The organism is Bradyrhizobium sp. Ash2021 (genome assembly GCF_031202265.1).
Classification (GTDB): Bacteria; Pseudomonadota; Alphaproteobacteria; order Rhizobiales; family Xanthobacteraceae; genus Bradyrhizobium.
Genome location: NZ_CP100604.1, coordinates 6,031,741 through 6,088,640, shown reverse-complemented (window position 1 = coordinate 6,088,640; position 56,900 = coordinate 6,031,741). Strand labels below are relative to the sequence as shown.

General features: G+C 60.0%; 55 protein-coding genes and 5 pseudogenes (2 of these 60 only partly in view). 40 read left to right on the top strand and 20 right to left on the bottom strand.

The features are described from left to right. Window positions 1-51: the start of a mercury resistance system periplasmic binding protein MerP gene (gene merP, locus NL528_RS29435; protein WP_309177881.1), read on the bottom strand. Its footprint begins 234 nt before the window's first position; only the first 51 of its 285 coding nucleotides appear in the window; the start codon lies at window positions 49-51; the stop codon falls past the left edge of the window. A gap of 14 nt (window positions 52-65) precedes the next feature. Continuing rightward, window positions 66-398: a mercuric transporter MerT family protein gene (locus tag NL528_RS29430; RefSeq protein ID WP_309177880.1), complete on the bottom strand. Its 333-nt coding sequence runs from the start codon at window positions 396-398 to the stop codon at window positions 66-68. A 99-nt stretch (window positions 399-497) separates the two neighbouring features. Here NL528_RS29430 and NL528_RS29425 point away from each other — a divergent pair, with 99 nt between their 5' ends. Continuing rightward, window positions 498-932: a helix-turn-helix domain-containing protein gene (locus tag NL528_RS29425; protein ID WP_309177879.1), complete on the top strand. Its 435-nt coding sequence runs from the start codon at window positions 498-500 to the stop codon at window positions 930-932. On the opposite strand, the gene NL528_RS29420 is transcribed toward NL528_RS29425, so the two are convergent. Continuing rightward, on the bottom strand, window positions 929-1,576 hold the full coding sequence (locus NL528_RS29420) for an FAD-dependent oxidoreductase (RefSeq protein WP_309177878.1): 648 nt from the start codon (window positions 1,574-1,576) through the stop codon (window positions 929-931). The genes NL528_RS29425 and NL528_RS29420 overlap by 4 nt on opposite strands. 246 nt (window positions 1,577-1,822) lie before the next feature. On the opposite strand from NL528_RS29420, the gene NL528_RS29415 reads away from it, so the two are divergent. The 4 genes from NL528_RS29415 to NL528_RS29400 all read left to right on the top strand — a co-directional run bounded on the left by NL528_RS29415 (window position 1,823) and on the right by NL528_RS29400 (window position 5,192). Next, window positions 1,823-3,169, top strand: coding sequence for an ATP-binding protein (locus NL528_RS29415; RefSeq protein WP_309177877.1), 1,347 nt, complete (start codon window positions 1,823-1,825; stop codon window positions 3,167-3,169). 398 nt (window positions 3,170-3,567) lie between these two features. Beyond that, the gene (locus tag NL528_RS29410; RefSeq protein ID WP_375143903.1) at window positions 3,568-3,960 is read left to right on the top strand and encodes a thioredoxin family protein; all 393 of its coding nucleotides are present in this window, start codon (window positions 3,568-3,570) and stop codon (window positions 3,958-3,960) included. A gap of 7 nt (window positions 3,961-3,967) precedes the next feature. Next, window positions 3,968-4,690, top strand: a complete 723-nt coding sequence (locus NL528_RS29405) for a cytochrome c biogenesis CcdA family protein (protein WP_309177876.1) — start codon at window positions 3,968-3,970, stop codon at window positions 4,688-4,690. A gap of 28 nt (window positions 4,691-4,718) precedes the next feature. Then, window positions 4,719-5,192, top strand: coding sequence for a DUF302 domain-containing protein (locus tag NL528_RS29400; protein ID WP_309177875.1), 474 nt, complete (start codon window positions 4,719-4,721; stop codon window positions 5,190-5,192). Between the two features lie 68 nt (window positions 5,193-5,260). On the opposite strand, the gene NL528_RS29395 is transcribed toward NL528_RS29400, so the two are convergent. The 3 genes from NL528_RS29395 to NL528_RS29385 all read right to left on the bottom strand — a co-directional run bounded on the left by NL528_RS29395 (window position 5,261) and on the right by NL528_RS29385 (window position 9,961). Further along, window positions 5,261-7,384, bottom strand: a complete 2,124-nt coding sequence (locus NL528_RS29395) for a protein-disulfide reductase DsbD domain-containing protein (protein WP_309177874.1) — start codon at window positions 7,382-7,384, stop codon at window positions 5,261-5,263. 138 nt (window positions 7,385-7,522) lie between these two features. Further along, window positions 7,523-8,227, bottom strand: a complete 705-nt coding sequence (locus NL528_RS29390; RefSeq protein ID WP_309177873.1) for a DUF1223 domain-containing protein — start codon at window positions 8,225-8,227, stop codon at window positions 7,523-7,525. Between the two features lie 228 nt (window positions 8,228-8,455). Further along, entirely contained in the window at window positions 8,456-9,961 is a 1,506-nt protein-coding gene (locus NL528_RS29385) for an amidohydrolase (RefSeq protein WP_309177872.1), read from the bottom strand. A gap of 364 nt (window positions 9,962-10,325) precedes the next feature. Between NL528_RS29385 and NL528_RS29380 the strand changes: the two genes are divergently transcribed. Together NL528_RS29380 and NL528_RS29375 are read left to right on the top strand one after the other, a co-directional pair. Beyond that, on the top strand, window positions 10,326-10,883 hold the full coding sequence (locus NL528_RS29380) for a TetR/AcrR family transcriptional regulator (RefSeq protein WP_309177871.1): 558 nt from the start codon (window positions 10,326-10,328) through the stop codon (window positions 10,881-10,883). Window positions 10,884-10,944: 61 nt separating this feature from the next. Beyond that, window positions 10,945-11,316 (top strand): hypothetical protein, encoded by a 372-nt coding sequence (locus NL528_RS29375; RefSeq protein WP_309177870.1) that lies wholly within the window; start codon window positions 10,945-10,947, stop codon window positions 11,314-11,316. Window positions 11,317-11,726: 410 nt separating this feature from the next. On the opposite strand, the gene NL528_RS29370 is transcribed toward NL528_RS29375, so the two are convergent. Then, a complete protein-coding gene (locus NL528_RS29370) occupies window positions 11,727-11,996 on the bottom strand; it encodes a hypothetical protein (protein WP_309177869.1) in 270 nt (89 codons plus the stop codon). Window positions 11,997-12,441: 445 nt separating this feature from the next. Between NL528_RS29370 and NL528_RS29365 the strand changes: the two genes are divergently transcribed. Further along, window positions 12,442-13,947 (top strand): amidase, encoded by a 1,506-nt coding sequence (locus NL528_RS29365; RefSeq protein WP_309177868.1) that lies wholly within the window; start codon window positions 12,442-12,444, stop codon window positions 13,945-13,947. A 61-nt stretch (window positions 13,948-14,008) separates the two neighbouring features. On the opposite strand, the gene NL528_RS29360 is transcribed toward NL528_RS29365, so the two are convergent. The 3 genes from NL528_RS29360 to NL528_RS29350 all read right to left on the bottom strand — a co-directional run bounded on the left by NL528_RS29360 (window position 14,009) and on the right by NL528_RS29350 (window position 15,770). After that, window positions 14,009-14,605: a TetR/AcrR family transcriptional regulator gene (locus NL528_RS29360; protein ID WP_309177867.1), complete on the bottom strand. Its 597-nt coding sequence runs from the start codon at window positions 14,603-14,605 to the stop codon at window positions 14,009-14,011. Between the two features lie 10 nt (window positions 14,606-14,615). Then, on the bottom strand, window positions 14,616-14,819 hold the full coding sequence (locus tag NL528_RS29355; protein WP_309177866.1) for a hypothetical protein: 204 nt from the start codon (window positions 14,817-14,819) through the stop codon (window positions 14,616-14,618). Between the two features lie 246 nt (window positions 14,820-15,065). After that, the gene (locus NL528_RS29350; protein ID WP_309177865.1) at window positions 15,066-15,770 is read right to left on the bottom strand and encodes a glutathione binding-like protein; all 705 of its coding nucleotides are present in this window, start codon (window positions 15,768-15,770) and stop codon (window positions 15,066-15,068) included. 219 nt (window positions 15,771-15,989) lie between these two features. Between NL528_RS29350 and NL528_RS29345 the strand changes: the two genes are divergently transcribed. Genes NL528_RS29345 through NL528_RS29330 form a run of 4 tightly spaced genes read left to right on the top strand, consistent with a single transcriptional unit; the run spans window position 15,990 to window position 19,126 of the window. After that, a complete protein-coding gene (locus NL528_RS29345) occupies window positions 15,990-16,943 on the top strand; it encodes a DMT family transporter (protein ID WP_309177864.1) in 954 nt (317 codons plus the stop codon). Beyond that, window positions 16,940-17,647: a glutathione S-transferase C-terminal domain-containing protein gene (locus NL528_RS29340; protein WP_309177863.1), complete on the top strand. Its 708-nt coding sequence runs from the start codon at window positions 16,940-16,942 to the stop codon at window positions 17,645-17,647. Before NL528_RS29345 ends, NL528_RS29340 begins: the two co-directional genes overlap by 4 nt. A gap of 51 nt (window positions 17,648-17,698) precedes the next feature. Continuing rightward, window positions 17,699-18,505 (top strand): SDR family oxidoreductase, encoded by an 807-nt coding sequence (locus NL528_RS29335; RefSeq protein ID WP_309177862.1) that lies wholly within the window; start codon window positions 17,699-17,701, stop codon window positions 18,503-18,505. Further along, entirely contained in the window at window positions 18,506-19,126 is a 621-nt protein-coding gene (locus tag NL528_RS29330; RefSeq protein ID WP_309177861.1) for a glutathione S-transferase N-terminal domain-containing protein, read from the top strand. 79 nt (window positions 19,127-19,205) lie between these two features. Here the strand turns inward: NL528_RS29330 and NL528_RS29325 are convergent, their stop codons facing one another. From NL528_RS29325 to NL528_RS29305, 5 genes are all read right to left on the bottom strand, one after another. Next, on the bottom strand, window positions 19,206-19,967 hold the full coding sequence (locus tag NL528_RS29325) for a fumarylacetoacetate hydrolase family protein (RefSeq protein WP_309177860.1): 762 nt from the start codon (window positions 19,965-19,967) through the stop codon (window positions 19,206-19,208). A gap of 3 nt (window positions 19,968-19,970) precedes the next feature. Then, window positions 19,971-21,065 (bottom strand): enolase C-terminal domain-like protein, encoded by a 1,095-nt coding sequence (locus NL528_RS29320; protein WP_309177859.1) that lies wholly within the window; start codon window positions 21,063-21,065, stop codon window positions 19,971-19,973. A gap of 46 nt (window positions 21,066-21,111) precedes the next feature. Further along, window positions 21,112-21,858: a haloacid dehalogenase type II gene (locus NL528_RS29315; RefSeq protein WP_309177858.1), complete on the bottom strand. Its 747-nt coding sequence runs from the start codon at window positions 21,856-21,858 to the stop codon at window positions 21,112-21,114. A 92-nt stretch (window positions 21,859-21,950) separates the two neighbouring features. Further along, the gene (locus tag NL528_RS29310; protein ID WP_309177857.1) at window positions 21,951-23,474 is read right to left on the bottom strand and encodes a cation acetate symporter; all 1,524 of its coding nucleotides are present in this window, start codon (window positions 23,472-23,474) and stop codon (window positions 21,951-21,953) included. A 1-nt stretch (window position 23,475) separates the two neighbouring features. Next, window positions 23,476-23,790, bottom strand: a complete 315-nt coding sequence (locus NL528_RS29305; RefSeq protein ID WP_309177856.1) for a DUF485 domain-containing protein — start codon at window positions 23,788-23,790, stop codon at window positions 23,476-23,478. A gap of 232 nt (window positions 23,791-24,022) precedes the next feature. Between NL528_RS29305 and NL528_RS29300 the strand changes: the two genes are divergently transcribed. Together NL528_RS29300 and NL528_RS29295 are read left to right on the top strand one after the other, a co-directional pair. Beyond that, window positions 24,023-24,898 carry a LysR substrate-binding domain-containing protein gene (locus NL528_RS29300; RefSeq protein WP_309177855.1) on the top strand — a complete coding sequence of 292 codons (876 nt, stop codon included), beginning with the start codon at window positions 24,023-24,025 and terminating at the stop codon, window positions 24,896-24,898. A gap of 130 nt (window positions 24,899-25,028) precedes the next feature. After that, a complete protein-coding gene (locus NL528_RS29295) occupies window positions 25,029-25,877 on the top strand; it encodes a hypothetical protein (protein WP_309177854.1) in 849 nt (282 codons plus the stop codon). 421 nt (window positions 25,878-26,298) lie between these two features. Here NL528_RS29295 and NL528_RS29290 read toward each other — a convergent pair whose 3' ends face one another. Beyond that, complete coding sequence (locus tag NL528_RS29290; protein ID WP_309177853.1) at window positions 26,299-26,670, bottom strand: DoxX family protein; 372 nt, start codon at window positions 26,668-26,670, stop codon at window positions 26,299-26,301. An 86-nt stretch (window positions 26,671-26,756) separates the two neighbouring features. After that, a complete protein-coding gene (locus tag NL528_RS29285) occupies window positions 26,757-27,683 on the bottom strand; it encodes a LysR family transcriptional regulator (RefSeq protein WP_309177852.1) in 927 nt (308 codons plus the stop codon). Window positions 27,684-27,783: 100 nt separating this feature from the next. Between NL528_RS29285 and NL528_RS29280 the strand changes: the two genes are divergently transcribed. From NL528_RS29280 to NL528_RS29270, 3 genes are all read left to right on the top strand, one after another. Continuing rightward, window positions 27,784-28,485 (top strand): glutathione S-transferase family protein, encoded by a 702-nt coding sequence (locus NL528_RS29280; protein WP_309177851.1) that lies wholly within the window; start codon window positions 27,784-27,786, stop codon window positions 28,483-28,485. Between the two features lie 57 nt (window positions 28,486-28,542). After that, on the top strand, window positions 28,543-29,736 hold the full coding sequence (locus NL528_RS29275; RefSeq protein WP_309177850.1) for an aminotransferase class V-fold PLP-dependent enzyme: 1,194 nt from the start codon (window positions 28,543-28,545) through the stop codon (window positions 29,734-29,736). Between the two features lie 95 nt (window positions 29,737-29,831). After that, window positions 29,832-31,142 carry an MFS transporter gene (locus NL528_RS29270; protein WP_309177849.1) on the top strand — a complete coding sequence of 437 codons (1,311 nt, stop codon included), beginning with the start codon at window positions 29,832-29,834 and terminating at the stop codon, window positions 31,140-31,142. A gap of 108 nt (window positions 31,143-31,250) precedes the next feature. Here the strand turns inward: NL528_RS29270 and NL528_RS29265 are convergent, their stop codons facing one another. Further along, window positions 31,251-31,616 carry a hypothetical protein gene (locus NL528_RS29265; RefSeq protein WP_309177848.1) on the bottom strand — a complete coding sequence of 122 codons (366 nt, stop codon included), beginning with the start codon at window positions 31,614-31,616 and terminating at the stop codon, window positions 31,251-31,253. 587 nt (window positions 31,617-32,203) lie between these two features. Between NL528_RS29265 and NL528_RS47245 the strand changes: the two genes are divergently transcribed. From NL528_RS47245 to NL528_RS29170, 19 genes and pseudogenes are all read left to right on the top strand, one after another. Next, window positions 32,204-32,350 (top strand): hypothetical protein, encoded by a 147-nt coding sequence (locus NL528_RS47245; protein ID WP_375143902.1) that lies wholly within the window; start codon window positions 32,204-32,206, stop codon window positions 32,348-32,350. 355 nt (window positions 32,351-32,705) lie between these two features. Next, a complete protein-coding gene (panD, locus tag NL528_RS29255) occupies window positions 32,706-33,053 on the top strand; it encodes an aspartate 1-decarboxylase (RefSeq protein WP_309177847.1) in 348 nt (115 codons plus the stop codon). A 172-nt stretch (window positions 33,054-33,225) separates the two neighbouring features. Further along, window positions 33,226-34,356: an 8-amino-7-oxononanoate synthase gene (locus NL528_RS29250; RefSeq protein ID WP_309177846.1), complete on the top strand. Its 1,131-nt coding sequence runs from the start codon at window positions 33,226-33,228 to the stop codon at window positions 34,354-34,356. Next, on the top strand, window positions 34,353-34,994 hold the full coding sequence (gene bioD / locus NL528_RS29245; protein ID WP_309177845.1) for a dethiobiotin synthase: 642 nt from the start codon (window positions 34,353-34,355) through the stop codon (window positions 34,992-34,994). The genes NL528_RS29250 and bioD overlap by 4 nt, the downstream gene beginning before the upstream one ends. Continuing rightward, window positions 34,991-36,250, top strand: a complete 1,260-nt coding sequence (locus tag NL528_RS29240) for an adenosylmethionine--8-amino-7-oxononanoate transaminase (protein ID WP_309177844.1) — start codon at window positions 34,991-34,993, stop codon at window positions 36,248-36,250. Before bioD ends, NL528_RS29240 begins: the two co-directional genes overlap by 4 nt. Before the next feature lie 401 nt (window positions 36,251-36,651). Continuing rightward, the gene (locus tag NL528_RS29235; RefSeq protein ID WP_309177843.1) at window positions 36,652-37,209 is read left to right on the top strand and encodes an IS30 family transposase; all 558 of its coding nucleotides are present in this window, start codon (window positions 36,652-36,654) and stop codon (window positions 37,207-37,209) included. A gap of 333 nt (window positions 37,210-37,542) precedes the next feature. Further along, window positions 37,543-38,099: pseudogene (locus tag NL528_RS29230) on the top strand (transposase); the annotation flags it as partial. 673 nt (window positions 38,100-38,772) lie between these two features. Further along, window positions 38,773-39,249, top strand: coding sequence for a formate dehydrogenase subunit gamma (locus NL528_RS29225; RefSeq protein WP_309177842.1), 477 nt, complete (start codon window positions 38,773-38,775; stop codon window positions 39,247-39,249). Further along, window positions 39,246-40,802, top strand: coding sequence for an NADH-quinone oxidoreductase subunit NuoF (locus NL528_RS29220; RefSeq protein WP_309177841.1), 1,557 nt, complete (start codon window positions 39,246-39,248; stop codon window positions 40,800-40,802). Before NL528_RS29225 ends, NL528_RS29220 begins: the two co-directional genes overlap by 4 nt. A gap of 12 nt (window positions 40,803-40,814) precedes the next feature. Continuing rightward, on the top strand, window positions 40,815-43,709 hold the full coding sequence (gene fdhF, locus NL528_RS29215) for a formate dehydrogenase subunit alpha (protein ID WP_309177840.1): 2,895 nt from the start codon (window positions 40,815-40,817) through the stop codon (window positions 43,707-43,709). A 2-nt stretch (window positions 43,710-43,711) separates the two neighbouring features. After that, window positions 43,712-44,545: a formate dehydrogenase accessory sulfurtransferase FdhD gene (gene fdhD / locus NL528_RS29210; RefSeq protein ID WP_309185063.1), complete on the top strand. Its 834-nt coding sequence runs from the start codon at window positions 43,712-43,714 to the stop codon at window positions 44,543-44,545. Then, window positions 44,535-44,759, top strand: a complete 225-nt coding sequence (locus NL528_RS29205; RefSeq protein ID WP_309177839.1) for a formate dehydrogenase subunit delta — start codon at window positions 44,535-44,537, stop codon at window positions 44,757-44,759. Before fdhD ends, NL528_RS29205 begins: the two co-directional genes overlap by 11 nt. A gap of 136 nt (window positions 44,760-44,895) precedes the next feature. Next, window positions 44,896-45,590 (top strand): annotated as a pseudogene (locus tag NL528_RS29200) (site-specific integrase); the annotation flags it as partial. 40 nt (window positions 45,591-45,630) lie between these two features. After that, a pseudogene (locus NL528_RS29195) lies at window positions 45,631-46,844 on the top strand (IS91 family transposase). A 427-nt stretch (window positions 46,845-47,271) separates the two neighbouring features. After that, a pseudogene (locus tag NL528_RS29190) lies at window positions 47,272-47,403 on the top strand (IS630 family transposase); the annotation flags it as partial. 321 nt (window positions 47,404-47,724) lie between these two features. Beyond that, window positions 47,725-48,348 carry a hypothetical protein gene (locus tag NL528_RS29185; RefSeq protein WP_309177838.1) on the top strand — a complete coding sequence of 208 codons (624 nt, stop codon included), beginning with the start codon at window positions 47,725-47,727 and terminating at the stop codon, window positions 48,346-48,348. Window positions 48,349-49,237: 889 nt separating this feature from the next. Then, window positions 49,238-50,731, top strand: a complete 1,494-nt coding sequence (locus NL528_RS29180) for an MFS transporter (protein WP_309177837.1) — start codon at window positions 49,238-49,240, stop codon at window positions 50,729-50,731. Window positions 50,732-50,857: 126 nt separating this feature from the next. Then, window positions 50,858-52,990, top strand: a complete 2,133-nt coding sequence (gene pabB, locus NL528_RS29175) for an aminodeoxychorismate synthase component I (RefSeq protein WP_309177836.1) — start codon at window positions 50,858-50,860, stop codon at window positions 52,988-52,990. Between the two features lie 95 nt (window positions 52,991-53,085). Then, window positions 53,086-53,799 carry an aminotransferase class IV gene (locus NL528_RS29170; RefSeq protein ID WP_309177835.1) on the top strand — a complete coding sequence of 238 codons (714 nt, stop codon included), beginning with the start codon at window positions 53,086-53,088 and terminating at the stop codon, window positions 53,797-53,799. 165 nt (window positions 53,800-53,964) lie between these two features. Here NL528_RS29170 and NL528_RS29165 read toward each other — a convergent pair. Both NL528_RS29165 and NL528_RS47240 read right to left on the bottom strand, forming a co-directional pair. Continuing rightward, a pseudogene (locus tag NL528_RS29165) lies at window positions 53,965-54,218 on the bottom strand (transposase domain-containing protein); the annotation flags it as partial. Window positions 54,219-54,358: 140 nt separating this feature from the next. Beyond that, window positions 54,359-54,574 (bottom strand): transposase, encoded by a 216-nt coding sequence (locus NL528_RS47240; protein WP_375143901.1) that lies wholly within the window; start codon window positions 54,572-54,574, stop codon window positions 54,359-54,361. A 158-nt stretch (window positions 54,575-54,732) separates the two neighbouring features. On the opposite strand from NL528_RS47240, the gene NL528_RS29155 reads away from it, so the two are divergent. The 4 genes from NL528_RS29155 to NL528_RS29140 all read left to right on the top strand — a co-directional run. Then, complete coding sequence (locus NL528_RS29155; protein WP_375143900.1) at window positions 54,733-55,326, top strand: ribulose bisphosphate carboxylase small subunit; 594 nt, start codon at window positions 54,733-54,735, stop codon at window positions 55,324-55,326. 66 nt (window positions 55,327-55,392) lie between these two features. Next, a complete protein-coding gene (locus NL528_RS29150) occupies window positions 55,393-55,875 on the top strand; it encodes a glycine/sarcosine/betaine reductase selenoprotein B family protein (RefSeq protein ID WP_309177834.1) in 483 nt (160 codons plus the stop codon). Between the two features lie 171 nt (window positions 55,876-56,046). Continuing rightward, window positions 56,047-56,745 carry a hypothetical protein gene (locus NL528_RS29145; RefSeq protein ID WP_309177833.1) on the top strand — a complete coding sequence of 233 codons (699 nt, stop codon included), beginning with the start codon at window positions 56,047-56,049 and terminating at the stop codon, window positions 56,743-56,745. After that, window positions 56,745-56,900: the 5' portion of a glutaredoxin family protein gene (locus NL528_RS29140; protein ID WP_309177832.1), read on the top strand. 75 nt of this gene lie beyond the right edge of the window; 156 of the gene's 231 nt are visible here — the first part of the coding sequence; it begins with the start codon at window positions 56,745-56,747; the stop codon falls past the right edge of the window. The genes NL528_RS29145 and NL528_RS29140 overlap by 1 nt, the downstream gene beginning before the upstream one ends.

Genomic DNA, 56,900 nt, shown 5'->3' with positions numbered 1-56,900 from the left:
CGAGGCGATGATGGTGACGGCAAAGGCCGCAAGGGCGAGGATCTTGTTCATTGGGAAGTCTCCGGTTACGAGTTGAAAAAGAGTGGCGCGATGAAGTCGACGGCGACCGCGGCGACGACGAGAATGGTTGCGAGGATGAGGCCCGTTTTGACGAGGCGATTTGGCAACGGGCGCGCGCAGGCCTCGCCATCGGCGCAGGCGCGCGTTGAGGATCTGTAGATCAGCCAATAGCCGTACCCGAGGAACGCGAGCGTCGCGGTGAGGAAGTACGGCTGATAGGAGGCAAGCCGAGTGAAGTTCCCGATCCATGCTCCGCTCACCCCAAGACCGAACAGGGCGAGGGGCAAGATGCAACACGACGAAGCCGCGAGGGCCCCAAGAAGGCCGCCTGCCGCCATGAGGGTCTGCCGCCGATTGTCGGCAATGTGATCAGCTCGCTTGATTATCATAGGTTAAACCTTGCATCCTGTAGCGACTACAGGATCAAGGACTATTTCATGCGGACCATCACGTCTTCGGGAGCCGAGAACATCTCGATCGGTGAGCTATCCAAGCTCAGCGGCGTAAACATCGAGACCATCCGCTATTATGAGCGGATCAAAATGCTGCCGGCGCCGCCCCGAACGGCGAGCGGTCGACGGGTCTACGGTCCGGCCGAAAAACGCACATTGGCTTTCATCCGGCGTTCCCGCGATCTTGGGTTCACCCTTGAGGAAATTCGCGCCTTGATGGCCCTGGGAGGGCCAGGGCGCGCCCCATGTGCTGAAGTGCACAGGATCGCGAGTTCACATCTGGCGAACGTTCGGAACAAACTCGCTGATCTCATGAAGCTTGAGTCCATCCTGGCGGAAACCGCCGCGCAATGCTCCGACGGCGCTACCCCCGACTGCCCGGTGCTCGATATTCTGGATGCCGGCCGGCCGAGCGACTAGACCATAGATCCGATGTCAGACGCACCGGTTGGGTAAGCAAACATGGTCGTCTGCAAATCCCTCGCGGTCAGATTGTGCCGGATGGCGAGTCCAAACAGATTGATCACCTCGTCGGCGTGGGGACCGACGATGTGCGCTCCAAGAATCCGACCCGTTCCCTCCTCGACCAGCGTTTTGTAACCGTACACTCCTTCCGCGAGACGGCGGGCCGTATACCAATTGGGCGTGTTCTCCGACTTCACTTTGAACTTCAAACCTTGCGTCCGGGCCTGTCTCTCCGTCAACCTCCACGGAGGCCCCACGCTCGGCACCCCTCGAAAATCTGGCTTACGAGAGTTGCCCTCCAGAATGTTGGTAGCGACGACCTTACCGTCATGGCTTGAAACAGGCGTCAGGGGCGGTCCCACACTCGCAGCATCGCCGGCAGCGTAGACTAGTGGATTGGATACGCTCTGGAGATATTCGTTCAGTTCGAGACGGTTCTTGCTAACCCTAACTTGAGCCGCCGTTAAGTCTAATACATCCAGGTCAGGCTCGCGACCCGCCGCGTGCACAACCAGATCGGCAGCCACTGTTTGCTTCCCGTGAGCACCATCAGCGTGCACCAGCAGGCCATTTGCCGTTGCCCCCGTCGACAAAATCATCGAGGCATTCCGGCAACAGCGTCGTCTGCTGGCGATCCGCCCCTTGAACGAAACCCTGCATCGCTTCCCCCGCCGATTCAGCAAGAGAATCATAGCATCGACCGGATTTTCACACAGCCTGGACCCACAGCGGACCTCGGACATTCGGTCCCATTCTTCTGGCTGAAACCGCCATGGGAGCTATCGCGAATAGCGGCTGATCCGTTAAGATGCTGTTCTCTATGCAGAGCCGACGAACGGCTGCGCATGAACGAGAAAGACCTGCTGGGAGGAAGAGCCATGCGGCACCTCGTTCGGTTCCGCTCCAAGCTGCAAAGGCAAGTAACCGAACTCGTTGAACAACAGGCGGCAATCTCGGAGGTGCTGCGCGCCGTTGCGAACTCGCCCCACGACTTGCAGCCAATCTTCGACACGATCCTCATCAATGCCACCCGCCTCTGCCAAGCCACGTTAGGCGGTTTGCTCCTCTTCGAGGAAAAAGACTTTCGGATCGTTGCGCGAAGAGGTCCACCGAATCCAGTTTATGCCGAGCGGTGGCCGTTAGGGCTCGTACATCCAATACACGAAGGGGGGGATCCCCTCGCGCAACTCATCGAAAGCGGGTCGCCGGTCCACATTGCTGACTTGGCAGCCCATGAGGCTTATCTTCGGCGCGACCCTCTAGTCGTGGCTCTGGTCGAATTGGCGGACGTTCGGACGTGCCTGTTTGTGCCGTTGCTCAAGGACGACGAGCTAATTGGGGCGCTCGGGATCAACCGCGAGCAGGTGCAGCCGTTCACGGACAGACAGATTAACTTGGTTACGGACTTCGCTGCGCAGACGACCATTGCCTTAGAGAGCACCCGCCGCGAGCGGCAATATCGCGAGGCGCAGATGGCGCTGGCGCACGCGAACCGCATCGCCACAATCGGGCAACTCACAGCCTCTATCGCGCATGAACTCAAGCAGCCGCTCGCCGCTGTGGTGATCGATGGAGGTGGCGCCTTGCGGTGGCTCGCGAGACAGCCGCCGGACCTCGACGAAGCAAGAAGCTCTGTCGAGCGCATCATCAAACACGCCGACCGGGCCACCCACATCATTGGTGGCTTGCGTGATCTCACAAAGCAGAACGCGCCGCGGGCGGAGGTCGTGGACCTCAACGAGGCGATCGTAGAGGTGATAGCCCTGACCTACAGCGAAGCTGTCAAAACCGGCGTCACAGTAAGCACGCGACTGGCGCCTCAGTTGCCACGTGTCCAAGGCGATCGGGTCCAACTGCAACAAGTGATGCTGAACTTAATCGTTAACGCCATTCAGGCCATGAGTGGTAGTGGGGGAGGCGCGCGCGAATTACAAATCAGCATCGATGCCGTCCCGTCCGAAGGTGGCGTGCGCGTCGGGGTGCGGGACACCGGCCCGGGGCTGAGCCCGGAGAGCCTCTCGCGTCTGTTCGAGCCATTCTACACGACCAAGCCCGAGGGCATGGGCATGGGCCTATCTATCTGCCGCTCGATCATCGAAGCCCACGGCGGACGGCTGTGGGCGATCCCGTGCGAACCGCAGGGTGCTCTCTTTCAGTTTACGATCCCTGCCGCCCGAGCGGACGGATCGTGATCGAGTCGATGTCGCTCTTTGGCACCTTTCGGACCTCGTGCGATGGCCGAAGTGCTTCCGCTGCGAGCTCAAGAGCGGACATGAAGCGTCGCAGGCCGCCGGGACGAAATCCAGCGCGAGACTACGAATTCGTCTTTGCGTTGTCGTCGGCTCATTCCCGCCGGCAACCCAGATATGGCGGACTTTGCGCGGTTGTCTTATTCGCAACGCTCGCGGCTCAGTCCCTTGTTTATCGGTTCCAAAGACACACTCCTCATTGCCGTTGGTCCGCTCTGCCATCAAAGTCAGTATCCTCCGGTCGCAGCCTTTCACGATTATTTTTTTGACTATCGTAACGTTTGGGCATTATCGCTCGAATAGTATGAGCAAGGGGCGCCCACACACCGGAGGTGTTAGCAATGCCAAGGAAGCTGATTTCCGTTCTATCAGTCGCTGTCGTTATGTCCGCAGTCGCATTTGGAGCGCACGCGGCAGATAAGTTAAATTACGATGCCAAGTCTTTCGCAGCAGCCCAGGCTGCCGGAAAACCCATTTTGGTTGAAATTCATGCGACGTGGTGTCCGACATGCAAGGCGCAAGCGCCGATCCTGAGTGATCTTGAAAACCAGGATAAATTCAAGAATCTGGCGGTCTTTCGAGTGGACTTCGATTCCCAGAAAGATGCGGTCAAGGCTTTCGGAGCCCGAGTGCAGAGCACACTGATCACGTTCAAGGGCTCCGTGGAGACAGGCCGCTCCGTTGGAGATACGAACCCGAGTTCGATTGCGGCGTTGCTCGACAAGACGAGTTGATGCTCTGATGTCGATTGGTAGCTTGGCACTGGCGTTTCTAGCCGGCGTGCTCTCGATCCTCTCGCCGTGCGTGCTGCCCTTGCTGCCGATCGTTCTGGGCGCAGCTGCTTCGGAGCACAGGTGGGGTCCCGTCGCGCTTGCGAGCGGAGTCACCCTCTCCTTTATCACGATAGGCCTGTTCGTTGCCACGATCGGCTTTACGCTAGGGTATGATGATAGCTGGTTTCGAAACATTGCGGCTATCGGGATGATCTTGATTGGTACCGTCCTGCTTGTGCCCTCATTTCAGCTCCGCGTCGCCTTTGTTGGTGGTCCCATGAGTGACTGGGCAGATCAACGTTTCGGTGGCTTTTCGAAATCGGGTTTGAGTGGTCAGTTCGGGGTAGGTCTCCTTCTTGGGGCGGTATGGAGCCCCTGTGTGGGACCGACACTTGGCGCAGCATCCGTTTTGGCAGCGCAAGGCAAAAATCTTGGTGCCGTGGCGTTGACGATGCTGATTTTCGGTCTTGGAGCGGGGCTACCGCTTATGCTGTTTGGGTCGGTGTCCCGTCAACTCTTGTTGCGCTGGCGTGGCGGTCTGTCGGCTACCAGCAAAACAATGAAACAGGCCCTTGGACTATTCCTGATCGTGATCGGACTGCTGATCGTGACGGGTCTCGACAAATCCCTCGAAACCGGACTGGTTGAATTATCTCCGCAGTGGTTGACGAACATTACGACTCGCCTTTGAGAGGCGGCGGCACGAGAGGACATTCAAGATGGCAAAGATTGCGATCGTCGCGGCGATTGCCCTCGCTATGCATTCCGCTACCGCGTCCGCAGACGATGGACTTGTCACCAAACCAAGCAGGTACTCCGTTGAGGAAACACTCGATAATTTTGAGGCTGCGATCAATGCGCAGGCCGCCGAAGGCTGGGTCGTTTTTGGCCGGATCGATCACACGGCCGCTGCCAAAAAAGCCGGACTGGATATGCGCCCGCGGACGGTGATCATATTCGGCAATCCCAAAGCGGGCACGCTCCAGATGACCAAGAGCGCAACACTGGCAATCGACCTGCCGATGAAGGCGCTCGTCTGGCAGGACGACCAGGACAGGGTCTGGCTCACATACAATACGAGCGAATACAGCGCGAAGTATGTGTTCCCGCGCCACGGTCTTTCTGCCTCCGACGACGCAGCAAAAGCTCTTGAGAACTTTCTGACCAATGTGACCGATCGAAGTACTCAATAATCCTCAGCCTCACGCCCTAAATAACCGTTGAGGAAACCTCCGACCGCGAATTCAACCAACATGGCGTATCATCGTGACCCGGAATAGCGGGCGGAATCGGCAGATTTGGGGCTGTAGTCTCGGACTGAAGCTCGATCTATTGCATGCAAGAGGACATTCGTGGTGAGCAACTCGGGAAGAGCTTCGCCCTGTGGCCGTCCAGGTCCGTAGACCACGTCGAGAGGAATGCCGTATCGTGCGAAGCGATGCAGATAATCTGCGATGTATGGATTCGGCCGACTCCAGTCGGCGCGCATTCTTATGACGTGCGACTGATGGAGCCGCGAACGGACCTCCGCGTTCTCCAGCACTCTCAAGTCATTGACCTTGCAGGTCAAGCACCATGTGGCAGTGACATCCACCAGTACCGTGTTGCCGTCGGCGATGAGGCCGGGAAGTGCAGCTGAATTAAACACCTGCCACTCCCGGTCAGCCGCCGGCTGCGAAACTGGGGCAACCGCGGACAGACTGACGACGAGGGGCACGATTGCAAGGCCGGCAGTGATCAATCCCGACCAGCGCGACGCACGGGCGGCAATTTGCCCTTTGACTGGAGCACTGATCAAGGCCCGATAAACTAGCAAGCAGGCCAGCAGAGCGGTCGTGATTCCTGCCGTCCACGCACCCGTTATGCTCCAAAGCACGAAGATCAGCCAGACGGCAGTTCCCAGCAGCAAGATGCCGAGAAAGTTTCGTATAACAAGCATCCACTGGCCCGGACGTGGAAGCCACCGAACGCAGCCAGGAAACAGCGCGGCCATCCAATAGGGCAGGGCCATACCGATGCCGAGACACAGGAAAATTGCAAAGATTTCGGAAGGCCCCCGTGCCAATGCGAAGCCGACGGCCGTCCCGACGAACGGCGCGGAGCAAGGAGTGGCCAGCAAAGTTGCGAACATGCCTGTGAGGAAGGCCTCGAGCATGGGCCCACGGGAGCGGTTGGACGCGAAGGTCATCATGGAACTTGGCAAGCCGATCGGAAGCCATTCAAAGAAGCTCGCCGCGAACAAGACCGTCAGCACCGCCATTCCCGCCAGGAACCAAGGCTGCTGAAACTGTATGCCCCAGCCGAGCGTTGCGCCGGACCATTTTAGTCCGACCAGAGAAGCGGCCAGCAGCATGAAGCTAATCGTGATGCCAGAAGCCGTTGCGGCTGATCCGAGACGAACGTCGCGCAAACTGCCGCCCGCTTGTCGAGTAAATGCAAAAAGCTTGATCGAAAGCACTGGAAGCACGCAAGGCATAAGATTGAGGATGAGGCCTCCCAGCAAAGCTGAAAGCAGGGCGGCGAGAAATACCGAACTATGCTCAGTGATCGCCTCGCCGGCGGGCACCTTGAATTCGGCGGTCCGGTTTTCGTCGATTAGTGTCAATGTCAAAAGACGGTCAGGCGGTGGCAACGCAGGAAGTCGAATGGTCAGACGGGCAGTCTTACCGGCGTCCTGCAGCTCGACCTTCGGCGCCGGTGGAATTCCATTCCCGGCGCCCTCCACAAAAAGGTCAGGCCGGACAAAAGCCCCGGCGTTGCTCTGAAGGTCAACCACGAGGGCTGGACCTGATGCTGTGCCCGCAAAGCGAGTGCCGATGACGTCTATACCTGCGGACTCCGCTGAACCTGGCACTCCTTTTCGAGCCGAATTGATCAAGGCGGACTCCATGGAAGTCCCCTCGGCTCCGGTCGGCAACGGCAGAGTGAGTTCAGCCTGAAACGGCACGCAGATATCCGAACAGGCGGCATACGTGATGGACGCTTTGATCCGGACAGGAGTGTGAGCTTGCTTCAGATATAGTTTGACCGGAAGAACCACGTCGTTCTCGTAGACGCTGTTCTGCAAGTCATCGATGACGAGACGATGTGGAGCGGGCCAGGAAATTTCGTCGCCCGAAATATTTTCTGAACCGGACCAGTCGACCATTGGTGAGACGCCCGCGTCTCCCGGGGTGCGCCAATAACCGTGCCATCCCTTGGCAAAGCGAAATTCCAAACCCGCCTCGAGCGTTGAAGCGCTAGCGATATTATCCGTCGCGGTGATTATGCGCACCGCCGCGTGACTGTCGCCCACCCAATCGGTGGCCGCTGCACGGGCGCTGCCGGTCCACATTAATAAGCCGACCGACAGCACAACGAGAGCACGGAGGTGAGCGAGAACCATGATGCGTCCAGGACAGTATCGATGTCAGTCTACGGTGCCGTCGAGTGACGGCCGGTAGCCTCCAGCAAGCGCGTTCGAATTTTCACGTTTGCGATCGAGGCAGCCGGCTCGTAGACCAATGGGGAAAACGTCAGGTGATCAGGTGGAGCCGTCCGTCAGTCGGGAAGCTCCAATGATCTGGCCATCAGGCGCTTCGAGCACAACAGCGGCGTCCTGCCCTTCGGGAAACCGCTCGTTGATCCGGAGCGCGGCTCCCGACCATTCCCCAACCGATCGGATCGATCTGACGATGTTCGCCTCTTCCAATGTCCTACCGCCGTTCTCTCCGCGGCCAATCGCTGTCGTATGGTCGTGATCAAAGCCGATCAGAAGGATCTTGCCGGAGCCGCTGCCGGAGCCGACCTGTATGGAAACCCGCTCCCCGCCGTTCTTCCTGACGCTAACCGCCGCGGCGGTGCGACTTTCGCGTTTCGCCTTTTCGATGGCTGATCCGACATCGCGGCGGTGCGAGCCGACCAGCCCGGCAGCGCCATCGACGACGATCTCCGGCGTATAAGATCCATCGCCAAAGCGGTGGCCATATTGGTCCTGGCGCTGCGTAGCGGCTTGCAGCGAATACGGGTCCTTCCATCCCAGACGGTCCCAATAAGTGACGTGGAAGGCGAGCGCCAAGACGTCTCGCCGATCCCTGGATAGTTCGTTTAGGTAGGCGTTCGCCGGTGGGCAGGATGAGCATCCTTGCGAGGTGTACAGCTCCACGACGACAGGCCGTTCTGCGGCAATGGCGGCGGCAGGACACAAACCCGCGATGAGGCCGAGTGAAGTGATTAGACGCGACAGCATGGCAATCCTCCTGTGTTGGGTTCATCCGTATTCGCAACCGCGGGCCGCTTTGTTACGCTTTGATTGCGGTCGCGAATGTCCCTTGAGCAAGAGCACCGGGTTCGATTAGCGTAGATTTCGGTCGAATTGCCTGAATTAGCGTGTCTAGAGGGCTATCGGGGCGCGTTCTGCGGGTGCGCAACGAACAACACGGCTGTCTTCACACGAAATCTTGAAAATGCCGTGCCTCTAGCATTCGCAGACGACGCCGAGATTCCGTCGCAGAGGGTGACCCGTGCACCCCTGAGCCGCGCAGAACATCCCTACAAATCTTGCAACAGACGCTGCTCCCGCCAGCGCAACGTCGTTGGCGCGATCCAGCCTCAACGCGGCCTCCTGCGCATCTCGTCGCAGCAGGCCTTCGTCGAGAGTCAGGAGCTTGCCGTCATGAAACACGATGCGACCGCCGATCATCACGGTGTGGACCGATGAGCCGGTCTCTGCGAATACCATCTGAATCAACGGGGCGCGCAGCGGGACGAAGTGGGGACTGTCCAGTCGCAAGAACACGATGTCCGCTTCATATCCGACCGCCAATCTGCCGATCCTCTCAAATCCAAGAACTTTTGCTGACCCTTCCGTCGCGAGGTGCAGAGCGTCACTTGCTGACAACCATTTTTCTGTTTCGAAGCCATCAATGCGGGAAAGATATGACGCGAGCCGCGTCGCCTCGAACATGTTCTGGCCGTCGGAGGTGCTGCTGGCGTCCGTTCCAATGCCCACAACAATGCCGTTTTCGATCATTTTGCGAACGGGCGCCACCCCTGATCCCAGTCGCAGATTGCTGCACGGATTATGGGCCACACGAACGCCTCGTTGCGCCAATCGCTCGATATCGTCGTCGTCGAGCCAGATCGCGTGGGCCACGCTGAGGCGCTCCGAGAGAAAATCAAGGTCCTCCAAATGTTCCACCAGACTCTTGGCGTATCGAGCCTGTCCCAGAAACGCTTGCGCGCGCGACTCGGCGAGATGGGTCTGGAGCGGCACGTCGTATTCGCTTGCCAGACGCGCGCATTCGGTCAGGAATTCGTCCGAGCAGTGCAGCGGAATGGACGGGCCGAGAGCCGGCCTGATCCAACGCCGGTCGAAATCCCAATTTGTCAAAATCTGAGCGCATGCGTCAATCGTCGCCGTTCCTGGCGCGGAACTGAGACTCGCATATCTTGAGCGGATGTCGTTGGGCAGCGCCTCCAAGAGCCCGGGCAGCGCCTCGTAGATAGTCTTGTCGGTGATCATTGGCGCCACGACGGCTCGCATGCCCGCGTCGCGGTAGGCACGCGCCATAGCGGAAATTCCCTCGACCGAGGGAAGCGGGAACTCGGCAGAGAGATCGTAGCAGGCAGTGCAGCCCTTGCGGATCATCTCCGCTGCGGAAAGGGCCGTGCTAAGGTACTTGTCCTTCACACCACGCGACTCGGCGCCGGACGCTCCGCCGGTGAGGAACATTTCAAGCGAGACCTTGTCGTCAACGGCACCGCGGTTGAGCGCGCCATGCGAATGCGTATGGGAACTGATCAGGCCCGGTATCAGTAACCGATCGGCGGCCGACACCACTTCCGCATCTGCGGAAACGCTAAAACCGGGCGCGTCGATCGCGACAATTTTTCCATCTTCGATCAGCAAATCCTGCAGAGAGCATTTTCCGGCGGGCGCGACGACGAGCCCTCCGCGAACGACGATTGCGTGCTTGTCCACGTTTGTCCTTGAAGATTGAACCGGGATGAAGCGGATTCTATGCAACGTTTTGGTGTTACAAGCAACAATTCTGATTCATCTCCGCCGAACTTCTCACGGGCAAACATTCTGACACGCGCATCGACATGGCTCCTCAACCAACCACGATAGCCTAAGGCTATTGCGTCATTCAATTTCAGCGCCGGAGCTGAAGTCGTGAACGTTACTCGATGTGATCGCGACGCCACGATTGCGATCCCGGCGGCAAAGCCGAAAAAACTCAAGCTCCGGGCTTTAAAAGTGGTGTCGTGAGCAGTCTTGTCAAAATAGACTAGATGGTCTAGAATGAGATATGAGAAACAAAGAGTTTGATCCTGACGATGTTTTGAAGGAAGCGCTGAAGACATTTTGGCAGCGGGGCTTCGAAGGGACCAACATGCCTGAATTGCTTGGTTCGATGGGGGTCGGGCGCGCAAGCTTTTACAACGCGTTCGGCTCCAAACGAGAAGTATTTCTGCAGATCCTCGATTTGTATTTTGAGACGGTGCGCGCTCATCTTGAAGGCTTGATCTCGGATGTGAGCGATCCCCGGAACGCCGTCGCGTTGCTGATCGATGGAATTCTCGACGTTGCGAAAAGCCCGGAGGCCAATGCGACGGGTTGGCGCGGCTGTCTGATCGGAAATACCGCGCTGGAACTCGGCGCGGACGATAAGGAGGTTGTCGCCAGATTAAAAACTGGTGTCGAGATTCTTCGGGCATTGTTCAGGAAGGCGATCTCCTTGCCCTCGAGCGCCGGCGCGAAGCGTTCGAGGCGCGAGATCGATCAGGTTGCCCTGCAACTTGTCGCCAATGTTCAAGGCTTGTTGGTTTTGGCGAAGTCCGGCCTATCGGATGCCGACATCAAGAGCGCTCGTTCCACAATGCTCGCAACGATTAGCTGAGCGCAGCCGTTACCAACCCGCACGCCCAACGCTCCAACAGTTCGTCAAAGGGAGAAAAAACATGAAAGTCATTTCCGATACGGTGCATGGGATACTGGATTATTTGACTGTCGCGATCTTTGCCCTGGCGCCAAGCATTCTTGGCCTCACGGGCTTTGCCGCATTTGTCTCATACGCGCTTGCCGCCATTCATCTTGTCATGACTGTTCTTACGAACATGCCGCTCGGGGTCGTCAAGATCATTCCGATTCGGCTCCACGCGCTGGTGGAAATGCTTGTAGGACCTGTTCTTGTGGTAGCAGCGCTGGTGTTGCCGACCATTCTCGGAGATAAACGAGAATTCTTTTTAGTTATGGGACTGGTGATCTTGGCGGTCTGGTTGCTGTCAAGCTACGGTCGTCCGGCCGTCGTTCGTCAGCCGCGTTCGACCTGACTGACGAAGATCGAAAGTAGGCCGCAATGCTACCTTCGCTGACCACGGTCGCGGCGAGCTTAAGGGCGCGTTCCGTCCATCGCCGTGCGGATCAACGAACAGATTCCAGTCATGCGCGAAATAGCTCGTGGTCGACAAAGCGGCGGCATGCGGCAAGCGTCTGCTGCAGTGTGTCTGGAGGGGTGGATGGCCGGAGGTGCTGAGCGAGCGTGCGGCCACGTGACCGCGCCAGAGCACGGGTTGACCGGGTCAACGCGTGTAGTTGGCCGTTGGTCTCGAAGGGTACAAGCATCGTCCTTACCAGAGACAGGTACGTCGGCCAATAATCGAGGTGCCGATACATACTAGCGATCAATGATTTGTTCGTATCTTCGCCGAAACCATTAAGTTCTTCGATCAGACGCACCACTTCAGGCTTCAGTGATTGCATCGGCGGCAGTTCCGCCAGTTTCACTGCGAGCGGTGGGGGGCGCGCCGTCCAAGGGACCAACTGTTTCCTGCTGGATCGGTTCAAGATGCATGACCAGTGCGGAAAGCACGACAAGCGCAAGCGCGTTGGAATACTGGTAGCTGTCCAGGATATCTCTTATCTTCGCTACATCGTCATTGCTCAATCCGGCAGCGGCGAGCGTGTCGGAGGAAAAGGACGGCACCGCGGGAAGGTCGATCGCGCGTCGCACTGCCTCGGCATATCCCGGGGGCCGGCCCCAAATAAAGCGGTTTTGCGGTTAACCACGTCCATTCAAGAGCATCCGGCATCGTCGCCAGGTTGCGCCAGACCAGATTGACGATGCTGGTCCCGAGCACTTTGCGAATATCGGCATAAATTTCGGCGACCTTGCCCGTCGCGTCCGATTCGAGAATCGACGGAACGCTTTCGTTTCTTTGCACCGTTTCCTCCGACGGTCATTCTTAGCGCGACCACCCTCATTATTCTATCGATAGACCGCGCAATCCCATCAGCTTGATGACCTTGTCTTCGGCCTCGATCAAGTGCCATTGCATAATAGTAAAATCCGATATCGATCATTCGTATAACTAATTATGCGGCTGAGTTGCGGCTGTATAAAAGCATCAGACGGCATTGGTGAAGCAGCGGGCGATTGGAAGGCAATGTGAGGCTTCATGACGGTCCGTCGTCCGAACGTAGGGGAATTGCAACAGGCCGCGCGCGAACTCGGCCTGAATCTGAGTGACGCCGATGCCGTGTCATTTCATGGCCTGATGCAGGGTCAACTCGACGCCTACGATCTCGTCGACGACATGGTCGCGCCGCTGCCCGAAGTGAAGTATCCGCGGACGCCTGGAGTACGCCCGCAGCCGGAAGACAACCCCTACGGCGCGTGGGCGGTGAAGAGCCGCATTCAAGGGGCGCCGCGCGGCAAGCTCACCGGCAAGCGGGTGGCAATCAAGGACAACGTCTGTGTTGCCGGCGTTCCGATGATGAACGGCGCGTCGATTCTGGAAGGCTATGTGCCGGAGATCGACGCCACTATCGTGTCGCGGATGCTCGACGAAGGCGCGGATATTCTCGGCAAATCCGTCTGCGAGTACTACTGCGCCTCCGGCGGCAGTCACACGTCAGCCAACGGCGTTGTCGAGAATCCAGTTGTGCCGGGTCACAACGCGGGCGGCTCATCGTCAGGCTCGACAGCTCTGGTAATGGCAAATCTGGTCGATATGGCGACTGGTGGCGACCAAGGCGGCTCGATCCGGATTCCTGCCTCCTATTGCGGAGCGGTCGGATTGAAGCCGACGCACGGGCTGGTTCCCTATACAGGCATCTTCGCCGTCGAACTGACGGTTGATCACGCCGGTCCCATCACTCGCACCGTTGCCGACAACGCGCTGATGCTCGAGGTCATGGCGGGCCCTGATGGCTTGGATCCACGGCAATCCGGCGCACCGGCGCAGCCTTACACGCAAGCGCTCGCGAAAGGCGTCGCGGGTCTGCGCATCGGGGTGGTGCCGGAAGGATTCGGCCTGCTGGGCGCGGAGGCCGAAGTCGACAAGCGCGTGCGTGAAGCGGCCGAGCGCCTGGCCCACACCGGCGCGCATGTCTGTGACATCTCAGTGCCCCTCCATGCAGCGGGCGCGGCGATCTGGACGCCGATCTTCCTCGAAGGCGCGACCGATCTCATGATGCGCGGTAACGCTTACGGCACCAATATGAAGGGTGTATTTCTTGAAAGCCTGCTGGATGCCCACGCGGGCTGGCGCGATCGCGCTGACGAGCTATCAGAGACGTTGAAGCTCGGCATCCTGACCGGTCACTACATGTCGTCGCGCAACCGGGGGCGCTATTACGGCAAGGCGCAGAATCTCAATCGATTGTTGACGGCGGATTACAACAGGGCGCTCGGTGAGGTCGATCTGTTGCTGATGCCGACGACGCCGATGGCGACAACACCGTTGCCGGGCCCGAACGCGAGCCGCGAAGAGATCATCGGCCGCGCGTTCGAGATGGTCGCCAACACGGCGCCGACCTGCGTGACCGGGCATCCCGCGATTTCCGTTCCCGTGGGCAAGACATCGGATGGCCGCCCGATCGGCGCGATGCTGATTGCGCGTCATCTCGATGAGATGACACTTTATCGCGCCGCCGCGGCGTTGGAAGCCTGCTATCGGTGATCGGGCGATCACACTGTGCCGTTAATCGGAAACCTAGGGCTTAATGAACCGGAATGGCAAACTACCTACCAACTCGCCCTGCTTTGCGAGGGCGTTTCGTTGGAACCGGGTTGTCGAGCAACGCAAACACCGGTCTCACCAGACCCTCCAGCAGCTTGCGGTCAGGTCGAGCACGCGCAAGCACGCGAATGCCAAGTAAAACACCCGAAAGAAGTCTGGCGAGGTCCTCTGCCGATTGGGCCTGCGGAATGGTCCCGTCATGCTGGCCCGAGGTGACGCATCGAAGAAAAAACGATTCGACCTCGCTCAGGAACGTTGCCACGATCTGCCGGAGTTTCTCGTCATGCGGCGCGATTTCGAGCGCAGAGTTGACCAGCAAGCAACCAAGCCGCTGTTTGTCGTTCAGGGACCGCTTAATGATTTCCTGCAGGAACGCGACGATGGCATCCCGCGGGGGAAGGCTGTGCTCAAGACGGCGAATGCGCTCGCGGAAGGTCTGGTCGAGATAGCGATTGAGCGAGCGCTCGAAGAGGGCTCGCTTGTCGCCGAACGCATTATACAGGCTAGCCCCGGCGATGCCCATCTCGTCGGCCAGGTCGCGCACAGAGGTGGCCTCATAACCGTGAAGCCAGAATTGCCGGATCGCCGCGTCAAGCACGGCTGCTTCGTCAAACTCTCGCGGCCTTGCCATGATCTTTAACGCCTTTCCATTCACCGCATCGGTTATACACAGGTACCCCGAATTCCGCGATTTCTTTAGCCGCATATTCGGTCTCGATCACCAAGGGCTTGCCGAGCCCGGTTTCGCTTGCGCCCCGTCCGGAGTTGTCCACACGCTCGTCTTCATCGGCCGCAGCGGCGAACCTTCCCATCTGGCGTCGAGATCGACGCAGTCGTCGATGCACTTGAACCGATCGATAACGACGTGCTGGACCAGGACCTTTGGGCCATTTTGCGATGGATGATGGCGGCGTCGGTGGTGCCTGGACCGTGGAAGATTTTGACCGAACCGGACGTCTTTATCGTGTAGCCGCCGCACCATCGAACTGACGGAGCCGGCGGGTTACCTGACGCAGCGACATCCCAGCCTTCGGCTGTCGCCCGAGGGCAGAAGAAAACTATCGCGTGGCCGATGTCGCCGCGGTCTGTCCGAACAGAATTTTCTTGCCTTCCTCGGTGACAGCGGGCCGATTTGAATCGGGCTCGCCCACAGCGTAGGCTCGGATCGTAGCCGGCCGCGCACGAACGGCATCAAACCAGCGGCGGAGATTTGGGAAATCGTCCAGATTCTGCTGCTGCCGTTTCCATGGCACGACCCAGGGATAGGCCGCCATATCCGCGATTGTATAATCCGAACCCGCGATGAATTCGCGCCCGTTCAGCCTTCGATCGAGCACGCCATACAAGCGGTTCGTCTCGTTGACGTATCGATTGATAGCGTAGGGAATCTTGTCCGGCGCATAAATACCGAAGTGATGGTTCTGGCCGGCCATCGGGCCGAGGCCGCCCATTTGCCAGAACAGCCATTCCATGGCGGTCTTGCGGCCGCGAACATCGGTCGGTAGGAAGCCCCCGGTCTTTTCTGCGAGATAGGTGAGAATGGCGCCGGATTCGAAAACGGTTATCGGCTCGTCCCCGTCGGCAGGGCTGGAATCGATGATTGCAGGCATCCTGTTGTTCGGCGAGAACGCAAGGAACTCTGGCTTGAACTGATCGCCGGCACTGATATCGACCGGATGAATCCGATAGCCGAGTCCGATCTCTTCAAGAAACATCGTGATCTTGTGCCCGTTCGGCGTCGGCCAGTAGTACAGTTCAATCATTTGCGGCTCCTTCCGAATGTGCGCCGGCCCATCGATTCATCGTGGCCGTGAGTTCCGATGCTGGCCTGCAACGTCCGCGCTTCCTTCAGTCACAAAAGCGTGCAGTTGCCAGAACCTTCCGATGATGCAATATAGAACGAATGATCCAAAATGAAAAGCAGGATCCTCCAGTCTCTGCCCAAGTCGACAAATGCCAATCGTCATCTGATGAATCCAACTGTGATCGAAACGACAAAGCCTGCCTTTGGATCAAGCCAATCCAGTTTGAGGACGATCGCGCCGGGATTTGCCTGGGCCGGCCTGTCGGTCGCTATCCTCTCCGGCTGGTTCGTCGTCACGCGTGTCGGCTTCAGGCATGCCCTCAACGTCTGGGATGTCACTGCGCTGCGCTTCGGTGAAGGGGCCATTCTGCTGACCCCGACACTGCTGGTTGGTCCGTCGCGGCTGCCGATCCGCGCATGGACTCAAGGGATAGCACTCGCCACTCTGTGGGGCGCGCCTTTCATTCTGCTCGTCGGTGTCGGGCTTCAGCTCACATCTGCGACACTGGCGTCGTCGATTACTCCGGCATTGATGCCGATTTTCGCGGGAGCGATTGGATGGGCGATGCTAGGCGAACTGCCACGCAGGCTGCAAATATCCGGATATATCCTGATTGCAGCCGGGCTTTCGGTTCTGATTTACGGTTATGCGTTGACCGAAGGTCGCCCAAATGCAGCCGGAGTCCTGACCCTCATTGTCGCGGCGGCGATGTGGGCCGCCTATACGCTCCGCCTGCGCGGAAGCGGGCTGACCCCACTTCAGGCTGCGGCATTGATCTGTTTTTGGTCGACCATCTTTTATGTGCCCATCTACATCGGGTTGAGCCTCTCGAATCTCCGCTACGCGTCCGGTCGAGAGCTGTTGTTTCAATCGCTCTATCAGGGCTTCATGATGAGCGTGGTCGCGATTTTCGCTTTCAACTGCGCCATCGCATCACTTGGACCTAGAGCCGCAGCCGCGATCGTCGCGCTGGTACCGGTCGCTGCCACGGTGCTCGCGATTCCGGCTCTCGGCGAGGTTCCGTCATTGCCATCCGCAACGGCCGTCTGCGTCATCGCCATAGGCGTGATGCTGGCTGCTTCTTCGCCTCAATCGAAAGTATCACTCAAGGTAGCGGGAGAAAGCGCATGATCCGTTTCTATTTCCATCCCACACCTAATCCGGCGAAAGTCGCTCTGATGCTCGAAGAGACCGGCTTGGCCTATCAGTTGATCCCGATCGACACCAGCAAGGGCGAACAGCATACGCCGGCGTTTCGCGCCATCAATCCGAACGGCAAGGTCCCGGCCATCGTCGATACCGAAGGGCCGGGTGGCAAGGAAGCGCGGGTATTCGATTCCAGCGCCATCCTGCTTTATCTCGGCGAGAAGACGGGACGTCTGATCGGTTCACCCGCCGATAAGTCGGAATTGCTGTCATGGCTGTTTTTCATCGCGACCGGCATCGGACCATTCTCGGGACAAGCCGTTCATTTCCAGCATGCTGCTCCGGAAAAGCTTGGCTATGCGGTGAACCGCTATCGCCGTGAAATCGAACGTCATTATGAAGTGCTCGACACGCATCTCACGGGACGAGAGTTCATCATCGGGAAAGAGTATTCGATCGGCGACATTTCGGCGTGGGGCTGGCTGGATCGGGCACCGCGCGTATTGCCTGGCGACACCGATCCGCTGACGGCGTTTCCGAATCTGAAGCGCTGGTTCCGCGCGATCGATTCGCGACCAGCAGTGGCGAAAGCTCGTGCGGTCGGAAAGGACCATGCCTTCAAGAAAGAGATGGACGAAGAGACACGACGCGCGCTGTTCCCGTCGAATTACGCCAAGGCGGCAAGTTGATCTTTCGGTTCAGGCCTCAATAAACGTTCACAGCATCAAGCGAGTTCAAAGATGAATCTTCAGGGAAAACGGGCGCTCATCACAGGAGGATCCAGTGGCATCGGGTTTGCGATTGCCGAAGCCATGTTGGCCAAAGGCGCTCAGATCGTCATAACCGGCCGGCGGCCGGACGTTCTAAGCAGTGCGGCCGAACGGCTTCGCGCAGGCGGTGGGCGGGTTGACTACGTTGCCGCAGACGTCAGTACGGAGAAGGGTCGGGAAACGACGCTCAAATTTGCGCTGGAGAAACTCGGCGGTCTCGACGTCCTGGTCAACAACGCGGGCGGAGTCAGGGCCGGCCGGCTGGAGGATACAACCGAAGCCGAGATACGGACCATGGTCGAGGTTGACCTCGTGGCACCGATCCTGCTGACGCGCGCGGCGTTGCCAAAATTGCGGGCAAGCACCAATGGTCTCGTTGTCAACATCACCTCGGGTATCGCGCTCGTTGCCGCCCCATTCTACGCCACCTACGCCGGGGTCAAGGGTGGGCTGGCGAAGTTCGGCGAATCGCTCCGCCGCGAACTGAACGGCGAAGGAGTGCATGTCATGACAGTCTATCCGGGGGCGACGGATACGCCCATGATGAGCTCGTCAAGTGCCGGGCCTGAGTTGGGCTTCACGCGTGAACCGGCCGCCGCGGTTGCCGATGCCGTTATTACAGGCATTGACGAAGACGCCTTTGAGGTCATTCGCGGCGGCGAAGCGCGCGCCAAAATGATAGTCCTGAACCGCGAGAATCCAGCGGCGCTCGACAAGCGTTTCCTTGACCTCAAGCCAGCTCTCGGCGAGGCGGTTCGCGATCATTCGGCGCTGTGAATGCTCAGGATATGGGGCCGGACTAATTCTATCAATGTTCAGAAGGTGCTCTGGTGTTGCCATGAGCTCGGTCTGGATTATGAACGGATCGATGCCGGAAACAACTTCGGGGTGACCGACACCCCGCAGTATATCTCCATGAATCCGAACCGCCTCATCCCCACCATCGACGATGGCGATATTCAGCTTTGGGAATCGAACGTGATCGTTAGATATCTCGCGCAAAAGCATAGCGATGGCCGGCTCTGCCCGGCCGATATCGCGACGCGATTTGACGCAGAGCGGTGGATGGACTGGCAAGCGACTGTGTTCTGGCCCGCACTGCGCCCTTTGTTCATCGCCCTGATAAGGGCGCCGCCGTCGCAGCGCGATGCGGCCGTCATTTCGAAAGGCGAAAGTCTGTCTCTGTCAGCTCTGCGGATACTCGATGCCAGGCTCTCTGACCGTACATTCCTCGCCGGCGATGCCTTTTCCATGGGCGATATTCCGGCCGCAGCGACAGTTCATCGCTGGTATGCGCTCGACATCCATCATCCTGACCTGCCGAACGTATTGCATTGGTATGATTTGATGAGAGAGCGATCGCCCTTTCGGCGGATCGTTATGACACCAATGAGCTGAAACGCAGCCGAATCTATCCGTCAAATAGCCCACGCGGTCGCCTCATGGCCGTACGATTGCGCGAAGCTGCACGGCGGAATTAAGCGATCCGACACGCCACGTATTCGCGGTCATCGACCAAAACGATTACGTGGTCACCAGGCTTTACCGGATTCAGTCCAAGCGGCGTGCCTCCCAGCACGAGGTCCCCAGGTCTCAATGAGGCGCCGAAGCGACCGAGGTCGTGGCGGAGCCATTCGATCGCCTCGGCAGCGCCGCCTCTCATCGCCCACAACGCTCCGGCATCGATCGTTACGCCGTTGACCACAACAGACAAGGTGCGGGCGGCCGTCCAATCCTCGAGCACCGTGGTTGTATGGCGACTTGAAATCACCGCACCGGCGTTGATCCCGTTGTTGGCGACGAGCTCTGCGAGCGTTTTACGCGGACCTCGAAAGACGAAGTGATGCAGTTCAATGACTGGGAAAGCCGCCTCGATTCCACCGTTCGTGCCGATGCGAACGGCCATCTCGCCCTCGATCGCGAGATTGGCGTACGCATTGTACTGCAGTTTTTCTCCGGAATTCCTGATCTCACTGCGGAAAAGACGTGCGTGGATCGGACCGCTCATGCCGAATTGCTCGACCACGCCGGATCCGATGCAGCCGACCTTGTATCCCACGACGGCGTCGCCGGCCTCGCAGCGCAAACGCGCAACCTCCATCTGGACGGCGTAGGCCTCATCCAGCGTCAGCGAATCCCGTGCTTCGGCGAAATAGGTTCCAGGCGTGCGCCTCTGGTAATCGTGCCATTGCCGTGCAGCCAAAGTCTTGAGTACGGAACGGGATTGTGCGTTCGCCATCGCTTAGTCCAGTCTATATTTTGCGACGACATCGGTGTTCCAGGACAAGCCGTTGCCGGCGCGGGACGGAATAATGGCCATGCCGTCCCTGATCTGGATTGGCTCTTGCAAAATCGAATCGGCCCAATCGACGTATTCGAGCCAATGACGGCCTGGCGTCGCAGCGAGTAGATGCGCGCTCACTTCCGGAAAAAGATGGGACGAGACTTCGCGATTGTAGGCGGCGGCAAGCCCCGCCGCGCGCTGCCAGCCGGTGACCCCGCCGATGCGGTCAAGATCAAGCATGACGTAGTCCGACGCTCCAGCCGCCAGGGCCGCAGCCATCGGCGGCAGCCCTGTGAAGTTCTCGCCAATCTGTATGGGTGTCTTCGCGGCCTGCGCGATCAGCGCCATGTGCCGGTAGTCGTCATGCCGGATCGGCTCTTCAATCCAGTAGACGCCTTCGACATCGAGCGCCAATGCATATTTCATGGCGTCCGAAAACGTCAGCGCCTGATTGAAATCGACCATCAACCGCACCCGATCGGGCAGGCGGCGTCGCACTGCCTTGACGGCTGCAAGGTCTTGATGAAAATCGGCTCGGCCAAGGCGCAGCTTGACAGCAGCAAATCCGCTCTCAAGCAAGGCCTCGGCCTCATCGGCCGCGGCCTCCGGCGACATCAGTCCAAGCCCATTGCTGTTGTAGGCCGGGATGGGTTGCAGGTCAGCCCCCAGATAGGTTGCAAGCGGCAGCCCGGCGGACTTCGCGAGCGCGTCCCAAGCAGCCGTATCAACCGATGAAGCAACCATCGCCAGCGGACCGGTTACGCCGGGAAGCCTGAAATGACGTGAAACGCGCTGCGCGAGATCGAGCGGTGCCAACGGCAGCCCTGTCAGCGCGTCACTTAGCTCGGCGACAATCGGGACAAGTGAACGGGCAATAGACGGCAGGTAACAGAACGCATAGGCGCGCCCCTCGATGCCATCCTGGGTCAGGAGATCGACGAGCAGCAGACACGCATCGTCGATGCTTCTTGCGCTTGTACCGAGCGGTCGCTTCATCGGAAGCGTGACGGCCGTGGCCGTGAGCGAGCGGAGCGTAAGCTTACTGTTGCTCATGGCATCTGTTCCTCCTGGAGCAGGCTAAAGCGGCCAGCGGAATCGGCTAACTCGGCATCGACGACAAGATTTCGACCAGCGCGGAGAGCCCGTCGACGCGATAGTCTGGTTCAAGGCCCAGCTGATCCATCTGCATCCGGAGTGCCCTGAACATGGTCAGCGGTGCGATGAGATCGCTTTTCTGGCAGGCCTCGGCCATGGCCTCGGGCGTCACCCGCTCGATCCACGCTACTTTCAGGCCGAACGCCTTGGCGCCGCAAGCATCGAACGGATTTGAGGACACGAACAGCACGTCGGCAGGCGCGACCCCGAGATTCGTTTCGATTAGCGTGTAGGCATCAGGGGCCGGCTTGAAGATCTGTTTGGAATCGACGCTGATCGTGGCATCCAGGATCCGGTCCAGCCCCGTATTGCCAACAAGAGAATTGAGCATATCGGTGCTGCCGTTCGACAGTATCGCGAGCTTGCGACCCTTCATCGCCGCGAGCGTTGCCTTCGCGTCGGGATAAAGATCGAGATGGGCGTACTTGCCCATGATACGCTCGAACACGCCAGGATCGTTCTTCAGCCCGAGGCATCGCAGCGTGTAGGCTAACGACTCGCGCGTGATGATCGAGAAGTCCTCATAGCGCTGCATCAGCGATCGCAGCCAGGTGTATTCCAGCTGCTTCAGACGCCAGATCTGGGTGATGATCTCGCCATATCCGGGGAAGGCTTCATCAGTGATCGCGGCTACCGATTGGATATCGTAGAGGGTGCCATAGGCATCGAAAACAACAGCTTTGATCGTCACAGGGCGGACCCTTTATCTCACGGGTTGTGGAGTAAAACCGATCGGCCGCGGTGAACCGCGGCTGACTTCTTTCAGCAAGCGCAGCTGCCCATCTACCCCGGCGCGACACCGGTGTGAACCTGAAGCAGGAATGCGTCGAAGCGTTTTTCGTTTTCTGCGTCGCGCCCCGAGATCAGCGTGCCCAACACGGCGCCGAGGAACCCCAGAGGCAACGAGACGATCGTCGGATTGACCAGAGGCCAGAGCGCGTCGGCGCCGCGCATCGCCGGTCCGATCATCGCCAGCACGACTGAAGAGATGAGGCCGACCGTCATGCCGCCGACTACGCCACTGGTATTGAATCTCCGCCAGAACAGCGACAGGATCAACACCGGGAAGTTGGCGCTGGCGGCTACGCAGATTGCAAGAATCACCAGCACCGCGACATTGACGCCCTGCGCGAGAATTCCGAGTGCAATTGCAAGCACGCCGATGACGACGGCAGCGATCCGCGCGATCCGGACTTCCTGTTTGCCGTCGACCTGTCCGCGCTTGATCCAGTTGACGTAGAAGTCGTGCGCAATGGCGCCTGAGGTCGACAGCGTCAGCGCCGAGACCACGGCGAGGATCGTGGCGACCGCCACCGCGGCGACGAAGCCAAGCATCAAATCTCCGCCGAAGCTGCCCTTTCCACCGCCGAGATATTGCGCGAGGAGCGGTAGCGTCAGGTTGCCGCCCTTGTCGGCGGCTCGGATCGCGTCCTGACCGACGTAATTCGCAGCGGCCAATCCGAACAGCGTGGTGCCCGCGAAGAATGCGCCGGCGAGAAACATCACCCATACCACGGAACGACGGGCCGTCTTGGCGTCGGGCACCGTGTAGAATCGCGTCATCACATGCGGCAATCCCGCCAGCCCGAACGTATAGCCAAGTCCGAGCGATATCTGGTCGAACGGATTCTTCAGATAGTTTCCGGGCAGCAGATAATTGGCGGTGTATTTCTGTTCGGCATCGGTGAACAGCGTTAGCGGATTGAAGTGCACCAGCGACAGGATCATCACCAGGATGATCGCTCCCGCGCTCAGCATCAGCACCGCCTTGACGATCTGCACCCAGGTCGTCGCCAGCATGCCGCCGAAAGCAACGTAGACGATCATGCTGATGCCGACCAAAATCACCGCCCAGTCGTAGGAAATGCCGGTCAGCAGTCGCACCAGCACGCCGGCTCCCGCCATCTGCGGCATCAAATAGGCAAAGTTGACAACCACCGTTCCTGCAATCGCCGCAAGCAGCGAGGTTCGCGTCTGCATTCGGCTACGGATGACATCGCCAAGAGTGTATTTTCCGGTATTGCGCATTGGCTCCGCGATCAGAAACAGCACCGTGCAAAAGGCAACCAGCGGGCCAAGCGCATAGAAAGCACCATCCATGCCGTAAAGCGCGGTGAGCCCGGTGAACCCCAGGAAGGCCGCGGCGCTACACCAGTCGCCGGCCAGTGCAAATCCATTTTGCGCCGCGGTGAGCTGGCTGTCGGCGGCGTAGAAATCGCTCGTGGTATGCGTGCGCCTGGCGGCCCAACAGGTGATGCAGAGGGTGATCAGCAGGATGACGATGAATATGCCGAGCGTGAGGTTCATCTCAATTTCCCCGCCCGGAGATCTCCATCGCAGCCCTCGCGGCGAGTGGATCGAACTTGCCGGCGGCGATGCGCCCGTAGACGATCGCGAGGACCCATGACAGCAGATAGTTGAGCGCGATCAGCGCGAAGCCCAGATTGACCGCGCCGGCGATCTTCATGCCCATCAGGTCTTTGGCGAAACCGGCGAATACGGTCAGGCCGATATAACTGACTATGAAAATGATCGTCATCGGCACCAGATACTTCAGCTTCCCGGCGATCAACTCCTTGACCGAGGCGTGCGCAGCCTCAAGCGATGTCCCGTTGCGAGCCACGATTCCCCTCCCGCGTTTTTGTCATCAAATCGCGTCCTTCACGCTCTCGGCATCGATTATGCGATGCGCGGAAGGCGCGGGGCGATTTGCGTCCCGCATTGCAGCGGGGTTGGCCAGTCCTTGGGCGTCATTATGCGCAAAGCGGCTACTACGTCTTTACGGACGGTGTCTGAAGTGGCAAAATGAATAATAACGATGATCGATATCGTATTTTGCGATTATGGAGATCTCGGTGAACTTCGATATCGACTGCCTGCGCTCGTTTCTGGTCATCGCCGACAGCATGAGCTTTTCGCGCGCGGCGGAAACCGTCGGCCGCTCCCAATCGACGATCAGCCAGCAGATCGCGAAACTCGAAACCCAGGTCGGCAAGGCGCTGCTGACGCGGCGCAAGGGTCGTGTGCTCGAACTGACCTCGGAAGGCGGCAAACTCGTGCAGTACGCGCGAAAGATTCTGCAACTCAACGATGAGGCCTATGCCTCGATGTCCGATGACGTACTCACCGGTTTTGTGCGGCTCGGTGTGCCGCTTGATTTCTTTGGTCGCGATTTCACGACATGGCTGGCGCGCTTCAAGAACAGGCATCCCATGGTTGGACTGGAGGTCGAGGCCAATCAATCCGAAAATTTGATGAAGCGTAGCATGCGCGGCGAGTTCGATCTTGCCTTTTTCAAACAGGAAACGGGGGCAAAGAACGGGACCGTGGCGCTGCGCGAACAACTGGTCTGGGTCAGCGGGCCGAATTATTTGGGCGATGACAATCAGTCGGTACCGCTGATCTTATTTCCCGAAGGCTGCGCCTATCGCCGCTTCGCCATCGCCGCGCTGAAGGACCACAAGCGGTCCTGGCATCTCAGTTTCGTCAGCCCGAGCTTTGAATGCCTCAAGTCGGCGGCGGTGGAGGGAATGGGGATCACCGTCCTCGCCCGCGCGCTGGTCGCGCCGCCACTGCGGGTCGTCCGTCATGGCATGCGTCTGCCGCAGCTGCCAACGGTGGAATTGGTCTATTGCGAGGCCGGCGACAGCGACAGTCTCGGTTCTTTAGAAGCCACTCTAGTCATAGGGGAATTCACAAGCGTGCCGTTGCCAGAGGCCGAGGACTTGTAATGTAGAACGTACGATCTAAAATGGGACAAGTGACAATTGTCACCCGATCAACCATCAGTGATCGAAATGGCGTTGTTGCGACACCGGTCTGTCGGACACGTCGATTAACATAACTGAGAGCACAGACGACATGTCTAGCGCCTTTTCACAGCTCCCCGTCTTGCCCGAAATTCGGCAGGAAGACGCTTCTGCGGCCGTCGCCCGTATTTATGCCGATATCAAGCGCGCTTCGGGCACGCCGCTCGTCAATCTGATCTACCGGCACCTTGCGACCATCCCAGGCGGCCTCGAATGGGTGTGGGGCTGCATCCGCATGAATTGGGGTTATGATGGTCTGTTGAGGGCCGCAGCGGCCATGCCGGCCGCGAATGTCGCGATAATTCTTCCCACATCGCTCTGGCGTATCGTCGGACTTTCCGATTCTGACCTCACCGGCATTCGCTCTCTTGTTGCTCAGTATAATTTGACAAATGCAGCCAATATCATCGGCATCACCGCGCTCGCCCATGTCGCGCGTAACCCCGCTTACTGCTCGAACGACGCGATGCTGGATTGGATGGAGGTACCTAGCGGAGCGCCGATTGCCGCAATTCCTTCTGTTCCGAAACTTGATGCACTAGCGCCCGACATCAGGAGTCTGGTCTACTTCGTCAACGGTCTGGGGGAGGAAGGGCAGCCGACGATGGTCGCGAGCCTGTTTCGGCATTTAGCGCTATGGCCGAGCAGTCTCGCGGTTACTACAGCGCTCCTAGCCTCGCTGGCGCAATCGGGCGAACTGACCCGCTTGCGTCAGGAAACGATACAGGCAGCCGAAAGGATCGCTGGCGAGTTGATATCGAGCCCGGGAGTGGGCTTTCCACCTGCCCCTGAAGCGGCACGAGAGGCTCTAGTGCGCGCGCTGGATCTTTTCAGGACGACACTGATCGCCAAGATGCTGCCTGTCGGGCAAATCCTATCGCTGGCTCTCAAACCAGCTTAGCAGTCGCATTCCTGCTAGAAAGGTTTGTCGTCTCTACTACTTGTCCGGACAACGCGATGGGAGCCGAAGCACCGGAGAGACGCCGGGATAACCTGGCCGTCATTTCTGGGCTCGGTTGGCCTCCCGCTTCAGGTCAAGTTCTGTACCGAGCGAAAGAGCCTTATCGCAACGCACGACCGATCGCCGGAAACGCTGAGGCGACATAGCAAACACGTCAGGGCCAACGGAGAGGCACAACGGCCCAATTGGCAGCGGCGACTTCTACAACAAAAATGTGCTATTTGCGGAAGTCGTGAGCAATCATGGAGAGGATGTGCTTTCGGATCAAGCCATCTACTGCCAAGGGCCCAGAACCTCCCAGCACAAGGGCCGCAAGGCAGGCAAGGTACAGCACGTCAGTTTCATAGCCCGGCTGCCCGAACTACGCGCCGGCAGCAGTCACCGCTATGAGCTTGATCGAGCTGAACCCGTAAGGCAGATGCACGGTAAACATGGCTACCAGCAAAACCGCTGCCAGCGGTATGCTGACAAGCGTGACGAAAGCGCCCAAAATTATTGCCAAACCTCCGAATACTTCGATCATTATCGTGGACCATGCCATGAAATTTTGTGCGGGCACGCCGATCGCATGCAAGATCGCCGCGAAGGCTTCCCAGCCCCTGGCGAGTTTGGCGAAACCATGTTCCATGAAGCCATACCCGGCTATCAGGCGCAGGGGAAAGGGAGCCCAGCGGGCCGCCGTATCCCATCGGCTCCTTGATAGCATTTCGATCAGGGTCGCTGCTGCCCGCAAGCGCGTGGCCGCCTGCGGCGCGCGACGGAACTCGGTCTACGCGGAGGAGTTTTGGCGACTGGATAGTGCGAGCCTGATCCATCTTTCTAGGCGCTCTTGCCGCGGATTGAATATGATCGGCTGGCATTCCGATAAAGATGGACAAGCGCTGCCCACACAGCGGAGGCAGCCGGTGAGAGCGAACGGTCTCTGCGCCGCAACAACAGGATGGTACGGCTCACCTCCGGTCTTACAAGACGGCAAGTTGCGAGGGCGGCGTCGTCGCCGCGAGGGGCGGCGAGCTCCGGCACGATCGCAATTCCGACCCCAGCCTCGACCATTCCGAGAACAGAGCTCGGCTGGGCAAGCTCGAGAAAAACCTCAACCTGCGTTCCGATACTCGCAAGCGTAGCTTCGATGACCTGACGACTTCCCGAAGTATTGTTCAGCATGACAAGCCGTCGGCCAGCGAGCTGCGCCCAACGAACGTTCCGATGTTTGGCGAGAAGATCGTCGCGCCGGCATATCAGACGAAAGGGATCCTCCATCAGCGACTGAACATCCAGATCGGAACCAACGATTTCTCCGCTTGCAATCCCGAACTCGACCTCTCCTCGGCCGACCTTCCGGATCACCTCGCTTGCCGCGCTGTCGTCGATGCTAAGCGAGATGCTCGGCCACTTGCTCGAACAATACGCGACACACTTCGGCATAAGGCTGCGGGCCACCGCGGGGACACACGCCATCACGACGCGTCCTCGGTGCTGTTCGCCGATATCGCGTAACTCCCGCAGCGTGGCATCAAGTTCATCGACCAGGCGGGATCCGGAAGCGACCAAAGTCTGCCCGACCGTCGTCAACTGGACCTGACGCGTCGTGCGGTCGAGAAGCTTCAGGCCCAACTCGTTCTCGAGTTGCCGCACCGACAGACTTAATGCACTTTGGGACAAGCCCACATCCTCCGCGGCGCGGGTGAAGCTACTGCGGCGGGCGACGGCCAGAAACGCCCGAAGTTGGCGCAGTGCGACATTCATTTATAGTGCTCATGAATTGATCCGATTTTCCAATTTTACATCAGAATAGGTTTGCGGTTCAATCTGTCCCAGTGCGAATTAGCGAAAATCTGGAGCAGCCATGTCGGACGCGGGCGATACACTAAGATCAAGTTCGGATCAGACCGCTAAGTCGTTATCGGCTGCCACGGGCGGACCGCTCAGAGTGCTCGGCCGCGCGAATTCGTTCAATGTCCGTAAGGTTCTGTGGGTCTGTGACGAGATCGGCATTCCGTTCGTGCGCGAGGACTTTGGCCGTGGTTTCAAGCCGACGAACACGGCGGAGTTTCTTAAACTCAATCTGACGGGGCAGGTGCCTGTCGTAATCGACGGCACCCGGGTGATGCGTGAATCCAACACGATCGTCCGCTATCTTGCGGCCAAGCACAGGGCCACCGATCTCTACCCCGAAGATTTCGGAGGGCGGCAGGCTATTGAACAATGGATGGATTGGGTCGCCTACGATGTCACGCATGCGTTGCGGGGTGCGTTCTTAGGCGGGCAGTTGAAGGAAGCGCCGTACGACCATCCATGGTACGTCGAGCAGGGACAGAAGGAGCTAATCCACGTCATCGGATTGCTCAACGGCCATCTGGCCGCCCATGGTCCCTATATGATGGGGAATCACTTCACCATCGCCGATATTCCGATGGGTCTGGTGGTCAATCGGTGGTTCATGCTCTCAGGTCTGGTTCGGCCTCACTACGCCGCCGTTGCTGCGTACTACGAACTGATGACTGAACGACCTGGTTTCCGCGAGCATGGCCGCAACGGTCTACCTTGATACGCGACGGCCGATCCATTTCGCACCGCTAGTCTCAGCTCATTTTCGGAGTCTTAAATGCAGCAGCACACCGGCCGCCACTTCCTGCAAATTCCCGGACCGACCAATACTCCGCTGCCGATTCTTGCTGCGATCGCGAAGCCGACGATCGATCATCGCGGACCGGAGTTCGCCGAACTTGGCCACGAAGTTCTTGCCGGTATACGTACCGTTTTCAAGACCGGCAATCCGGTCGTCATCTACCCGACCTCCGGAACGGGTGCTTGGGAAGCCGCGCTTGTAAACACGTTGTCGCCCGGCGACCGGTTGCTGATGTTTGAGACTGGCTGGTTCTCCACCCTCTGGAGCAAGATGACAAAATGTCTCGGCCTCGAGGCAGAGGTCGTTAAGGGTGACTGGCGGACCGGCGTGAATGCCGATGTGATCGAGGCCAAACTCCGAGAGGACAAGACGCGCAGCTACAAGGCGGTTGCCGTCGTCCATAACGAGACCTCCACCGGCGTCACGTCGGACATCGCAGCGGTGCGGCGGGCGATCGATCGGGCAGGGCACCCGGCGCTCCTCCTTGTCGATACCATTTCTTCGTTGGGCTCCATTGACTACCGTCACGACGAATGGGGTGTCGACGTGACGGTAGGTGGCTCGCAAAAAGGGCTGATGCTCCCGCCTGGCCTGTCTTTCAACGCCATTTCGGACAAGGCGCTGGCGGCGTCGAAGACTTCAGGGTTCCCCCGCGCGTTCCTGGCTTGGGACGACATGCTTGCGGCCAATGCAAACGGGTTTTTTCCCTACACGCCTTCGACCAACCTGCTGCAGGGGCTAAAGGTCGCCCTGGAAATGCTGCATGACGAGGGGCTGAATCAGGTATTTGCACGGCACGACCGCGCGGCGAACGCAACTCGGACGGCCGTACGTCATTGGGGATTCGACATCCAATGCGTGAACGAGGCGGAATACTCATCGACGCTCACCGCGGTGCGACTGCCGGAAGGACATTCTGCCGATGAACTGCGGCGTGAAATTCTCGCGCGCGCCAACATGTCGCTGGGCAACGGGTTGGGCCCACTGGCCGATCGCGTGTTCCGGATCGGCCATCTCGGCGATTTCAACAACCTGACCGTCGCCGGGACTTTGTCAGGCATCGAAATGGGTCTGAAGGCGCGGGGCATTCCACACCGCAAAGGCGGCGTAGAGGCGGCGATGGATATTCTCGGCGGCAATTGGCCACCAGCAGCGCGGGCGGCCGAATAACGACGAAATTCCCTCAAGAGGTGTTAGGTCGCGACAAAAAGGGACGAACGACGCAATAAAAGCGTCGTCGAGGAGTTTTGGTGGAGGAGCGAGATATGGCCCTAGTTCATCAGGACGCCGACAGCACGGCTGTCATGCAGCCCGTCGCCCGATCTCTTTTCAGGGCACACACGGTCGTTACCACCATGCTCTGCGTGCTGTTCGCGATCATGTATCTTGATCGGGTGAACATCTCGGCGGCTGCCGCTCCTCTCAAGGCGCATTTCCAACTCACTAATACCCAAATGGGGCTGGCCTTCAGCGCCTTTTCGTGGGCCTACCTCGCATCTGTTCTGTTTGGCGGCTGGGGCGCACGAAAATATGGCGCGCGCGCATCACTCTTCGTCGCTGTTTCCATCGTTGGAGTGGGCACAATTCTTACTGGGCTGACCGGTGGCTTGAGCAGTCTGTTTATTGCGCGGCTGGTCGTCGGACTCGGTGAAGGACCGGCTTTCCCTGCGGCTACACAGGCCATGCGCAATTGGTATCCGGCGCACCGGTTCGGATTCATCCAAGGCATCACGCACAGTGCGTCGCGCCTGGGCGCGGCGATCGCGCCACCGCTGGTCGCAACCGTTATTGTCTGGTACGATTGGCGAGTTTCGTTCATCGTATGCGGTGTGGCCGCGATCGTTTGGGCGGTGGTATGGTGGTTCTACTTTCAAGATGACCCGCGTACCCACCCGCAAGTCGATCCCCACCGACTCGAAGTCCTGAGCGTTTCGCTGCCCGACCGCAAGGCGCGCTTTCCGCTCTGGATCCTGACCAAGCGGATGTTTCCGGTCACCATCGTCATGTTCTCTTACGGCTGGACCTACTGGGTATTCGTATCCTGGCTTCCGCTGTACTTCGCAAATCAGCACGGCACCGACCTCAGAAGTTCAGCGCTGCTCACGAGCTTTCTGTTCTTTGCGGGATTGATCGGCAATACGGTAGGTGGGATGACATCCGACCTGATCCTGAAGCGGACCGGGCGCAATCGTTTCGCCCGTTGCGGCGTCGTGTTCACTTCACTCGTCGGTACTGCTCTATTTCTTATACCCTGTCTGTTCATCGACAACCTTACGGCAGTCGTGGCGCTGCTTGCCGCTGCGATGTTCTTTCTGGAGCTGACGATCGCGCCGATGTATGCGGTTCCGATGGATATCTCGAAGGAGTATGCCGGCTTGGGAAGCGCCTATATCATCATGGGCGTGGCGATATCGGGAATTATCTCACCTGTTGTATTCGGGTGGCTCATCGATCTGACCGGAAACTGGAATATCCCGTTTGCGACGGGCGTCCTGATCCTGTTGACCGGTGCGGCGGCCGTCAGTGTCGTGCGCCCCGACGTTCCACTGAAAATCCCGGCTCTGAAAAGAACCTGATGACGAGAAGTAGGGTGGTGGCGAGCCTGTCGCCGATAGCGGCTCGGCATCGGCTGGAATGTCGGTCTCGAGTCTGGCCTGAAATAGTCGCAGGACGACAACAGATCCCTAGTTCTTGACCTCATGCCAAAACCGATCGAGACAATGCGGCTTGAGCTCGATAAAACGCTCGCCGGTGATCACATCCAGATTGCGCGGCCAAGGTAGATCGACGTCCGCTATCTCGGCCACCTTGGTCGGCCTTCGCGTGAGCAGTACGACTTTGTCCGCGAGTTCGATCGCTTCGTCCAGTTCATGAGATGCAAGGATCATGGTCGTCCTCGTCTTCATGAAGATTCTCCGGAGCTGTTCGCGCATGAACGGCGTCATTTCGTAATCCAGTGCCGAGAAAGGCTCGTCCAGAAGCTGGACTTTAGGTTCGATCACCAGCTCGTCCAGTATCGAAACCGTTTGCTGCTGCCCGCCGGACGGCATCCAGCCTATGCTGGCCGTGAGGGGACTGTTGTCGGCCGCGGCTCGCCGAGCAGTTGGCGAGTGAAGTTCGACGGGAGATGCGTGGCCCAAACGATTTCCCAGGACTATCTGGAAATTGTTGCGTCTCCGATTGAGCAAGACGATTCTATGTTGGAATACCGCGCGGCGGGTTGCAAGCGGTGAGCCGCCTTAGCAGCATAGAGGTGGCAGCATTCGAGTGTCTTTACCGGATGCTTATGGCCCGATCACCGTGCGTCGCAAAGGATGTGCCCATTCAAAAGTGCTCAAGGTCGATTAATTGCTCCACTACGACGATGGGCCGATTTCCATATCCATTGATGATAGAAAAGGCGGACAAAGGACTGGCCAAGAGTTGCCTGGCCTTGCCCGGTGGGCCGCTAAGGGTACTTACGGCGTGGGTTTCTCAAGGGTTATCGGATTTCCTGCTTTCCGATTTCAGAACGCCTCCTGCAATGGGAACACGCCGCCTTGCGGTGGCGATCCGAGGCTGTTTGCCCTCGGGATACCCCCACACATCGTGAAACCGAGCGTACGTGAGAGATGCCAGGATCGCGTGAACGATCGCTATGGCGACGCCTTCGCCGGCGACCCTCACCGTACTGAAGATGCCGGTCGCCATTCCGGCACGCTCGGGCGGCACCACGCTGATCGAGAGCCCATCCATCAATCCCCGCGGCATGGCCGTACCAAATCCGGTCACGAACATCGGATAGATGAGCCGAGCGATCGGCGTGCCAGGGGGCACTCGGCCAACCACAGGAGATCACCCGTTGCCACGGCTAGGGCAAAGGAGCGGCCGTGAAAGTTTCGTCTCTAGGGCGAGGTTTAGGAAGAATGACGTTCTTGCATGGCTATTATTTCGGGAATGTTTGAGCGCGCGTTGCTGCTGCGCCAGTTTTGATCGACATAACGTGCTGTCGGGGATGACTCCGCCAACCACGATTGTCATAGTCTCCTGATACGCGCCCATCGTCGCATTTGTATACCAAGCTTGAAGATTGACCGGAGGCTGAGCGCGTCCTAACGCGATGCGGTGCATTTCTAGCGCTCAAAGACGGGATATTCTCGATGCAAGTCACCCTGATGAAAGGCAAGATCCATCGTGCGTATGTCACGGAAGCGGATTTGCATTATGAAGGCTCGATCTCGATCGATCGGACGCTGATCGAGGCTGCCGGGTTTCTCCTCAACGAGCGCGTCGATATCTACAATATCGACACCGGTGCGCGTTTTTCGACCTACGTCATCGAAGCGCCTGCCGGTTCTGGTATCATCGGGCTGAACGGCGCCGCTGCCCGACTCGCGATGGCGGGCGACAAGATCATCATCGTCGCCTACGCGAAGTTCGACGATGCTGAAGCGCGCAGCTTTCAACCGCGCGTCGTCCTCGTGAACGAGAAGAATCAGAAGCTCTAGGCGTTGACGGCGACGAGTGCTGTCATCAGTTTGGGAATGGCTCGCTGTGTGCCGACGAGACGGGCACGCAAAAGCAGACAGCGGTTAAGTCGGACTTGATATCGAAGAGGACGATCCGCATGAGGACGCGCAAGCAGTTTCCGGCTCAGTCGGCCGTGCGGGAGGAAAGATAATGCATGACGGGTTTGAAACGAATCTGCGCGAACTCGCAGGACGGGGTCGGTTGCGCTCGCTTCGCGAGCGCTCCGGAATCGATTTCACGTCAAACGATTATCTCGGCTTGGCCGAATCCGAGGAATTGAGGCGTGCGGCTGCCGACGCGGTGGCGCGCGGCGTGCCGGTGGGATCGGGCGGATCGCGTTTGCTGCGCGGCAATCACCCCGAGCATGAAGCGCTCGAAAGCGAAGCGGCAGCCTATTTCGGCGCCGAGACGGCGCTCTATTTTGGCGGCGGGTATGTCGCGAATTTCACCATCTTCTCGACTCTGCCGCAGCGTGGGGATCTCGTGGTCCACGACGAATTGATTCATGCGAGCGTCCATGAGGGGCTACGTCGGGGACGTGCGGATTTCGTCGGAGTTCCGCACAACGATGTCGACGCCTTCGACGCAGCGATCGTCCGCTGGCGCGCGGCCGGGGGCACAGGGCGGCCCTGGCTTTCGGTCGAAAGCCTCTACAGCATGGACGGCGACAGCCCGGACCTTGCTGAACTATTTGCCGTTGCAGATCGCCACGAGGCCATGGTCGTCATCGATGAGGCCCATGCCACCGGCGTACTCGGGCCGCAGGGGCGGGGGCTCGCTGCGCCCTTCGAGGGTCGCGACAACGTCATCACGCTGCACACGTGCGGCAAGGCGCTCGGTACAGTCGGCGGTTTTATCGTTGCGCCAAGAATTATCCGCGACTTCCTTGTCAACCGCGCCCGCCCCTTCATCTTCGCGACCGCCCCGTCGCCGCTGATCGCCGCGATCACACGTGTGGCCCTCGAACTCTCCGCAACCAATCCCGAGCGCCGGGACCGGCTGGCGCGTCTGGTTCAATTCGCGGGAGGCGAACTTCGCCGTCGTTGCAACATCGAGCCCTCCGGTTCGCATATTCTTCCCGTAATCATCGGCGCCGATCAGGCAGCAGTTGCACTTGCTGCTTCTTTGCAGCGCAGAGGTTTTGATATCCGGGCGATACGTCCGCCGACCGTTGTCGAGGGCACAGCGCGTCTCCGCATCGCGCTGACGGCGAACGTCGATGAGGCTATCGTCGCAGCTTTGTTCGAAGCCCTCGCTGAAGACATGCGAAAGGCTGCATGACCACGCGCATCATTGTAACTGGTACCGATACCGGCGTTGGCAAGACTGTTTTTGCGGCCGCGCTCGCCGGTGCTCTTGGGGGGATCTATTGGAAGCCGATCCAGGCCGGTCTCCAGGAGGAGACAGACAGGCAAGCGGTCCTGCGGCTTTCCGGTCTGTCCGAAGAGCGCGTGTTGCCGGAGGTCTACCGGCTGAAAACGCCGGCTTCGCCACATCTTGCTGCCGAGATTGACGGCATTACCATCGATCCAGAGGCGCTCGTTCTGCCGAACACGAACCGGCCGTTGGTCGTGGAGGGGGCCGGCGGGTTGCTGGTGCCACTGACACGCGACGTCGCTTATATCGATGTCATCGGGCGGTGGCGGGCGCCGGTGGCGCTATGTGCCCGCACGACACTCGGAACGATTAATCACACCCTCCTGTCGATTGAGGCTCTGCGCAGCCGCGGCATTCCGCTTCTCGGCATCGTCTTCATTGGGGACGAGAATGCCGAATCCGAGCGCATCATCGCCGAAATGGGTCACGCCCGGCGGCTTGGCTGCCTTCCACATCTCACGCCGCTGACGGGTGACGTGCTGCGGGCGGCCTTTGCCCTCCATTTTAATATTGGTGACTTCCTGGAGGACTCTGCCGGATGAAATCGATGTCTCCAGTATGGCATCCGTTCACTCAGCATGCCGTGCAGCCCGAGCCGACGCTGATCGCCAGAGGCGATGGCGCCTGGCTCAAGACCGCCGATGGTCGCCGCATCTTCGACGCCATTTCGTCCTGGTGGGTGGTGACCCACGGTCATCGCCATCCGCACATCGTGCAGGCGATCAAGGATCAGGTGGATCGTCTTGATCAGGTGATTTTCGCCGGTTTCACGCACGAGCCGGCGGAACGGCTCGCGCGACGTCTCATCGCGATCACGCCTCCCGAGCTCGAATACGTCTTCTTTTCCGATAGCGGGTCGACCTCGGTCGAAGTCGCTTTGAAAATGGCGCTGGGCTTCTGGCGACATCGCGGCGAGAAGCGTAGCCGTATCCTGGCTCTGGAGGGCGCCTATCACGGCGATACGATTGGCGGCATGTCGGTTGGTGAACGTGGTGTCTTCAATGCACCCTACGATCCACTTCTGTTCGATGTTGAGCGTCTTCCCTTTCCCTCCGCAGGTCGCGAGCAGGCGACGCTGGACGGGTTGAATACGGTATGCCGGAATGGGACGATCGCCGCGCTCATCGTCGAACCCTTGATTCTCGGCGCGGGCGGCATGCTGATCTATCCGCCCTGGGTTCTTGCGGAAATGAAACGCATTTGCGAAACCCACGGTGTTCTCTTTATCGCCGATGAAGTGATGACAGGATGGGGACGGACCGGCACACTGTTCGCTTGCGAGCAGGCCAGCGTCACGCCGGATATCGCCTGTTATTCCAAGGGGCTTACCGGAGGTTCACTGCCGCTGGCGGTGACACTCTGCCGCGCCGACATCTTTGACGCGCATTATTCAACGGATCGAACCAGGACCTTCTTCCATTCCAGTTCATATACCGCGAACCCAATCGCCTGCGCGGCCGCTCTCGCGAATCTGGAGATTTGGGAGCGAGAGCCGGTTATGGAGCGCATAGGGCGTGTTGCCATCCTGCATACCGAAAACCTCGACCGCTTCCGCGACGACCGGCGCTTTACGAATATCCGCCAGATCGGAACGATCGCAGCGTTGGACATCGCAGCGGCTGACGCCGGCTATATGGCCGATATCGGCCCCCGTCTCTATCAGGGATTTCTCGCGCGGGGCCTGCTTGTCCGGCCGCTAGGCAACACGATCTACACCATGCCGCCATACTGCAGCACGGCGAGCGAACTCGACCTGGTTTATGAAGCGATTGGTGCCATCGCCGACGAGATCGAGTGAAAATAGCAGAGACACTGAAAGGCCGTGGTCATTCGGTTCTCCTCGCGCGATCGGCTTCTCAACCGGCTTACTCTTCACGCGGCGGGTTCAACTGGTCAGCGCAACACACTAATCTTTTAGCAAGATGGAGTGTGGACTATGAAGCAACGACGTCGCATCTACTACTCATCCGCTCAGCGGTCGGACGCCGATTTGATCGGGAGTCCTCGTCGGTATTTTCGGTGATTTCGCCAACCGGTGGCATTCGTCCACCGGTTCGGCAGTCCCCAAACAGGCGCTCAGCCTCTCTGAACGGGAGGAGATTTCCAGAGGGCTCAACACGCTGTTCGTTGCGTTCGATTGCTCGGCAATTGGGACGATCTGCATCGACCATCAGCCGTTAGGTCAGTCGCAATGGTGGCTTGCATCACTATCGGGCTGCCCGGTCCGATCAGGCCGTCTGGGATCGGGCGCTGCGTCCCAAGCTTTGCAAGCTGGCTTGCCGTCCGGTTCTGAGCCGGACAGTATCGATCAAGCTGCGGCAGCAATGGTCACCGGAACAAATTGCTGGCTGGCTCAAACGCACATATCCGGGGGAACTGCAAAACCAGGTATCACACGAGACGATCTATCGCAGTCTGTTCATTCAGGCGCGTGGGGTGCTGAAAAAAGAACTGCTTGAGCACCTTAGAGCGAAACGCACTATCCGCCGCTCCAAGCACGCCAGCCTGAAACGAAACGGGCTTGGCCAGATAAAGAATGCGGTGTCCATCAGAGAAAGACCGGCATCGATTGAAGATCGCGCCGTGCCGGGCCATTGGGAGGGCGACCTGATCGGCGGGTCCGGGAACAGCTATGTCGCAACGCTTGTCGAGCGGCATTCGCGCTACGTGATGCTGGTCAAGGTCGCGAACAAGGATACTGAAAGCGTCGTCTCGGCGCTGATCAAACAATCGCAGAGATTGCTCAGTGAGCTTTAGCCCTCAGGTCTGTTGAATTTCTTCATAGAAATCCGACGCGCTGGGACGATGTAGAGTTTCGTTCGGAATATAGGAGGTCTGCAATAGCTTGCGGATATCTAGAAGGCACCGGAAACACTAAACGTCTCTCCCACCAACAGCTAGTCTCGAAATTTACCGAGTTCTTTGGCTCGGAACTACTAAAGATGACAATTCGCACCGACCATTTCGGCTCCCATACGATCTGGGCAAAAAGAAATCGTCCGGCTTAAGAGCAGAGGGCGTTTTCACCCGCTGATGCACGCCCTGGTTCACCTTTTTCTCGAAGAAGAGACGGCCATTACGCCATGCGACATCGAGGCGACGTTTGCCCTTCCGCTGGCGCGCTCGAGTCAGATCAAGGGCCAACAACAGCGCCAGCGCGGCTGGAAGCTCTGTTCCTTCCATGCCCCCGAGACCGAGTGCATCGGCAAGGGCAAAGCCAGCGCGCTCTACGAGTTCGGGGTGAAGGTCTCGATCGTCACCACGAACGCCCGCGCCCCGGGCAGCCAATTCGTGCTGCACGCCAAGGCATTTCCAGGTAACCGCTATGATGGGCATACCCTCAAGGCCGTCATCGAAGAAACCCAAAAACTCGCCGGCTGCGAGTCGAGCGGGTCTATGTCGACAAGGGATACCGCGGTCATGAACACGGAGAACCCGCGCCGCGTCTTATGTCCGGCCAAAAGCGTGGCGTGGTCGGCGCCATTAAGCGCGAACTGCGGCGTCGATCCGCCATCGAGCCAATCATCTGCTACATGAAGGCCGCGGACCACCTCGGCCGCTGCTATCTCAAAGGGCGCGCCGGCGATGCCGCCAACGCCATCCTCTCCGCCGTCGGCCACAACTTCAGACGTATCCTACAGTTTTTGGGTAGCTCCGGGTGGCGTGATCAAACGCAAGGTCGCCGTCAAGGCGCCGAGGACGTTCAAGCAGCGCATCCAGCAACGGTTCTTGTTGATCGGCCCGCAGCTTCGCTCCACGCTTGCAATCGGATCGCCGGATCGTGGTGGATGTGGACTTGGAAACGTTCATGCACTCCTTCACTGCACGACCGCCTTATCTACGGCGGCTTGAAGTCGACGCAACCATCTGCGGTCGTCCTTCCGACGGGCCTTGAAGCGGTCAGCGCACTTCTTTGAGCAGAGTGCAGTTTGCCAAGAGTAGTATCGGATGAGGCCAAACTTTCCGTCACAGATCGCGCAACGCTTGGCTGCGCCATTCCAAAGATGTTGCTGACTGTTGCGCATGTTTGTCTCCTGTGGGCCTTCCGACGTGTGGTGGTTGGTCGCCTCTCGTTCGCCGTCGTGCTTCGCTGAGGGCTCTCTTGCGCTTCTTCCTGATCGCGATCCCCCGTCTCTTCATTATCCGATCAGCGCTCAATCCAGCTTATTAACGGACGACTAAGTTATATCGCGCCGCTGCAAGAAGCGCTGTCTAACTCTTGACAGACATGCCACCCTGTTCGGCGGCATGCTGATGTGTCTCTTGCAACAAGAGCAGGCACCGTATCTCATGGGTGAACAAGCAGCCGAGAGGACGCGGATGACGTCAATTTGCGAACCTTGGAATGCCGTGCGCGGCGCTGACATCATCGCGGAGCTCGCTCACCTTGAAGGTGCGACACTGGTGATCCTGCAAGCGCTACAGGAAGCGTTCGGTTACGTGCCGGAGCCGGCGATCCCCATGATCGCATCAGCGATCAACCTGTCTCGCGCCGAGGTTCATGGCGTGTTCACATTCTACCACGATTTCCGTCGCGAACCCGCAGGTCGGCATGTGCTGAAACTATGCCGCGCCGAAGCCTGCCAGGCCGCCGGCGGCGACGCGCTCGCCGCGCGCGCCGAGGCAAAACTCGGCATTACCGTTGGAAGCACGACAGCCGATGAGCGGGTAACGCTGGAGCCGGTCTATTGCCTCGGCCTTTGCGCAACGGCTCCGTCGGCGATGTTGGACGGCCGCGTGGTCGGCCGACTGAACGAGGCCCGCATCGATGCGCTGGTTGCGGAGGCGCTGCGATGACGATGCGCGTTTTTGTCTCCCGCGATGCCGGTGCGGTCGCGGTCGGCGCCGATGAAGTGGTGCTGGCACTGGAGCAGGCCGCGACCAAACGCGGCGTGGCGATCGAAATCATCAGAACGGGCTCCCGTGGCCTGTATTGGCTCGAGCCGATGATCGAGGTCGCAACAGTGCAGGGGCGCGTCGCGTTCGGCCCTGTGAGCGATTCCGATGTTGCGTCGGTGCTCGACGCGATGGTCACAGGCGCCCCTCACGCCTTGCGGCTCGGTGTGACCGAGGAGATCCCCTGGCTGAAGCGGCAGTCCCGGTTCACCTTCGCGCGTTGCGGCGTGATCGATCCGCGCTCCTTCGAGGATTTTCGCGCGCACGGCGGCTACAAAGGGCTTGAGCGCGTGCTGACGCTGGGTTCGGACGCTATTCTAGCCGATGTTACCACATCCGGATTGCGTGGCCGCGGCGGCGCCGGTTTCCCGACCGGCATCAAATGGAAGACTGTGGCGCAGGCCAGCGCCGAGCAGAAATACATCGTCTGTAACGCCGACGAAGGCGACAGCGGCACGTTTGCCGATCGCATGATCATGGAGGGCGATCCCTTCGTGGTGATTGAGGGCATGACCATTGCCGGCATCGCGGTCGGCGCCAGCAAGGGTTACATCTACATCCGCTCGGAATATCCGCACGCCGTGGCGGCAATGAAGGCGGCGATATCGGCGACGGAGCGCGCCGGCTATCTGGGCACGCGCATTGGTGGGTCCAATCATAGCTTCGATCTCGAGGTCCGCGTCGGCGCCGGCGCCTATGTCTGCGGTGAAGAAACCTCGCTGCTGGAGAGCCTGGAGGGCCGTCGCGGCGTCGTCCGCGCCAAGCCGCCGCTGCCCGCGCATAAAGGCCTGTTCGGCAAGCCGACGGTCATCAACAACGTGCTGTCATTCGCAGCGATCCCCTTCATCCTGGCCGGCGGCGCCAAGGCCTATGCCGATTTCGGCATCGGCCGCTCGCGAGGCACCATGCCGATCCAGCTCGCGGGCAACGTTAAACATGGCGGGTTGTTTGAGGTAGCCTTCGGCATCATGCTCGGCGAGTTGGTCGATGACATCGGCGGCGGCACGCTTAGCGGACGCCCAGTTCGCGCGGTGCAGGTCGGCGGCCCGCTCGGGGCGTATTTCCCGCGTGCGCTGTTCGACACGCCGTTCGACTATGAAGCCTTTGCCGCGCGCGACGGCCTGATCGGCCATGGTGGGATCGTGGTGTTCGACGACAGCGTCGACATGGCAAAGCAGGCACGCTTTGCGATGGAATTTTGTGCGATCGAATCCTGCGGCAAATGCACGCCCTGCCGGATCGGTTCGACCAGGGGCGTCGAGACCATCGACAAGATCCGCGCCGGCGAGCGCGTGGCTGAAAATCTCGCGGTGGTCGAAGACCTCTGCAACACCATGAAGTTCGGCTCGCTCTGCGCGCTCGGCGGTTTCACGCCCTATCCCGTGATGAGCGCACTGAAATATTTCCGGGAAGATTTTGGCCCGGCACCGGCCCGTCTGCAGGCCGCGGAGTAAAGGACGATCGCCATGTCGCTGATCCAGGAAACTGACTTTGGAACGCCCCGCTCCAGATCCGAGGCGATGGTGACGCTCACCATCGACGGCCAGAGCGTCACCGTGCCCGAGGGCACCTCGATCATGCGCGCGGCGATGGAAGCCGGCACGCAGATCCCAAAGCTCTGCGCCACCGACATGGTCGATGCCTTCGGCTCCTGCCGGCTCTGCCTGATCGAGATCGAGGGCCGCGCCGGCACGCCGGCGTCCTGCACCACGCCCGTTCTGCCCGGCCTCGTGGTCCACACCCAGAGCGAGCGGCTGAAGAAGCTGCGCAAGGGCGTGATGGAGCTCTACATCTCCGACCATCCGCTCGACTGTCTGACCTGCGCAGCAAATGGCGACTGCGAATTGCAGGACATGGCCGGCGCGGTGGGCCTGCGCGACGTGCGCTACGGCTATGAGGGCGACAACCACGTGTTCGCCAAGTCCCAAGGTGAAAGCAATCGAGGCGAAGCCAACGCAGCCTGGATGCCGAAGGACGACTCGAATCCCTATTTCACCTACGACCCCTCGAAATGCATCGTCTGCTCGCGCTGCGTCCGCGCTTGCGAGGAAGTGCAAGGCACCTTCGCGCTGACCATTTCCGGGCGTGGTTTTGACAGCCGGGTTTCTGCGGGCATGAGTGAGAGTTTCCTCGGTTCCGAATGCGTGTCCTGCGGCGCCTGCGTACAGGCCTGCCCGACCGCGACGCTGACGGAAAAATCCGTGATCGAGATCGGCCAGCCCGAGCATTCGGTGGTGACGACCTGCGCCTACTGTGGCGTCGGATGCGCCTTCAAGGCGGAAATGCGCGGCGAGGAAGTCGTCCGCATGGTGCCGTACAAGGACGGCAAGGCCAACCGCGGCCATTCCTGCGTCAAGGGCCGCTTTGCCTGGGGGTACACCACCCACAAGGAGCGCATCCTCCGTCCGATGATCCGCGCGAAGATCAGCGATCCCTGGCGCGAGGTGTCGTGGGACGAGGCGTTCGCTTATGCAGCTTCCGAGTTCAAGCGGATCCAGGCCAAATACGGCCGCGATTCCGTCGGCGGCATCACCTCGTCACGCTGCACCAACGAAGAGACCTATCTGGTGCAGAAGCTGATCCGCGCCGGCTTCGGCAACAACAACGTCGATACCTGCGCCCGCGTCTGCCATTCGCCGACCGGCTATGGGCTTGCCACCACGTTCGGCACCTCGGCCGGCACCCAGGATTTCGACTCGGTCGAGCATACCGACGTGGTCATGAACATCGGCGCCAATCCGACCGACGCACATCCGGTGTTTGCCTCCCGGATGAAAAAGCGTCTGCGGGCGGGCGCCAGGCTGATCGTGATCGACCCGCGCCGCACCGATATCGTCCGCTCCGCCCATGTCGAGGCGCAGCATCATCTGCCGCTGCTTCCCGGCACCAACGTTGCCGTGCTGACCGCTATGGCGCATGTGATCGTCACCGAAGGCTTCGTCGATGAAGCCTTTGTGCGCGAACGCTGCGACTGGAGCGAGTTCGAGGACTGGGCAACATTTGTCGCACAACCGAAGAACAGCCCGGAAGCCACTGCGATCGCGACCGGCGTCGACCCGAAGCAGTTGCGCGCCGCGGCGCGGCTGTTCGCGACCGGCGGCAACGGCGCGATCTATTACGGGCTCGGCGTCACCGAACACAGCCAGGGCTCGACCACGGTGATCGCGATCGCCAATCTCGCAATGGCGACCGGCAATATCGGCCGGCCCGGTGTTGGCGTGAACCCGCTGCGCGGCCAGAACAACGTGCAAGGTTCCTGCGACATGGGTTCATTCCCGCATGAATTGCCGGGCTATCGCCACATCTCGGGCGACGCAGTACGCGAACAATTCGAATCGCTGTGGAACGTCAAGCTCAACAAGGAGCCGGGCCTGCGGATTCCCAACATGTTCGACGCCGCGATCGAGGGCACCTTCATGGGCCTCTACGTGCAGGGCGAGGACATCCTGCAGTCCGATCCCAACACAAAGCACGTTGTTGCGGCGCTGTCGGCGATGGAATGTGTCATCGTCCACGATCTCTTCCTCAACGAGACCGCGAACTACGCCCACGTCTACCTGCCCGGATCGACCTTCCTCGAGAAGGACGGCACCTTCACCAATGCCGAACGCCGTATTCAACGTGTACGAAAAGTCATGACGCCGCGCAACGGGTTGGCCGACTGGGAGGTGACGATCCGCCTTGCCAGGGCGATGGGCTTTGAGATGCCCTACGATCACCCCTCCGATATCATGGACGAGATCGCGGCGCTGACGCCGACTTTCTCCGGCGTGTCTTACGCCAAGCTCGACGAACTCGGCTCGGTGCAATGGCCCTGCAACGAGAAGGCGCCCGAGGGAACGCCGGTGATGCATATCGACGGCTTCGTGCGCGGCAAGGGCAAATTCGTCATCACCGAATATGTCGCTACCGACGAGCGCACTGGTCCGCGCTACCCATTGCTGCTGACCACCGGCCGCATCCTCAGCCAGTATAATGTCGGTGCACAGACGCGGCGCACCGATAATATCATCTGGCACGAGGAAGACCGGCTCGAGATGCACCCCCACGATGCCGAGCAGCGCGGCGTCCGTGATGGCGACTGGGTAACGCTCGCAAGCCGCGCCGGCGAAACCACATTGCGCGCACTGCTTACCGAGCGGGTCGCGCCGGGCGTGGTCTACACCACGTTCCATCATCCTGACACGCAGGCCAACGTCATCACCACGGAGTATTCCGATTGGGCAACCAATTGCCCGGAATACAAGGTCACAGCGGTCCAGATATCGCCGTCGAACGGTCCGTCCGATTGGCAGAAGACCTATGACGAGCAGGCCCGCCATTCCCGGCGCATCGCGCCGGTCGTGGAAGCCGCGGAATGACGATGCACGATCCCGTCCGCAAGGCCCGCCGCCAGGTCTGGCGCGACGGCTGCCGGAGTGAAGGCCCGCGCCTGATCCCGGAAGAAACCGCGCTGGCGCTGACCTATAACGGCGGAACCTATGCTGTGATGATGGGCACCCCGCTGCACCTTACGGATTTTGCCGTTGGATTCAGCCTCAGCGAAGGTGTCGTCCAATCCCCTGACGATATCCGTTCGCTGGACATCGTGCATCTCGACGACGGCATCGAGCTGCGGATGTGGCTCGCCCAATCCAAGGCGGAGCTCGTGAACGTGCGGCGGCGGCATATTGCCGGACCGACCGGCTGCGGAATATGCGGCATCGATTCAATCGCCGAAGCGGTTCGTCCGGCCGCCATCGTTCCGCAAGGCTCGTCATTTTCGCCGCAACAGATCACGGCGGCGATGCAGAGCGTCCCGTCGCTGCAACAGATTAATATCGAAACCCGCGCGGTGCATGCCGCCGCGTTCTGGACGCCGGCGCTTGGCATCGTTGCGCTACGCGAGGATGTCGGCCGCCACAACGCGCTCGACAAGCTGGCCGGCGCGCTGGGGCAGGGCGGGGTTTTCGCAAGCGAGGGCATGGTGTTGTTGACCAGCCGGGTCTCGGTCGAGATGGTGCAGAAGTCGGCGGCGATGGGCGTACCGCTGATCGTCGCCGTCTCCGCGCCAACCGCGCTTGCGGTACGGATGGCGGATGCAGCAGGCATTACACTCGCTGCCATTGCGCGTGCCGACGGTTTCGAGGTTTTCACGCATCCCGAGCGAATTGTGGCCGGAGTTGCTGCTTTGGGAGCCGCTGTTTATGTCGCCTGACCGGCTGATCTATATGGCCAATCAAATCGGCAAATTCTTCCAGAGCCGGGGCCACGACAAAGCGGTGCCGGGCATTGCCGAACACATCTGGAAGTTCTGGGACCCGCGGATGCGCTCCGCCATTCTCGCGCATTTCGACGCCGGCGGCGCGGGACTTTCCCCGGAGGTGCGGGATGCCATCGCGTCGCTCAGAAGCGCCGAGATGCAGCTCTAAAGCGAGTTGTCTTTAGGTCGATTCGATTTGGGATTGAACGAAGCCGCTAACGCGGCGTGAACGACGAGGTCACGTGAAGGGCCTCCTGCCTGAGAGGATGTGGGTGTTGTAGCCCCCCAGACAGGAGGTTTCCCAGATGGCCACGATAAGCCCTTTGCGCCGTCGCATGATCGAGGACATGACGGTCCGCAATTTATCGCCGGCGACACAGCGATCCTACATCAGTGCGGTTTCGAAGTTCAGCCGCTATTTCGGCCGATCGCCTGACCGGTTAGAGCTGGAAGACGTCCGCGCCTTCCAGGTGCATCTGATCTCGACCGGCATCTCATGGCCGGCGCCGAACCAGATCGTCTGCGCGCTACGGTTTTTCTACGGCGTTACGCTCGGCGAGATGCTCATCCCGGAGCGCATTCCCTATGCGCGAGAACCCCGCAAGCTACCGGTCGTACTGAGCGCCGACGAAGTGGTGCAGTTCCTCGAGGCGGTATCGAGCCTGAAGAGCCGCGCTCACCACCGCCTATGCGGCCGGGCTCAGGGCCTCCGAGGGTCGCTGGATTGCGGATCGAGGACATCGACAGCGCCCGTGGCGTCATCCAGGCGCGCCACGGCAAAGGCGCGAAGGATCGCAACGTGATGCTATCGCCCCAACTGCTTGGCATCTTGCGCACCTACTGGCGGCTCGCCTGGCCACGGCTTTATCTGTTCCCTGGGCGTGACGAAGATCACCCGATCGATCCGACCGTGTTGCACGCCGCCTGCCGCTCGGCGGTGCAGGTCGCCACCCATACGATCCGGGCGACGCAGAGCCCGCTCGACCGCCTGTCGCTGGAGGGTGACGCCATGTGGATGACCGCGCGTCGGGATGCGGGTTATGGCTCGCCCCGACGTCCGCCCGCACAGACCCGCCATCGAGATCGCCAATGTGCTGTGCCAGCATGGCGAAGCCTATCGTCGTTACCACGCCGGTCATCTCGGTCGCATCGAGCAGCGGGTGATGAGCGCGATTGTTGCGTGCCGAACCGAGGCGCTCGGCGGCCACGTCGAGGCCTGCAACGACTGCGGCATGACGCGGATCGCTTATAATTCCTGCGGGAATCGTCATTGTCCGAATTGTCAGGGGACAGCTCGAGCCGCGTGGCTCGCCGCGCGCGAAGCCGACCTGCTGCCGGTTCCCTATTTCCACGTCGTCTTCACGCTGCCGGCGCCGATCGCCGCGATCGCCTTTCAGAACAAGGCCATCGTTTATGCGATCCTGTTCAAAGCCGCCACCGAGGCAATGATCACGCTCGCCGCCAATCCGCGTCGGCTCGGCGCCGAGATTGACGGCGTCGCCTTCCTGCACACCTGGGGGCAGGCGCTGACGCATCATCCCCACGTGCACTGCGTCGTGCCAGGCGGCGGTCTCTTGCCTGACGGCACGCGCTGGATCGCTGGCCGACCGAACTTTTTCCTGGCCGTCAAACCACTCGCCCAGCTGTTCAGACGCCGATTCCTTGAGCGCTTGACAGCTGCCGTCGGCGCTGGAGCCCCGAACTTCTACGGCGATCTCGCCTCCCCGGCCGAGCCCGCTGCCTTCACCGCCCGCATCGCTGCGGCGCGGCGCATCAATTGGGTCGTCTACGCCAAGAAGGCGTTCGGCGGGCCTGCCCAGGTCCTGGCCTATCTCGGCCGCTACACCCATCGGGTCGCGATCGCCAACAGCCGGCTCGTCGCCCTCGACGACGATCATGTCGCCTTCTCATGGAAGGATTACCGCCAGGACGGCGCGACAAAAATCCTGAAGCTCAAGCCCGACGAGTTCATTCGCCGCTTCCTTCTTGACACGCTGCCCGACGGCTTCCACCGCATCCGCCACTTCGGCTTTATGGCCGACCGCCATCGCGCCGCCAAGCTCGCCCTTTGCTTCTTCTCGATCATGAGCGAACAGCGCCAAAGAACGTCGAGCCGCCGCCGGTGAGTTCGGACGCTCAGACGCCGTCCGAGGCCGCTGCCTGTCCCGATTGTGGCGGCGTGATGCGCATCATCGGACGCGTGCCGCACGGCTTCAGCCCTCGCACGTCACCGTTCTGGTGCGATACATCGTGAGCCACGTCATGACGGCACGCACGACAATCACCATGCGTCACTTCACTCCGGTCGTCTCGATCATCGCAGACGGTATCGGATCTGTGCTGCCACGCTGCGCGACAACAACCGATCGATGCAGCAGACCGTCGGTCGCCACGGCTCGCAACGTGCACCTGATCTCAAATGCTCGCCGATGCACACACGTCCGTTCGTCGCGTCAGGCGCGCAAACACGCCATCGAGCATTGCTATCTCGAACATTCCCCATAGCTCCACCTCCCGCGCCTTCGTTCAATCCGGCTTCAATGAGGTCGCCTGGCAAGCGCTTGCCGAGCCCCCGCGTGAGCGCGACCTCACAGAACCCTCCAGATTCCCAAATCAGGACTGTTCTGATTCAACATGCTGGCTGGGCTGTAGGCCAGCTTGGATGGGGCAAACCTTATTCAATGGATCTTCGCGAGCGCGTGGTTGCTGCGGTTGAGACTGGAGGCCTGTCCTGCCACCAGGCGGCAGCGCAGTTTGGCGGAGGCGTCAGCACGGCGATTGTCTGGGTGCGGCGCTTGCGTAAGACCGGAAGCGGCCGTAGCCCGGTTGAGTTGTCGGCCGAAGCGATTGGCACCGCCAAAAAAGTGCTCACGATCGCCTGAAATCGCTCCTCATGATCCTCTGAAATCGTTGCTACAATCCCACGAAATCCCCGCTCACGATCCTTTGAAATCCGTGCTCACGATCGCGCGAAACGCGCACCGATCCCGACAACCGGCTGGTCACTGGCGAACTGGAGCGGCGCTGGGAAGCGGCTTTATTGGAGCTACGACGAGCCGAAGAGGCTTTGGCCCCACGGTAAACAACCTCATGCCAGTGAATCCTTTGGCATTCCTCAAGATCTGCGAGCCAAGGTGATCGCTCTCGGCAATCGCCTTCCGGCGATGTGGGATGATCCGGCGACCCGCAAGGACCATCGCAAAGCGCTCTTGCGCTGTCTGATCGAGAAGGTCGTGATGTGCCGCTGCGCACGCGACAAAGCCGAGGTGCGCATTGTATGGCGCGGCGGCGCAACCACCGAGCTTTGCGTCACACTGCCGGTCAATGCCGTGGCCGCCTTGCCGCGGCACCTGGAGATGGTGGAGCGCATATGTACGCTGGCGCACGAGGGCATGCATGACGGTGAGATCGCGCGCATTCTGACTCAGGAAGGGTATCACTCGCCATGGGTGGCGGACAAAGTCCTGCCGGTCACGGTCCAGCGCATTCGTCTTAAACACCGCTTCAAGGTGCGGCCTCGGCAAACGCGGTGGCCGGCGGTCACAGACCGTTTAACAGTAATCCAATTGGCAACCCGTCTCGGGATTCCCGCCAAGTGGATCTATGTTCAGATCAAGCGAGGGAGCATCCTGACCACCCGAGAGCCATCGGGCCGCTTCCTCTTCCCCGACAACGCAACCGCCTTGCAAGCCGTTTGCAGCTTGAGAAATCACCGTGTCGCGAACATCGATCTGAGGGAGGATCACCATGAAAAGTAGGGGCATCAACAAAGGCCATCGAGCATGCACGCGAATTACCCTGCCGAGATCGCGACCACGCCTCGGCCGGCGGCAGCCGGATAGGGCGACGCGTCAGCACCGGCGGAACTGATTGCGGGCGTGCGAGATCAGCGGCATCGTGCAAGGCTACGCCCGAGAATGTACCCTGCTTTATAGTCTTTCTCGAACAAGCGGAAGATATCGGTAGCCGGAATGCTGAGGAAGTAAGACTCATCGAGCGCCACGACAGTGGCCATATGGCGAGGCTGATCGCCGATCAGTGCCGCCCAACCGAGAAGACCGTGCGGAACGACGATACTGCCTCCGCTCGTCCGGTCGGCTCCGACCCCAAGTGAAAAACGGAGCGGCCCGAATTCAAGATGTTGATTTCGCGAGCCCGTCGCCAGGCGGGTCGGTCGAGACGACCAGCTACGTCGTCTTCGGCGAACTGAAGCGCGGCGCTGGAGCCGCAATGCGCGCTCGCCCGACAGCTATGAGTGTCGTTTTCGGGTATTTGTCAACAAACTGACAGATTCCCACCCCCATCCGGCGAAGAATACCGAAGAATACTTGGACCCGTTCAACAAGGAGGACGCGATGTATCGAACTCTAAATTTCGATACCTGGCGAACACAGGTCGACAACTAGTCGATCGCCAATATTACCGAGCCGTACGTAGGGGAGTCGCATGCCGGTCAGGACATCGCCGATGAGTGGCGGTTCCAGCAGAAATGAGCGATGTTCTACACAACGCTCGCCGAGCGATTACTGCTAGCAGCTGTAGGAGGGGAGGGTGACACCTGAGCTTATCGTCACTCGGGAGCAAACCAACCGTTAACGCCCCGGAATCGGGGTATGGCGATGTTGGAAGGAACGGGAGGATGCTGCGATGGACTCATTCACGCGGGCTGACCTAGTAGTCACCGAAAATCTTTTGGAGCGGCTGGATCGCGTGCCAATCACCCGATCCATTATTGCCATCGGTACGCTGCTTACACTGGCCTGGATGGTCGAAAGCTTCGATATAGGCATTGTTGGCTCCGTAATACTTTCGCTTACGGCCACCTGGAAGCTCGGACCAGCCGACATTGGGTTGCTCGGCACCTCGGGAACGATCGGCATTGTTCTCGGGCTTGCGGTCGCGGGCCCGCTTGTCGATCGCTTCGGTCGCCGCAAGGTCCTGATCGCCGGCGTCGCCTGGTTCTCGTTTTTCACACTGATCGGCGCGGCATTCGCAAGGCTCGATTGGGTCGTTCTAATGCGCTTTGTCGCTGGGCTTGGCGAAGGTGCGGTGTTTGCCCTTCCTTACTTGATGATCTCGGAGCTAGTGAACGCCAAGAAGCGCGGTTGGATCGTCGGTGTGATGGTTGCGATCCTCACTAGCTCTTATACTCTGCCAAACGCGGTCGGAGCCTGGGCGATGTCCAGCTTCCCCCCTGAGGTTGCATGGCGCGTGCTTTTCATCATCGGCGGCATTCCTTTACTGTACGTATTTGTGCTGGTCAAATGGTTACCAGAGTCGCCGCGCTGGTTGTTGCAACATGGGCGCATCCAGGAAGTGACTGCCTTTGTGGAGCGGCTCGAGAAGGAAGCTGGCCTGCCGCCGGACGACACGACACTCACGAACTCGGAGGCGCTGCGCACCCTGGTTAATCAGGAAGAACAGCGTGCACAGACCGGCTGGGTGTCAGTGTTTCGAGCACCCTATCTCTCGCGCAGCCTCATCTCATGGGGAGTTTATGCTGGCGCTCTCCTCTATTTTTATGTGCCGCTGGTCTATGGGCCTACCGTGTTCGCCCAGAGCGGATTCACCTTTGGTAATGCCGCCTTGTTTACCGGCGCCATGATGCTGATCGCGGGATTTGGTGGGCTGCTACAGGGCTACTTGGCCGACCGATTCGGCCGGAAGCCCATCGTGTTTATTTACAGCACCCTCGCCGCAATCGGCTTCACGCTCCTCGGCTCGAACACTGGAATCAGCGGCAAGCTCGCGGCTGGATTTCTTGCCGCATTCTTTGGGATCGGAATTTTCCCTATTCTGAAGCTTTATATCGCAGAGCAATACCCGACCCACCTTCGCGGTGCTGGTACCGGAATAGGCGAGGGTATCAGCCGCTTCTTCGCAGGTGTGCTCGCCACTTACTACTGTTCGTTCATTCTAAAGAACGCAGGTATCTCGGCGTTATTCTGGTTCGTCGCCGGCGTTGGATTGATCTTCGTCATCCCGCTCATGAAGTGGGGGCGAGAAACTGCAGGAATCAGCATCGAAAAGGCTGGCAGTGCTTCGCTGGCACGACAATGGCAGCCAAGTCCCGATTCCTGTCAAGCAGAGGGAAAAGGCTTGGCATCGGGGCGCTCTCTGCCCTGGACCAGCGGGGACTGACGCACGCTAGCCGGCCCTGTAAGCAGACCGCCTCCGAGCGCCGGATGCGGCCTGCAACGCTTTGGTCGACAAAGTGGTCCAGCGCTTTCTTGTTGATGCGCGGATAGCACCAAACGAGGCACGGTCTTGAGGACGCTCGTCATCGATAACTATGACTCCTTCACCTATAATCTGGTGAACCTGCTTGCCGAGGCAAACCAAGAGGAGCCATCGGTCGTCCGCAACGACGAGGCATGTTGGGCGGCACTTGCCGAGCAGGATTTTGACAACATCGTGATCTCTCCCGGCCCAGGGCGACCGGATCGGCAGGTAGATTTTGGCGTCTCGGCCGATGCCATTTCCCACGCGAACGTGCCAATCCTCGGCATCTGCCTTGGCCACCAGGGCATCGCGGTTGCTCATGGCGGAGCCGTCATCACGGCGCCGTCACCGATGCACGGGCGGCTGAGTCAGGTTCGGCATTGCGACGACGAGCTCTTCAGCGGAATTCCGTCTCTATTCGACGTCGTGCGCTACCACTCCCTCGTGGTCGCCCGCCCGTTGCCCGATGCCTTGGCCGAGACAGCCTGGACCGGGGATGGGCTGATCATGGCGCTGCGCCATCGCTCGCGACCCGTTTGGGGGGTCCAATTCCATCCGGAGTCGATTTGCACCGAATACGGGCCTCGACTCATCGCCAATTTCCGCGACTTGACGCGTCGTTGGCGAAATGACAGGCGGACCCTTACACCAGTGCAGCGTTCCTGCGATGTGCTCGGGTCGGCGCCGCCGAAGCCGCTCCAGCGGGCGGTATGGCGGGAGCTCCCACGTGCGATAGACACGGAGGCGGCCTTCTGTACCTTGTTCGCGAATTCCTCGACGAGCTTTTGGCTCGATAGCAGTGTCGTCGAGCCTGGCAGACCAAACTGGTCATTCATGGGTGACGCCTCCGGGCCGCGCGCTGCCGTTGTTTCTTACGACACGTCGAGCCAGCGCGTCTCGATACGAGATGCCGCCGGTGAGCGCGTGGAGCAGGCAAGTATCTTCGCCTATCTGGAACGAAGCCGCGGCGGGGCGCTGCGTTCAGCGCCGCCCTGCCCGTTCGTTGGCGGCCACGTCGGATGGTTTGGCTACGAATTGCGCAATGAATGCGGCTCGCCGACAGCGAGACGTGCGGCCACTCCCTCAGCGTTCTTCATTCGGGTCGATCGATTCATTGCCGTCGATCACTCGGCTCAGCGCAGCCATGTCGTGGCGATCTGTGACGATGAGGGATTGGCTGTCGCCGAGAGGTGGGTCGATGGCACCGCCGATGCGGTGTCCCGGGCGCGCCCACCGCTACGCCTTCAGCCAGGCGACCGGCAGGCGCCCATTCGATTCGCGCTCGATCGCGGCCGCAGGACGTATCTAGAGGATATTGAGCGCTGCCTCGAGTGGATCCGTCAGGGTGAAACCTACCAAGTGTGCCTCACCAACGAACTCGTCTGCGACGTCAAGGTTGACCCGCTCGATCTTTACCGCACGATGCGCTGGATCAACCCGGCACCGCACGCTGCCTTTCTACGCTGGCCGGGAGGCGCTGTTCTCAGCGCGTCGCCCGAGCGGTTCCTGTCGGTCGACAGAGCCGGACGCGTCGAAGCCAAACCGATAAAGGGCACGATCGGGCGTGCGCGGGATCCGGCGATCGATCGTGGCCTTGCCGAGCGTCTGCGCAGGAGCGAGAAAGACCGCGCAGAAAATCTCATGATCGTCGACCTGCTGCGGAACGATTTGTCCCGCGTGTGTCGGCCAGGAAGCGTCGAGGTCCCGTCGCTGTTCGCGGTCGAGAGCTATGCGACCGTGCACCAGCTCGTCAGTACGGTGCATGGCGTGCTGCGATCGGGCGCGACGACGCTCGACCTCATACGTGCAGCCTTCCCCGGCGGATCGATGACAGGAGCGCCGAAGCACCGGACTCTGGATTTCATCGATCACGTCGAACACCGTGCTCGGGGAGTTTACTCGGGAGCCCTCGGGTGGCTCGGCGATGATGGCGCTGCGGATCTCAGCATTGTCATTCGCACCATCGTGGCGGTCGGCGCTCAGCTGAGTATGGGCATCGGGGGCGGCATTGTCGCGCAATCGACACCTGATGGCGAATTCGAAGAGATGATGCTGAAAGCACGCGCCTCAGTGCGGGCGATTGTGACTGCGACCGCTGGCCGATTCGACGTCGGTTTAGTCGAAATCGATGACAACGACAGGCCCGCTCGAACCCGGGCGGAAGCGACGAACACGTGAACACGGCGCCGCTCGTCTGGCTAAACGGACACATGTTGTCCGGGGCAGAGCCCCGCGTCTCTGCATTCGATCGTGGATTCGCGTTGGGCGACGGAGTGTTCGAAACCATTCGGGCACGCGGCGGGCGGCTCTTGTGGTTCAACGACCACCTCGCGCGGCTCCGTCAGGGCGCGGCCCTGTTCGGCATCCCGATGCCGTTCGCTGATGACACCGCCGAAGAGGGGCTAGGCGCACTGTTGGCGGCGTGGGACCAGCCGGAAAGCGTTGTTCGTCTGACGTTGAGCCGCGGTCCGTCCGATCGGCGGGGCCTTTGGCCCGCGGATGATCCAGCAAAGCCGACGCTGCTGGCAACGGTCGCCAAATTGCCGCCGGCGCGAGCGCCGCTAAGGCTGGTTATCACAGACATCACTCGACGGAACGAGCAGTCGCCTCTGTCTCGAATCAAGTCAGTGAATTATGGAGATAACCTCTTGGCACGGCGCGACGCCGCCCGGCGCGGGATGGATGATGCATTGATGCTGAACGGCCCGGGCAACATCGTCTGTGCCACGGTCGGGAACCTGTTCCTTCAGGTGGACGGTCGCTGGCGAACGCCGCCCATCTCGGAGGGCGCCCTCCCGGGATTGGCGCGCCAACGCCTTTTGTCGATCCTCGACGTCGAAGAGAAAATCATATCGCCCTTCGATCTCGCGCGCGCGAGTGCCGCCTTCGTCAGCAACAGCCTGGGCGTCAGTGAAATTCGCGAAATAGAAGGAAACACCCTCCAAGATTCGAGGCCTCTGTTCGAGAGACTTCCAATATTTGAATGATAGCGAGAGGACCTAAATAGCTTGACCGCGAGAATAGGGTCTTAGGGATTAACATGGGCCAGTCGAGCGCGCCGGCCGGTCCATCCTCCAGGCCATTCACCGCCCCGACGAGGCGCGGCGAAACTTGCGTCGAGCGCTATAGCAGGTTCATTGTAAGCGGCGTCGTCAGGCCACGGCGTTGAGTTCGAGGGCAGCTGGGTAGGACGAAGGCAAGAGTTCGTCGAGCCGGCTCTGTGGGGGGCCGTTTGACGATGCGGGTGATGACGTCGGCGAGGCAGCCGTGGGGTTCGACGCCGATGAGTTTGCAGGTCTCGATCAACGAGGCGACCACGGCCCAGTGCTCGGCGCGGCCGTCTGATCCGGCGAAGAGCCCATTTTTACGAGCACTCGACGGCTTTGCTGTCGATCTCGACCCGGCCTTGGGTCGGGCTAGGCGTGATCTCCGACAATCTCATCAACATCGGACGGGCGATGGGCAAACAAGCTGCCCCTTAAGTTCTCGCAATCATCGTCGCGCTCTTCAGAGCCCGCCACCCACCCCGGCGGGTTTTGCTTTGCTTCACGCTATTGACCAAAGGCTCGAAAACATCAATTTTGCGCCGGGAAGTAGTCTAGCTGAGGGCGAGCCGCACCTTGCCACGGCCAGCACCTTGTACCCGGCATAGTCGTCCACCTGCAGCACGCCGCGCAAGCCGGCGAGATGGGCGATAGGTCGCTCAACCTTGCGATCCGGCGCGTAGGGGGCGGCACGATCGGCCATGCAATGGGCATCCATGCCGGCGCCTCCTCGCGCAGGCCGCCAGACGGTGCCAGTCGCGCCGCGCCACGCTCGATACATGAAAGGACGTCACCTTCGACTACGCGTCAACCGATTCGATCGACTACGTGGCGACGCTGACCGCGGCCTGACGATCGTTCGAAAAGAGGTCACCGATGCGGCTCATGCAAGGTCAGTTCTCATTTCTTCCGGATCTCACGGACGACGAGATCAAGCTCGGCCAGGGTTGGGCAGTCGCCATCGAGTTCACGGACGGTCCGCACCCTCGCAACACGTTTTGGGAGATGTCGGGCACGCCGATGTTCGACGTGACGGACCCGGCCGGCGTGATGCTCGAGGTCAACGCCTGTCGCGCGGCGCATCCCGAGAAATACGTGAAGGTGCTCGGCTTCGACTCGAGAAAGGACTTCGAGACGCTCCGCATGTCGTTCATCGTCAACTGTCGCGAGGAGGAGCTCGGGTTCGAACTTATCCGTGCCGAAGGACCCCCATCAACTACACGATCCGCAGCCATGCCACGGCTACGCCCGCCGGCGGGCGTAGCCGACCGCGAGGGCTCAAGTGACCCCGCGCGCGCACCGCATCGCTCCCAGCATTCTCTCGGCCGATTTCGCTCGGCTGTCGCCGCTAAAAGTCACGAGATCCGCGCCGACAGCGAGTATCTCCTGGGCGGTCGGCTCACGGGGCAAACCGTCTCCCCGGTGTCGAGCAAGGCGCTCTCGCGGGTGACGAGGCTGTCAACAACTTGACATACGAACGTTGAGCATGATGGTAACAGATCGATGCTCAATGGTGAGTTCATCCGGGAGATTACGGTGCCCCGTCTCGAAGACCTCGACGAAGAATCTCGTCAATTTCTCGGCAATTTCCAATGCCGCTCGGAAGGAGATCCGCCTTGGACAGCGCTGTCCAAACCGCTTTCCGAGTCCAAGGTGGCTGTCATTACGACTTCCGGCCTGATCCGTAGAAGCGACAAGCCATTCGATCTCGCCAATCCTGCCGGCGATCCGAGCTACCGGGCGATCCCAATCGACACCGACCCGGCCGAGCTCACGTTCTCGCATGTCAGCACGAATTGGGATCGCACCGGCTTCGCCATGGACGTCAACGTCGTCATGCCAGTCGACCGGTTGCGCGAACTTGCAAAAGAGCGGGTCATCGGTGCCGTCGCCGAAAACTTCTACACTTTCATGGGGGCTATTTTTCAGTTCGACAAGTTGATCGACGACAGCGCCCCCTCCGTCGGCCATCTTCTCAAGGCAGCACAAGTGGACATTGCTATCCTGGTGCCTACGTGACCGCTCTGCTCTCACACCGTGGGTGTGATCCAGCGCCAGATTGAAGCTTGCGGGATAGCGACGACCTCGATTTCGCTTGTCCGACGGTTCACTGAGGCGGTCCGCCCTCCGCGGGCGCTTTGGGTACCTTTTCCGTTTGGCCGCCCGCTGGGGGCGCCGCGGAACGTCTCTGTGCAGCGTCTGGTCATCCGCAAGGCGCTCGAATTGCTAAGTCGATCGGAGCGGCCGGTGTTGGAGGATTTGATCTTGCCGCCGGAGCTTGAGCATCTCGATGCCAAGCATCAGGCGCTCGGCCGGAGTTGCGGACCGAGCGGCTGCGATCTTGAGACGATCCTCGCGGCCGCTGACAGCGGTCAGCCGATTTCGGTTGGACCGCGGCCTTATGACCGCGACTTTGCGGCCATCTGTCAGGAGCTTCTCCGGCTCACTGGTTCGCATCGTCGCTATTGCGACCTTTATGGCGGACGAACGCAGGTAGGGTTCTCAGGGGTCACTCCCGAAACCGTTATCGACGCCGCAAACGTGGTGCACCGCTTCGTAAGCGGCGAGAAGATCGTGCCTCGCGAACGAGGCGCGGCCGAGCCTATCAGCGAGAAGCAGTTCGTTCGGCTGTCGGTCGACGATCTCAAGGCGTTTTGCTTGGAGGCCCGTCTCGCGGAAGACGAGAGCGCGCTCGAGAACGCTGCTAAGGCGAATGACTGGCTCTGGCTCGATAGCCGCGTAGGTAGCCTGCTGGCTGCCGCGCGCGACCGACTCATCGAAGTGACCGATCGGACGGAGGATCCGAACTGGATTCTGGCGCGCGGCATCGTCCCGCGCGGCTATGGCGAGAGCGGCTACGGGATGACTCATGTTGTGGAGGAAGAGTGATGGATATAGTGGTCTTCCATGGTCCGGGATGCCATGTCTGCCATGAGGAAATGGATTTCCTGTCGCGGAATGGCATCGCCTTTACCGCGCGCGACGTCACCAAGGATGCCGCCGCCCGCCAGGAACTCGTGCGCCTCGGATCACGGACCTTGCCG

What these genes read in the sequence shown, in the direction of transcription:
- NL528_RS29390 (WP_309177873.1), bottom strand. Translation starts at nt 8,227, where the DNA reads ATGCTGTCGCGTCTAATCACTTCACTCGGCCTCATCGCGGGTTTGTGT.
- NL528_RS47240 (WP_375143901.1), bottom strand. Translation starts at nt 54,574, where the DNA reads ATGGATGCCCATTGCATGGCCGATCGTGCCGCCCCCTACGCGCCGGAT.
- NL528_RS29250 (WP_309177846.1), top strand. Translation starts at nt 33,226, where the DNA reads ATGCATGACGGGTTTGAAACGAATCTGCGCGAACTCGCAGGACGGGGT.
- NL528_RS29335 (WP_309177862.1), top strand. Translation starts at nt 17,699, where the DNA reads ATGAATCTTCAGGGAAAACGGGCGCTCATCACAGGAGGATCCAGTGGC.
- NL528_RS29355 (WP_309177866.1), bottom strand. Translation starts at nt 14,819, where the DNA reads ATGGGAAGGTTCGCCGCTGCGGCCGATGAAGACGAGCGTGTGGACAAC.
- NL528_RS29285 (WP_309177852.1), bottom strand. Translation starts at nt 27,683, where the DNA reads ATGAATGTCGCACTGCGCCAACTTCGGGCGTTTCTGGCCGTCGCCCGC.
- NL528_RS29400 (WP_309177875.1), top strand. Translation starts at nt 4,719, where the DNA reads ATGGCAAAGATTGCGATCGTCGCGGCGATTGCCCTCGCTATGCATTCC.
- NL528_RS29275 (WP_309177850.1), top strand. Translation starts at nt 28,543, where the DNA reads ATGCAGCAGCACACCGGCCGCCACTTCCTGCAAATTCCCGGACCGACC.
- NL528_RS29310 (WP_309177857.1), bottom strand. Translation starts at nt 23,474, where the DNA reads ATGAACCTCACGCTCGGCATATTCATCGTCATCCTGCTGATCACCCTC.
- NL528_RS29340 (WP_309177863.1), top strand. Translation starts at nt 16,940, where the DNA reads ATGATCCGTTTCTATTTCCATCCCACACCTAATCCGGCGAAAGTCGCT.
- NL528_RS29410 (WP_375143903.1), top strand. Translation starts at nt 3,568, where the DNA reads ATGCCAAGGAAGCTGATTTCCGTTCTATCAGTCGCTGTCGTTATGTCC.
- NL528_RS29295 (WP_309177854.1), top strand. Translation starts at nt 25,029, where the DNA reads ATGTCTAGCGCCTTTTCACAGCTCCCCGTCTTGCCCGAAATTCGGCAG.
- fdhF (WP_309177840.1), top strand. Translation starts at nt 40,815, where the DNA reads ATGTCGCTGATCCAGGAAACTGACTTTGGAACGCCCCGCTCCAGATCC.
- NL528_RS29415 (WP_309177877.1), top strand. Translation starts at nt 1,823, where the DNA reads ATGAACGAGAAAGACCTGCTGGGAGGAAGAGCCATGCGGCACCTCGTT.
- NL528_RS29350 (WP_309177865.1), bottom strand. Translation starts at nt 15,770, where the DNA reads ATGATTGAACTGTACTACTGGCCGACGCCGAACGGGCACAAGATCACG.
- NL528_RS29420 (WP_309177878.1), bottom strand. Translation starts at nt 1,576, where the DNA reads ATGATTTTGTCGACGGGGGCAACGGCAAATGGCCTGCTGGTGCACGCT.
- bioD (WP_309177845.1), top strand. Translation starts at nt 34,353, where the DNA reads ATGACCACGCGCATCATTGTAACTGGTACCGATACCGGCGTTGGCAAG.
- fdhD (WP_309185063.1), top strand. Translation starts at nt 43,712, where the DNA reads ATGCACGATCCCGTCCGCAAGGCCCGCCGCCAGGTCTGGCGCGACGGC.
- NL528_RS29395 (WP_309177874.1), bottom strand. Translation starts at nt 7,384, where the DNA reads ATGGTTCTCGCTCACCTCCGTGCTCTCGTTGTGCTGTCGGTCGGCTTA.
- NL528_RS29265 (WP_309177848.1), bottom strand. Translation starts at nt 31,616, where the DNA reads ATGCCGTCCGGCGGGCAGCAGCAAACGGTTTCGATACTGGACGAGCTG.
- NL528_RS29225 (WP_309177842.1), top strand. Translation starts at nt 38,773, where the DNA reads ATGACGTCAATTTGCGAACCTTGGAATGCCGTGCGCGGCGCTGACATC.
- NL528_RS29320 (WP_309177859.1), bottom strand. Translation starts at nt 21,065, where the DNA reads ATGAGCAACAGTAAGCTTACGCTCCGCTCGCTCACGGCCACGGCCGTC.
- NL528_RS29365 (WP_309177868.1), top strand. Translation starts at nt 12,442, where the DNA reads ATGACGGTCCGTCGTCCGAACGTAGGGGAATTGCAACAGGCCGCGCGC.
- NL528_RS29430 (WP_309177880.1), bottom strand. Translation starts at nt 398, where the DNA reads ATGGCGGCAGGCGGCCTTCTTGGGGCCCTCGCGGCTTCGTCGTGTTGC.
- NL528_RS47245 (WP_375143902.1), top strand. Translation starts at nt 32,204, where the DNA reads ATGGCGACGCCTTCGCCGGCGACCCTCACCGTACTGAAGATGCCGGTC.
- NL528_RS29240 (WP_309177844.1), top strand. Translation starts at nt 34,991, where the DNA reads ATGAAATCGATGTCTCCAGTATGGCATCCGTTCACTCAGCATGCCGTG.
- NL528_RS29155 (WP_375143900.1), top strand. Translation starts at nt 54,733, where the DNA reads ATGCGGCTCATGCAAGGTCAGTTCTCATTTCTTCCGGATCTCACGGAC.
- NL528_RS29220 (WP_309177841.1), top strand. Translation starts at nt 39,246, where the DNA reads ATGACGATGCGCGTTTTTGTCTCCCGCGATGCCGGTGCGGTCGCGGTC.
- panD (WP_309177847.1), top strand. Translation starts at nt 32,706, where the DNA reads ATGCAAGTCACCCTGATGAAAGGCAAGATCCATCGTGCGTATGTCACG.
- NL528_RS29425 (WP_309177879.1), top strand. Translation starts at nt 498, where the DNA reads ATGCGGACCATCACGTCTTCGGGAGCCGAGAACATCTCGATCGGTGAG.
- NL528_RS29180 (WP_309177837.1), top strand. Translation starts at nt 49,238, where the DNA reads ATGGACTCATTCACGCGGGCTGACCTAGTAGTCACCGAAAATCTTTTG.
- NL528_RS29405 (WP_309177876.1), top strand. Translation starts at nt 3,968, where the DNA reads ATGTCGATTGGTAGCTTGGCACTGGCGTTTCTAGCCGGCGTGCTCTCG.
- NL528_RS29325 (WP_309177860.1), bottom strand. Translation starts at nt 19,967, where the DNA reads ATGGCGAACGCACAATCCCGTTCCGTACTCAAGACTTTGGCTGCACGG.
- NL528_RS29375 (WP_309177870.1), top strand. Translation starts at nt 10,945, where the DNA reads ATGAAAGTCATTTCCGATACGGTGCATGGGATACTGGATTATTTGACT.
- NL528_RS29330 (WP_309177861.1), top strand. Translation starts at nt 18,506, where the DNA reads ATGCTCAGGATATGGGGCCGGACTAATTCTATCAATGTTCAGAAGGTG.
- NL528_RS29205 (WP_309177839.1), top strand. Translation starts at nt 44,535, where the DNA reads ATGTCGCCTGACCGGCTGATCTATATGGCCAATCAAATCGGCAAATTC.
- NL528_RS29280 (WP_309177851.1), top strand. Translation starts at nt 27,784, where the DNA reads ATGTCGGACGCGGGCGATACACTAAGATCAAGTTCGGATCAGACCGCT.
- NL528_RS29270 (WP_309177849.1), top strand. Translation starts at nt 29,832, where the DNA reads ATGGCCCTAGTTCATCAGGACGCCGACAGCACGGCTGTCATGCAGCCC.